This window comes from Streptomyces sp. NPDC058470 (assembly GCF_042721055.1).
Taxonomy (GTDB): Bacteria; Actinomycetota; Actinomycetes; order Streptomycetales; family Streptomycetaceae; genus Streptomyces.
Map to the genome: position 1 here is coordinate 1 of NZ_JBHXMF010000026.1, position 55,653 is coordinate 55,653.

Consider the following 55,653-nt stretch of genomic DNA (forward strand, 5'->3'; position numbering starts at 1 on the left):
GTGTCGATGGTCAGCGTGGCGGTGCGTTCCTCGCACCGTCACGCTCACCGAGGTCGACGGCTTTGTCTGGCACGGCTATCTGCCGGGAGTCGGGCCGGGGCAGCGCTACGGCTACCGGGTGCACGGACCCTGGGCCCCGGCCGCCGGACACCGCTGCAATCCGGCGAAGCTGCTGCTCGACCCGTACGCCAGGGCGGTCGACGGCCAGCCGGACAACGACGCCTCCCTCTTCGAGCGCGCGGCGCACGGGCCCGATCCGGCGGACAGCGCCGATCACACCCTGCTCGGCGTCGTGACCGACCCGTTCTTCGACTGGGGCTACGACCGGCCGCCGATGCGCCCGTACGCCGAGACGGTGATCTACGAGGCCCATGTGCGGGGACTGACCCGTACGCACCCGGAGGTCCCCGCCGAACTGCGTGGCACCTACGCCGGGCTCGCCCACCCGGCGGTCATCGAGCACCTGACCTCGCTCGGAGTCACTGCGGTCGAGCTGATGCCGGTGCACCAGTTCGTCCAGGACGGTTTCCTGCGTGACCGTGGGCTGTCCAACTACTGGGGCTACAACACGATCGGCTTCTTCGCGCCGCACAACGCGTACGCGGCGCACGGCACGCGCGGGGAGCAGGTCACCGAGTTCAAGTCGATGGTGAAGGCCCTGCACGCCGCCGGCCTCGAAGTGATCCTCGACGTCGTCTACAACCACACCGCCGAGGGCAACGGATTCGGCCCCACGCTCTCCTTCCGCGGGATCGACAACGCCTCCTACTACCGCCTGGTGGAAGGCGACCAGGCGCACTACTACGACACCACAGGTACCGGGAACAGCCTGCTGATGCGGCACCCGAACGTGCTTCAACTGATCATGGACTCGCTGCGGTACTGGGTCACCGAGATGCGCGTCGACGGGTTCCGCTTCGATCTGGCGGCCACCCTGGCCCGGCAGTTCCACGAGGTGGACCGGCTCTCCGCCTTCTTCGACCTGATCCAGCAGGATCCGGTGGTCGGCCGAGTGAAGCTCATCGCCGAGCCCTGGGACGTCGGCGAAGGCGGCTACCAGGTCGGCAACTTCCCGCCCCTGTGGTCGGAATGGAACGGCAAGTACCGTGACTGCGTACGGGACTTCTGGCGCTCCGACGACCACACGCTCGGCGAGTTCGCCTCCAGGCTGACCGGCTCCTCGGACCTCTACCAGCACGACCGGCGGCGGCCCCGCGCCAGCATCAACTTCGTCACCGCGCACGACGGATTCACCCTGCGCGACCTGGTCTCGTACAACGACAAGCACAACGAGGCCAACGGCGAGGACAACAAGGACGGCGAGAGCACCAACCGTTCCTGGAACTGCGGCGCCGAAGGTCCCACCGACGACGAAGGGGTGCTGGAACTGCGCGCCCGCCAACAGCGCAACCTCCTCGCCACCCTGCTGCTGTCCCAGGGCATCCCGATGCTCGCCCACGGCGACGAACTGGGCCGCACCCAGCTGGGCAACAACAACGCCTACTGCCAGGACAACGAAGTCTCCTGGATCGACTGGCGGTTGAGCGAAGAACAGCGCGAGCTCATGGACTTCACCCGGCGCGCCATCGCATTGCGCGCCGCTCATCCCGTCCTGCGCCGCCGCCGCTTCTTCCTCGGCGACACCCCGAGAGACGAACACCAGCCGCTGCCCGACCTGATGTGGCTGCGCCCCGACGCGGGGGAGATGACGGACGAGGACTGGCTGCGCCCCGACGCCCACGCCGTCGCCGTCTTCCTCAACGGCGACGCCATCGCCGAACCGGACCCCTTCGGCGACCCGGTGCTCGACGACTCCTTCCTGCTGCTCCTGAACAGCCACTGGGAGCCGGTGACCTTCCGCCTTCCCGACGTGTCCTACGGCGAGCGGTGGACCGTACGGATCGACACCGCGGATCCGCAGGGGCTGCCGGACGAGTCCGAACGCAAGGCGGACACCGATGTCCGCGTCGAGGCACGCAGTCTGCTGCTGTTGTCCCGGCCCCACCGGGGTGAGGCGGTGAAGGCGCGGTCCTCGTTCTGACGTACTGGACGGGCGTCGCGCGTGCCAGAATCGTCCCGTGGAACGGGGGCTCCTCGAGCGCGACCACGAGCTCGCCCAACTGGCAGCCGCCGCGCGCGAAGCGGCCGACGGCGCCGGATCCGTGGCGCTCGTCTTCGGAGAGGCCGGCATCGGCAAGTCCAGCCTGGTGAAGGTACTGCCGGAGGTGCTGCCCCCCGACGCACGCGTGCTGCTGGGGGAGTGCGACGACCTCACGACCCGACGGCCACTGGGGCCCTTCCGTGATCTGGTCGGGAGCGTGGGCCCGGAACTCGCGCGGGTGCTCACCGTGGGAGGCGACCGCCATCTGGTGTACGACGCCCTGCGGGCGGAGCTGAGAAGAGCGCCGCATCCTGCGGTACTCGTCGTCGAGGACGTGCACTGGGCCGACGAGGCCTCCCTCGACGCACTGCGCTTTCTCGTCCGCCGGGTGGAGCGGCTCCCCGCCGTGCTGGTCCTGACCTACCGGGACGACGAGTTGGGCCGCGAACACCCGCTGCGCCACCTGCTCGGTCAGGTGTCCCGGGCGGAGCGCGTGCACCGTCTGCCGCTGTCCCGGCTCTCCCCGGGCGCCGTGCGCCGGCTCTCCGCGGCCAGTGAACTGGATCCGGTGCAGGTGTACGAGGTGACGTCGGGCAACCCGTTCTTCGTGGCCGAGGTGGTGGCGGCAGGCGGTACCGGTGGTGTGCCGCCGACGGTGGTGGACGCCGTACTGGCCCGGCTGCGGGGACTGGACGACACCACCAGGGATGCCCTGGAGCAGCTGGCCGTCGTCCCCTCCGCGGTGGAACGCCCGCTGGTCAAGGCTCTGTTGAGGGACGACGTGGCCGAGCTGGCGGCGGCCGAGCAGCGCGGGCTGATGGTCGTCACCCCCGAACGGGCGGACTTCCGGCACGAGTTGATCCGCCGCGCCATCGCCGACTCCCTGCCCGCCGCACGGCGGATCGAGCTGAACCGGAGCGTACTGGCCGCGCTCGTCGCCGTACCGGGCTCCGACGCCTCCCGGATCGTCCACCACGCGGCGGAGGCAGGCGACCTGGAGGCGATCGCCCGGCACGGCCCAGGCGCCGCACACGACGCGTCCCGCGCGGGCGCCCACCGCGAAGCCGCCGCCCATCTCGGGCTCGTACTCCGTCACCGTGAGCGGCTCACCCCGGCCGAGCTGGCCGGACTCCTTGAGCGGTACGCGGTGGAGAGCTACACCATCGCGGACTCCGTGGCCGCCGTCGAAGCGGAGCGCGAGGCGGTCGCGCTGCGCCGGTCCCTGGGAGACGCGCGGGCGCTCGGCGCGGACCTGCGGTGGCTGTCGCGGATCCACTGGTGGGCCGGTGACGCCGAGGAGGCGCGGACGGCGGCGAGGGAAGCCATCGCCGTACTGGAGGGGGCGGGCGACGACCGGCTGCTCGCGCTCGCTCTGAGCAACACCTCCCAGCTGCACATGCTCTCCGACCGGCATGCGCAGGCGATCGCGTTCGGCGAGCGAGCCATCGACCTGGCCCGTCGGGAGGGCGACGCGGAGATCCTCGCGCACGCCCTGAACAACGTCGGCTCCGCCCGCTGGCGTGCCGGGGACCCGCTGGGGCGGGCGCAGGTCGAGGAGAGCCTGAAGGTGGCCCTGGGAGCGGACGAGGTCGAGCACGCCTGCCGGGCCTACGCCAACATCATCTGGAGCCTGCTGGAGAACCTGGAGTTCGCCGAGGCGGACCGCTTCCTGGCCCCGGCGATGGAACTGGCCGACCGGGCGGAACACCTGGGCTTCCTCAGCTATCTCAACGTCGAGATGGCCCTGCGGCGGTTCGCCGCCGGTGCCTGGGACGACGCCGAGAAATACGCCGAGGTCGGTGCGCACGACTTCGTGCCCGCCCGCTGTCCCGCGCTGACCGTGCTGGGCCGGGTACGGGTGCGCCGCGGCAGGAGCGGCGGCGACGAACTGCTCACGCAGGCCTGGGAGATCGCGGTGCGCAGCAGCGAACTCCAGCGCACCGGACCGGTCGCGGCCGCCCGGGCGGAGTCGGCCTGGCTGCGCGGCGATCACCCCGCGGTGACCGCCGCCGTGAGCACCACGTTCGCGGAGGCCTGTCGGCTGGATGCCGCGGCGCACCGGGCGGAACTCGGCTACTGGCTCGCCAAGGCCGGGCAGCCGGTTCCCGCGGACGGATCGGAGCATCCGTACGCGCTCCAGACCGCGGGGCACTGGCGCGCAGCGGCACGAGCCTGGCAGGCGGCCGGATGCCCCTACGAGCATGCCGCCGCCCTCGCCGAGAGCCCGGACCCCGACGACAAGCTAGGCGCCCTCGCCGAGCTGGACACGCTGGGCGCGGAGCCGCTCGCCCACCTGATCCGCACGGAGCTGCGCGCACTGGGCGTGCGCCGGATCCCGCGGGGCCCGCACGCGGCGACACGGGAGAATCCCGCAGGTCTCACGGAACGCCAGTTGCAGGTCATGGGGCTGCTGGCGCAGGGGATGACCAACGTCGAGATCGCCGAGCGGCTCGTGGTGTCGGTGCGCACGGTCGACAACCACGTCTCCGCCGTCCTGGACAAGCTCGGCGTCCGCACCCGGCGCGAGGCCGCCGCCCGTGCCGTGCAGCTGGGCATGCTGCCCCGTCGGTGAAAGGTAGGTAGCCGCCGGGGCGAGGTGGGTGGCGGGCACGGATATCCGCGTACCACGAACCGGACTAGAACAGGCGAATCGGATCCATCAGAGGGAGACTGGAACGGGGGACCCGGACAGGGGAACCCGGAACCGCTCCCCGGACACGGGGGACGCACATGTCCATTTCGCCTGCACAAGCAGCAAGTCAGGAACTCGCTGGATTCAAGGGCAAGTTGATCGGCCCGAACGACTCCGGGTACGACGAGGCCCGCAGTGTGTACAACGGGATGATCGACAGGCGGCCCGCCCTGGTGGCGCTCTGTACGAGCGCCGACGACGTCTCACAGGTGGTGGGCTTCGCCCGCGACCACGGCCTCCCGCTCGCGGTCCGCGGCGGTGGCCATCACGGAGCGGGCCTGGGCACCTGCGACGAGGGCGTGGTCCTCGATCTCTCCCTGCTCAAGGACGTCGAGGTCGATCCGCGGGCACGCACGGTACGGGTCGCCGGCGGCTGCGTCTGGGGCGAGGTCGACCGCGCCACCAACGTGCACGGTCTGGCCACACCGAGCGGCATCATCTCCACGACGGGCGTCGGAGGCCTCGCCCTCGGCGGCGGTCTCGGGCATCTCACCCGCAAGTGCGGGCTCACCATCGACAACATCATCGAGGCCGACCTCGTACTCGCGAGCGGCGAGCAGGTGCACGCGAGCGCCGACGAGAACACCGACCTGTACTGGGCGATCCGCGGGGGAGGCGGCAACTTCGGAGTCGTCACCTCGTTCCTCCTGCGACTGCACGAGGTGAACACGGTCGTCGCGGGCCCCACCTTCTGGCCCGTCGAACTCACCGCCGAAGTCCTGCCCGCCTACCGGGATTTCATCTCCCACGCGCCCCGCGAGCTGAACGCCTTCTTCCTGATCGGGTCCGTCCCGCCGGCCCCGCCGTTCCCCGAGGAACTCCATCTGCGCAAGGTCTGCGGCGTCGTATGGTGCTACATCGGAGACGACACGGACGAGGCCGCGCGACTGATGGCACCGCTCCTCGACGGCCTGCCCCAGCCGCTGCTGCACGGCCCCGCGCCGATGCCGCACCCCGCGATCCAGTCGGCCTTCGACCCGGTCTACCCGCCCGGCGACCAGTGGTACTGGCGTGCGGACTTCGTCAACGACATCCCCGCCGAAGCGGTCGACGCACATGCCAAGTTCGGTGCCGAACTGCCTTCGTGGAAGTCGACGATGCACCTATACCCGATCGACGGCGCCGTCCACGACCACACCCCGACGGAGACCGCGTGGAGCTACCGCGACGCCCGCTGGGCGTCCGTCTTCGCCGGCGTGGACCCCGACCCGGCCAACGCCGACCTCATCAAGCGGTGGACGGTCGACTACTTCGACGCACTTCACCCGTACTCCGCGGGCGGGGCCTACGTGAACATGATGATGGACGAGGGCCAGGAGCGCGTGCGGGCCAGCTATCGCGACAACTACGCACGCCTGGCCCGTATCAAGGCCGACCGCGACCCCGACAACCTGTTCCGGCTCAACCAGAACATCGAACCGGCGCCGGGGTCCTGACGGTCACAGCGTCCTGACCGTCACAGCTTGCGGGCCACACCGCCGTGGACGTCCGTGGGCTCGGGCGAGGTACCGGGCTCCGGACGCCACAGCGGGCACGACACGATGCCGGGCTCCACCAGTTCGAGGCCTTCGTAGTACGCGCCGACCTGCTCGGGACTGCGCAGCACGTACGGCACGGCGCCGGTGTCGTCGTAGCCCTGCTGGGCCTCCTTGAGCGCGGCGTCGGTGTCGGTGCTGTCGTAGTGCACGAAGTAGCTGCCGGAGGGCAGCGCGGCCTGGAGCCGGCTGACGATCGACTTGGCCTCCTCGTAGTCCTGGACATGGCCGAGAATGCCCATCAGCATCAGGGCGACCGGCTGGTCGAAGTCCAGGATCTCCGCTGCCGCCTCGATGATCTTCTCGGGCTCGTGCAGGTCGGCGTCGATGTAGTTCGTGACGCCCTCGGGAGTGCTGGTGAGCAGGGCCTGCGCGTGGCGGAGCACCAGAGGGTCGTTGTCCACGTACACGATGCGCGACTCGGGCGCGATGCGCTGGGCGACCTGGTGGGTGTTGTCGTACGAGGGAAGGCCGGTGCCGATGTCGAGGAACTGGCGGATGCCGAGTTCGGCCGTCACGAAGGTCACCGTGCGGATCAGGTAGTCGCGGGAGGCGCGGGCCATCGTCTCGATGTTCGGGGCGACTTCGCGGTAGGCGTCGCCCGCCTCCCGGTCGACCTCGTAGTTGTCCTTCCCGCCCATCCAGTAGTTCCAGATGCGGGCCGAGTGCGGCACCGTGGTGTCGATCTTGGACAATGCCTCTTGGTCGGGGGTGGGCCGGCCGTCTGTCATGGGATATCTCCTACCGTTACCGTGCGTCACGCGGTCTGTCGCTAACCTATCGTCAACGTCTGTGTGCAGCGCCTGAGTTGGGGGCGGGGCGGCGTGGGGCCGTGGATCGGTCGGCCTGGGTCTCCCGCGTCGAAGGTCACGACGGGGGCGTGCTCGGCCAGGGTGCGGAACGCCCGCTCGTACGCACTGACCGCCTCGGCATCGTCGTCCGCCGTGCCTCTCACATGGACGAGCGCGCCGTCGCGCTCGGCGACCGACTCGGCGAAGTCGAGCGCCTGGATCCAGGTCACCCGGGAGCACCCACGGCGCAGTGGCCCGTAGACGAGCTCGTGGATGAGGCCGCCGTCGACGGCCAACCGGCCCGGGGCGTCGAGGAGTTCGCGGTAGGGGCGGATCGGGTCCACGTGGTGGAGGTGCCCGCGCGAGCGCCGGATCAGGAATCCATGCTGGGTGAGTTCGGTGGTCAGGCCGCTCCTGCCAATGCCGTCCGGGCCCTCGACGACCAGCGTCCGGCACTCGGTGAGGGCCTGGTGGAGGAGCATCCCCGCACCCACTCCCTTCGCAGGACGACCGACTTCCTCAGTATGGAGGGGACAACCCGCACGGCGGGAGGGTGCGTGCGGGTTGTCCGGTTGTGCAGCCGTGGTGGCGGCCCGCGGGTGACGCGGTGGCGGCGCTACGGCAAAACGATGGCGGGCCTCAGGCGATCAGGAAGTCCGCCTGGCCCGACTTGGCGCCCTGGAGGAACGAGACCATTTCGTCCCGGGTGTACACCAGCGCGGGACCCTCCGGATCCCTGGACTGACGGAAAGCGACACTGCCGTCGGGCAGCCGCTTCGCCTCGACGCAACTCCCGCCGTTGGTACCGCTCCAGGGCTTCTGCCAGCCCTCGGTACCCAGGTCGACGGCCGGCATGCCGCTGTGGATGGGGCCCATGGGTTCCATGGATCACAACTCCTTACGCAGTTCAGCCAGGATGGTCCTGGTTCGAGCGACCGGCTCCGCCTGCACGGACATCCGGTCCAGTACTTCGAGATAGGTGACGACGTCGTCGGGACGGTCGACGTAGACCGCGCCGGCGAGGCTCTCGGTGTAGATGACGTCGGGCAGTTCGGAGAAGCCGAAGCGGAAGTGGTGGAAGGGACCGAACGCGCCGGGGTGTGCCCCCACCTCGAAGCGCATGATCTGGATTCTGACCTTCGGCATGTCCAGGACCTCCTGGAGCCGGTCGATCTGAGCCCGCATCACCTCGACGCCGCCCACGGGACGGCGCAGCACCGTCTCGTCCAGGATGGCCCAGATCGCGGGCGCGTCCGGCTTGGCGAACAGGTCCTGGCGCCTGACGCGCAGGTCGACGCGGCGGGCGATCTCCTCCTTCGACTCGTTGGGGAAGCCGACCCGCATGAGCGCGGTGACGTAGTCGTACGTCTGCAACAGGCCGGGAACGTAGTGGGGTTCGTAGAGACGGATGACGCTGGCTTCGCTCTCCAGGCTCACGTAGGCGCTGAACCAGTCGGGCAGCACGTCGCGGTACTTGTACCACCACCCCGGCTGGTTGGCTTCCCTGGCCATGGTGAGGAAGTCGTCGATCTCCGCCGCCGGAACGCCGTAGGTGTGCAGCAACTCCCTTACGTACGGGATGCGGAGTCCGACCTCGGCCTTCTCCATCCTGCGAACGGTGAGGGGTGTGACCTCGATCGCGCGGGCCGCGTCCTCGAAGGACACCCCGGCCGTCTCCCGCAGGTGCCTCAGCCGTTTGCCGAGAACCATCCGCAGGACGGTCGGTGCGCTGCCGCCGGAGCGGTTGTCGCTCACGTCCTACCTCCCTGAACGGCAATCACAGCGTGCAGTGTGCCACGCGGTCGTTGACAGAGACAGAGCGATGCGGATCATTCTGAAATTATCAGAACGCCGGTTGCATGTTGAGTGTGTCGACCACCATAGTGATCGAGTGACCTGTCGCACCGTCAATGGTGAGAAAGGGTCAGCTGTGTTGGGCCGTACGGGAATTGGTGCATCGGGGCACATACGGCCGGATGCGGCTGCACGTGACCGTGATGCGAGACCGGGATGGCCACCGTGACCGACGGACAATCGAGGAATCCGGGCAGGGCACCCGCAGGGGCCAACAAGGCGCTGGCGGTGGCCCTCAAGGACGCTGCCTGCTCCTACGCCTCACTCGCCCTCCGGGTCAATGAACTGGGCCGCCGTCAGGGCGCCGACTCCCACTACGACAAGGCATCGGTCACTCGCTGGCTCCAGGGCCAGCAACCACGGGGCACCACACCCGAGTTGATCGCAGCTGTGCTGTCCGAGCGGCTCGGCCGCGCCGTGTCGCCCGCGGACCTCGGCTTTCTCGCCGATCAGCAGCGCCCCGTCGCGGGCCGGGCGCTGGTCTACGGCGAGGACGTCGCAGAAACTCTTCACACCCTGGCCGAGCTGGGGTCCACCGACATCTCCCGCCGCAGCCTCCTCGGCTCGGTCCCCTTCGTCCCCGCCGCGCTGACGATCCCCCAACGTGAGTGGCTGCTCTGGCTGTTGGAGCACCAGGACGACGACCGGCCGAATCTGGCGGCGAGCGGCGGACCGGTCGAGCAGGTCCACGCGATGATCGCCATGTTCGACCAGATGGACAACCACTACGGCGGCGGCGGAGTGCGCACCAGCATCATTCACTACCTCTCCACCGAGGTCGTCCCGATGCTGCAGCGGCGCGGTACGCCGCCGCATCTGCAGCGCTCGTTGTACGCCGCCGCCGCGCGCCTGGCCGCGATGGCCGGCTGGAGCTCGTACGACGCGGGGGAGTACGGCCTCGCCCAGCGCTACATGACCCAGGCGCTGCGCCTGTGCGCCGAAGGGTGCGACCGGGTCCTCGGCGGCCAGATTCTGGCCGGGCTCTCCCATCTGGCCACCAACCTCGGCCGCCCCGACGAGGGGGTGGCCCTGGCCCGGGCCGGTATCGCCACCGCGAAGGACGCGGGCAGCCCGCTCGGTCTGATGCGCCTGTACGCGATGTCGGCGCGCGGACACGCCGCCCAGGGCCGCTCGGGCGAGGCCACCGAGGCCCTGCGCATGGCGGAGCGGCAACTGGACGCCAGCCGGGGATCCGGGCAGGAATCCGCCTGGGTGCGCTACCTCGACCATCACTATCTCCAGGCCGAGTCTGCGCTCTGCTTCCGCGACCTCGGGCTTGCCGCGCAAGCGGAGCGCACGGCGGGCGAGTCGCTGAGCGCCAACGATGACCGGCGCAGGCGCCAGGCCATCAGCCGGTCCGTGCTGGCGACCGCCCATCTCCAGCAGGGCCGCCTCGACGAGGCCCTCGGCACCGCCACCGAGGCTCTCGACACCTTGAGCACGGTGCACAGCGAGCGGTCCATCCAGGCCTTGCGCGACTTCCGCGGGCGGCTGGAGTCGCGCCGTGCCGAGCCTCTTGTGCAGGACTTCGAACGCAAGGCCCGTCCGGTGCTGGGGGCGGTGGCATGACGGAGCGACCTCGTGTCCTGGAAACCCCCGGTCTCTTAGTAGCCGTCGGGCGAGGGCGCGTTCTGGGCCCGGTCGACGGGGAGATGTGCTCCGGAGATCCCGCTCGACCAGTCGGACAGCAGGAAGGCCACCACACGGGCGACCTCCTGGGGCGCGACCGGCTGTCCGCCCGGGAACTCCGCAGCCAGGAATCCGGCGAAGGCCTCGGGGTCCTCCCGCCGCATACGGTCCCAGCGCCTGCCCGGGATGAGCATCGACCCGGGCGAGACCGCGTTCACCCGGATCCCGTCCGGACCCAGCTCCCGGGCGAGCGATGCCGCCAGGTGGATCTGTGCGGACTTCGCGACCCCGTACTGGATGGGCGGACCGGGCTTCCAGCCGGAGATCGACGAGATCACCACGACCGAGCCGCCGCCGGCGGCCCGCAGGTGCGGGACCGCGGCGCGCACCAGCCGTGCCGTGTGGCCGACGTTCACTTCCCAGGTGGCCGCCCAGTCCGCGGCCTGTGCCTGCTCGAAGGAGCCCCCGCGAGATCCGCCCGCGCAGGCCACCACTCCATCGAGACCGCCGAAACGGTTCGCTGTGGCCATGACAAAAGACTCCAGGTGCTCCGGCTCGGTGACATCGAGCGGCTGGGTGAACAGGGGAACGTCCAGCGAGCCGGCCAGTGCCGCCAAGGCGAGCGGGGTGCGTGCACAGGTCGCCACCTGCGCCCCCTCGGCCGCCAGCAGCCGCACGATCTGCTCACCGAGCCCTCGGGTGCCACCGGTGACCAGTACGCGCTTGCCGCGCACCCCGGGCCACCCGGCGCCACCACTTCGGTGCACCCCTGCTCGGCCCTCGCTCACATCCCTCACATGATCGAACATACCTGCCACGCCACTACGGGCCAGCAACCGGACAACCCCTGTTCCCCCTGGTCCCCGCCCTGGTCCGGCGTGTTGGCTGCAGAAGTAGCCATCGAGACCGTCCCCACCGTGCTGTACTCGAAGGAGGATCGATGACGGCATTCAGGGCGCATCGCCGCGGGCCGTCGCCCTCACTGGCACGTGACGTTCACTCGGCCGATGATCACGCACCGGCGGGGCGGAGCAGGCCCGCAGGGGCCGCGGTGACTCCGGTTGCCCCACTGATCCCCGAGAGCAGGACCCACCTCCTGCGGACGACGGTCCCTGCCCACCCGTCACGCGCGTCGGGCGTGCGGTCGATGGTGGCCGAGTACCTGACGCGCCTGTGCGTTCCGGCGGAGAGCGTTGACAACGCTGTCTTGGCGACGGGCGAGCTGTTCGCCAACGCCATCAGACACGGCAGCCGCCCCGGCGCGGGCGACTCGATCACCGTCACCGTCGAGTGCACCCGGCGCGACCTGCGCGTGACGGTCGCCGACCGCTCGTCCGCCCTACCGCGCCCCCGTACGGCGGCGAGAGCCGAGGAGTCGGGACGCGGACTGGCCATCGTGGCCGCGCTGGCCGACGACTGGGGCATCGCGCCGCCCGAACCCGGCACCACGGGCAAGAGGGTGTGGTTCGCGCTGGTGCTTCAGGAGACGCGATGAAGAGTTCCGCGGGTCACCTGGCCGCCAGTCCTGACGCGCGGCGAGACCGGGCGGAGGAGCGCCGGATGGTTCCGGCGCTCGCGACGGCGCTCGCCGACGAACTGGAGCGCAGGGCCGACGAGGAGCGTCGCCTGATGCGGCAGGCCGAGGCCAAGCCCGCCCCGCAGTCCCGTCGTGCCATCAACGAGCGCCGCGGGGCCAACGCCGCGGCCCTCAGGGCGATCGTCGACCACCATGGCTGGCCGGCCGCCGACCTCGTCGGCACACCCGCCTCCACGGCAGCCCTCGTGATCCTTCTGCACGCCGCGGACCTCGATTTCCAGCTCAAGTGCCGCGATCTGATCGCGCAGGCCGCGGCAGACGGGCGCTGTCCCGCCCTGCACCACGCCTATATCGCCGACCATTGCGCCGTCGAACAGGGGCAGCCGCAGTTCTACGGCACCCGCGTCAATCCCGTGACCCTGCGCCCTTATCCGATCCGCCGACCGCAGACCCTCGACGAGCGCCGCCACGATGTCGGCCTGGGCCCGCTCGACGAGCAGATGCGGACGCTGCGCGCGGGCGAGTGAGACAGCCGGGGAACGTGATGTGCGGCACGTACCGAAAGGCCGGCGAACCGCCCCGCGAAGGGTTGTGGCTGCGCACGGCTTGATCGACGATCAAGCAGAGGGAAATCCCTGGCCACGGCATGTCCCGCTCATTTGACACTGCGTCGGGAGCACAGATAGGAAACAGCTCTCTGAGGTGGAGAGGTGCACTGTGCGCGAGCTGAACGTGGTCGGGGACTGGCAGGAGTACGAGGAGCATGCCGGCCTGCGCGTCCGCGTCCACGGCGTGGAAAAGGCGGAGCCACCACGAGGGCGTGACGACGCCGCCGAGGAACTCACCTACTTCCGATTTCGCGTCACCGTGGAAAACCGCACGGGTGAGCACTTCGGTATCCATCTCGAAGACGGTCAGATCGATATCCGCGTCGGCGACGACGGCGAGAGCGCGTTCCTCGACTGGCGGAACTCGCAGTTCATCGAGGGCTACGACCTCTACCCGCTGCGCCGGGCCACCTCCGTCCTGTACGCCGCCTGCCCCGACGCCCGGCTGTCCCGGGTGGACATCCAGATCCAGCTGAAAGTCGACGAGGAGTGGACCGAGCGCTATCTGTGGGCCGGCGGAATCGCCTCCTGCGAGCTTCCCGTGGACACCGGAGAGCGTCCCGACCCGGGCAGGGACAGCCTGGCCTGCCAGGTGAGCAACTTTCTGCGGAAGGAAGCGGGGCCGTGAACCGCGCGATCCGGCGGCCGGGGCGCGCCTGCCTCCGGCACGGTCGGCGGTTTCCCGCACGCCAGGACGTGCCGGGCAGTCCTCAGTGGTCCGCGGCCGGGTTTCCCTCGACCCACTGAATGAGCAGTTGGCGCACATAGGGGTTGCCCTCCTGGGCGGCGTGCGCGAGCCGCTCGGAGCCCGCCCGCGCCGCCCGCCAGGCCGCCGGCGTGTCCTCCGCGTGCGCGTGGTCCGCGGCGCCGAGTGCGTCGGCCGCGAGACCCCGCAGTTCCTCGGCCAGATCGTCGTCGGCCGCGGCCCGGTGCGCCTCCAGACGGAGGGCCGCCAGGTCCCGGGAAGAAGCGGAAGGCAGCGCCGCGGGCTGGGCGTATCCGCTGACGGCGATGACGACACAGAAGGTGGCGACGTCCTGGCGGCTCTCGCGCTGTCCCTTCGCGACGGCGGGCGCGAGCCATTTCGGTGCCCGCCAGTGCGAGACCGAGGTGGCCACGAGGAGGGCGACGGCAAGCACCACGAGGGGAATCCAGCCACCCAGGGAGAAACCGATGGGTCCGAGCACCAGAAAGCAGACCCCGCTGAGCATCCAGATGCGACGGCGGCCGAGTCTCAGGTGTCGGGGATCCATACGGTTCAGTGTCGCAGGAGGGCCTGTTCCGGAGTGAGGGGGCGGGTGATTTCGCGCAAGGGCTCACCGCCCCATCAGGTACGTCCGGATCAGGACACCTTGCGGCCCACCCCGCCGTAGGCGTCGACGGCGATGTCGGTGCCCTCGGAACCCCCGGCGTCCGGACGCCACTTCGTGACCTGGACGATGCCCGGCTCCACCAGATCGAGCCCGTCGAAGAAGCCGCCGATCTCCTCGACGCTGCGCACGTAGTACGGCACGGCGCCGCTGGAGTTGTACGCGTCCGAGGCGGCGACCATTGCCTCACTGGTGGCGGTGCCGTCACTGATCACGAGGTAGCTGTCCGCGGGGAGCCCGCCCAGGATCCGGGACACCAGACCACGCGCCTGGTCGTGGTCGGCGACGTGGCCGAGGGTGTTGAGGATCATCAGCGCGACCGGCTGGGACAGGTCGAGCGTGTCCGTGGCGGCTTTGAGGATGGCGTCGGGTTCATACAGGTTGGCGTCGAGATACGCGGTCCGGCCCTCCGGAGTGCTCGTGAGCAGGGCGCGGGCGTGAGTGAGCACCAAGGGGTCGTTGTCGACGTACACGATCCGCGCGTCCGGTGCGAACCGCTGGGCCACCTGATGGGTGTTGTCGGCGGTCGGCAGACCCGTGCCGATGTCCAGGAACTGGCGGATGCCCTGGTCCACTGTCAGATGCCGGACCACGCGCCCCAGGAAGTGGCGGCTGGTGCGTGCCACGTCAACCAGCCCGGGGGCTATCTCCTTGATCTGGTCGCCGATTTCGCGGTCGACCTCGTAGTTGTCCTTCCCACCGATGAAGTAGTTCCAAAAGCGCGCCGAGTGCGGCTTGGTGGTGTCGATACGAGCACGCAGCTCGGCGGCGACAACGAGTTGAGGGTCCGGGTCCGACACGAGGGCGCCTCCTGCGCAGCGGTGTTCGACGGTCGGTCATCAACCTAGTCGAACGGGTGCGCTCCACGCCTCGATCCGATGCCCCAACTCCTCGCAGGGATACGGATTTTGGCCAAGCGGCCGGAGGACTCCGGCCGCTTGGAGGGACTAGCGGAATTTCGAACCTAGGGCAGCAGCTTGTCAAGGGCCGCGGGCCCCTCCACCGCCAGTTTGCGCTCGGCCCAGGCGAGGTTCTTCGGGGTGATGTCCCGGCCTGCCGCGAGGACCAGGTCCTCGGGCGTCACATCGCCTCCGGAGCCGGTGTGCAGCAGCGCGTCGGGGGTCGCCATGTCGTCGGACGGCAAGGACGAATCGGGCTGGCTGGTTGACATGATCTCTCCCTGTTCCACCTGATCTCCTCTCACGCTACGGGTATTCCGCGCGCCCCGCGCCCCGCGTGACGCATCCTGCCCAGGCGCAGCTCAGGTGGCCCTCGCCGGGGAGCGGCCCCGTTCGGGCGTACAGCAATGTCGTCCGGCGGCCGTCGAGGTGATGGTGGAGGCACTCGCAACCCCGCGACTGATCGGAGCTTGTCATGCGTATCCGTCTGATGGCCGCCACCGGGCTGGCGGGCGCCGCCCTGCTGCTCACCGCCGGAACCGCCGCGGCCGACCCCCACCCGAACGGTGTCGCCGTGGACAGCCCCGGTGTCCTGTCAGGCAACGTCGTCCAGATCCCTGTCGACCTCGACCTCAATGTCTGCGGCAACTCCATCAACGTGGTGGGGCTGCTGAACCCGGCCTCCGGGAACGAGTGCCCCTGATTGGAGTGCGGTGCCGGGCAGGGATTCCCTGCCCGGCGTTGCTCCGCCCACTCAGTCGTCCTCCCCGGTGAGCGGCTCGTTCGAGGGCGCGATGAGCCGGGCCGTGAGGTCGGGCTCGGTCATGTCCGGGTCGAACGGGAACATGGGGCGGCGGATACGGCGGTGGCCCAGCCGGACCAGGTCCTGGTCGACACCTCCCGGGGTGAGCGCGAGCTTCCAGCCGGCGGACATGTCGAACAGCTCCGGTTCGAGGTAGCCGATCTTGACGATGACGACGTCGGCGCTCCGCGGGTCGAGCGCGAGGTCGGTGAAGTCGTGCTCGTGGTGGTACGGCTTGCGCAGCCGGGTCAGGATCACGTGCACGCTGCCGACCCGCAGGACGACCTCGGTCCCGGCGTCCCGGTCCCCGTGCCGCACCGCGTGGACCACCCCGGTCATCGTGAGCGGCCCGGCATGCCGGTCGTCCACCTCCGCTCCGGCCGTGACCGTGGCGGTCGCACCGACGCCCGCCTTCTCGGCGGCCTCGACGGCGTCCGGGCCCGGCACCGACGCGTAGATGACCACAGGGCCTGACGGGTCCTTGAACTCCGGCCGGGCGAGCACGCGTTGGAGCCCCCAGGTGACATCTCCGGCGCCGCCCGCCGTCGGGTTGTCGCCGGTGTCGCTGACGAAGTACGGCCGGGCGTCGGCGGAGGAGGCGAGCGCCTCGTCGAGGCACTCGTCCAGCGACCCGGTCGGTGCGACGAACGCGAACGCGCGCCGTGCCTCCCAGAATCCGCGGGCCAGCCGCTCCGCACCCGCGGTGACGGCGGGCGCGGACGGGCCGGTGACGAGGACCGCGGCCCGGTTGCGCGGCTCGTCCGCCCAGGCGTATCCGACCCAGATCGCGGCGTCCAGGACGCCGTCCGTCGCCTCCACCTCCTCGACCGCGGCGTAGACGCTCCTGGCCGGTTCGATGCGCGTGGAGGTCTGCTCGCCGGCCAGCAGGACGGGCACCGGGATCCAGGCCTTGACCGGCCGGGGCGCACCCGTCGTGAGCAGGTTCACGAGATTGCGTGCGGCCCGCTCCTTCGTCTCCAGGTGGTCCTCGTGCGGGGCCATCCGGTAGCAGGTGATCAGGTCGCTCATGTGGGCCAGTTCGCGCGACACGTTGCCGTGCAGGTCCATCGAGGTGGACACGATCACCTCGGGCCCGACGGCCGCGCGGACCCGGGCCAGCAGGACGGCCTCGGCGTCGTCGATGCCCTCCACCGTCATGGCGCCGTGGATGTCGTACCAGAGGCCGTCCAGACGCGGCACGTCCGCGAGCCGCTCGACGAGTTCGTCGCTCAGCTCGGCGAACGCGGCCGCGGTCACCGTGCCGCCGGGCAGTGCCTTGCCGACGAGCGCGCCGTGCCACTCGGCGGCCTCGCGCAGCGGTGTCCGGGGTGCGAGGAAGGGATAGCGCGTCAGGACGTCCTCGCCGCGCAGTGGATGGAAGGCGGGAGCGTCGGTCCGCGCGGGCGAGAACGTCGACGACTCGATGCCGAGTCCGGCGATGGCGATGACGGGACGGGCGATGGCTGTACGGGATCGCGGCATGGCTCCTCCTTGCGACATGGCCTTGGCCGGTGGGTCAGGTGGTGGTCACGGCCTGGAGCGCGTGCGCCAGGGCGTGCTGGAGCGCGAACTGCCCGGCGCCGACGAGCCCGGCATCGGCCCCGAGGCTCGCCCGCTCGATCACCAGATGCTTGGTCACCAGCGGATGGCAGCCCTCGTACAGCTGACTGCGTACGGCGGCGACGAACGGTTCGAGGGTGGAGACGATGCCCCCGAGGTACACGGCGTCGGGGTTGAAGAAGTTGACGTTCGCGGCCAGCACCATGCCGAGGTAGCGGCCGGCCTGGCGGACGGCGCGGGTCGCCTCCGGGTGGGCGTCGGACGCGAGACGGACCACGTCCTCGATCGACGTGACGTCGAGTCCCTTCTCGTGCAGGATCCGGACCAGCGCCGCGCCCGAGGCGACGGTCTCCAGACAGCCGGTGTTGCCGCAGGAGCAGGGGATGGCGTGTCCCGCCTCGACCCGTACGTGGGTGATCTCGCCCGCGGCGCCGGACCCGCCCCGGTACAGCCGCCCGTCGACGATGACGCCCGCCCCGATCGCGGAGCCCGTCTTCACCATGATCGACTGCCGTCGTCCGGCGGGCCGGACGCTGTGCTCGCCGACGGCCATGCAGTTGGCGTCGTTCTCGATCGCGGCCGGCACGCCGAAGCGGTCCTGAAGCCAGGCCCGGACGGGAAACCGGTTCCAGCCGGGCATGCGGGACGGCAGTGTCACCACGCCGGAGGCCACGTCGACCGGCCCCGGCAAGCAGAGGCCGACACCTCTGAGCAGGTGCCGGCCGTGCTGCTCCGCGAGGGACTCCAGTGTCTCGGCGAGCCCGGGAAGCGCGGCCTCGGGCCCGTCAGCCGTCGGGAACGGCACGGTCGAGACATCGGTGATCCCGCCACCGGGGAGTACGACGCCGACGTGAGCATGTCTGCCGCCGAGCTCGGCGGCGATCGCGAACCCCTCGCTGCCGCCGAGGCGCAGCACCTTGCGCGGGCGGCCTCCGGTCGAGGAACGCGTGCCCTCCTCCGCGACGAGCCCGAGGGCGACGAGCTGGCCGACCGTGAGCGAGATCGTCGACGGCGCGGCGCCGAGCAGTTCGGCGAGCTCGGTGCGGGTGCTCGCCTGTCCGGAGGCGAGCAGTTCGAGGACACGCTCGGCCAGCGACGAGACACCGGTGACGCCCCTGCGGTGCGTCCCGCCCTTGTCAGGCATGGGTTTTTTCAGTCATGGGCGAAATAACCTCCGACGTGGGGTCCGAGGCGATGAGAGTACGTCCAGAAGCGGTGCTTCCACTTTTTTCAGAACAGCAGAAACAGGCTTTTTACAGGAACGCGTCTGTTTCTTCGACCAGTCGGGCCGTTGACTGGCTCCCGCCACCCGCCGTTGTTCCCCCTGCGGATCCTGAGGAGAGCCATGTCCCCTGCTCGCACGACACTTGTCGCCGGTGCCGTCGTCACGGCGGGCGCACTGCTGCTCGCCGGATGCTCAGGGACGGGCGGCACCTCGTCCGCGTCCCCCGACTCCATCAACTACGCGCTGCCCGCGAACTTCACCCCGAACTGGATCCTGCCGATCGGCACCGCGGCCCACCTCAACACCAACAACAGCTCCATCTCCGACAGCCTGTGGGAGCGCCTGGTCGCGTACGACGGCTCCACCGGCAAGGTCGCCTGGAACAAGAACGCGTCGATAGCCACCGCGGCCGACTTCGCGAGCGACGGCAAGAGCGTCGACATCACGCTGGGCGACCGCACCTGGAGCGACGGCAAGCCGATCACCTCACGTGACGTCGAGTTCTGGTTCAACCTCATCAAGGCGAACAAGGAGGAGTGGGCGGGCTACAACCCCGGCAAGGCGCCGGACAACTGGACCTCGCTCAAGACGGTCGACGACCGTCACTTCACCATCACGTTCGACAAGGCCTACAACTCGCAGTGGATGCTCGCCAACGAGCTGACCGACATCCACCCGCTCCCGCAACACGCCTGGGACAGGACGAGCGCCACGGCCGCGGTGTCGGACGCCGACCGGACGGCCGCGGGCGCCAAGCAGGTGTGGACGTACCTCAACAACGCGGCGAAGAACATCTCCGGGTACGCGAAGGACTCGCTGTGGAAGACCATCAGCGGCCCGTACTCGGTCAAGTCCTTCTCGACCTCCGGCAAGGTCGTGCTCGCCGCCAACAAGAAGTACGACGGCGGTGAGAAGCCCGGCATCGCGACCGTGAACCTGCTTCCGTTCACCACGGCCGACGCAGAGAAGAACGCGCTGCGCTCCGGGAGCGTCGACTACGGCTACATCGAGGCGACCGACCTCGACCAGAAGGACAGCTTCACCGCGCAGGGCTACTCGGTGAAGCCGTGGTCCGGCTGGGCGATCACCTATATGCCGTACAACTTCAACAACCCTTCCATGGGCGCCGTGTTCAAGCAGTTGTACGCCCGCCAGGCGGTCCAGAAGTCGATCGACCAGGACAGCCTGGCGAAGGTCATCTTCAACGGGACCGCCGTCGCGGGCTACGGCCCGATCCCGCAGGGCCAGTCCTCGGACTTCCTCTCGCCGACGCAGAAGAACAACCCGTACCCGTTCTCGACCTCGGCCGCCAAGTCACTGCTAACCAGCCACGGTTGGACCGAGCAGGACGGCGTCATGGTCTGCACGGACGCCGGCAGCGGTGCCGCGCAGTGCGGCGCGGGGGTCGCCAAGGGCACCAAGTTCCAGATGGAGGTGCTGTCGCAGTCCGGCTCGGCGGTCACCGACAACATGATGAGCGCGATCCAGTCCTCGCTGGAGAAGACCGGGATCAAGTTCACCATCAAGACCGCGCCCGTGAACTCGGTGCTGTCCCAGACCCCGCCGTGCACGGCGAGCGAGTCGATCTGCAAGTGGCAGCTCTCGTTCTTCGGCACCGCGGGAAGCTGGTACTTCAACGCCTTCCCCACCGGTGACTCGCTCTTCCAGACCAAGGGCGGCTCGAACTTCGGCAACTACTCCAACCCGGAGGTCGACCAGCTCATCTCCGCGTCCACGACGTCGAACGACCCGCAGGCGGTGCAGGACTACAGCGCGGCCGTCGCGAAGGACCTGCCGGTCATCTGGCTGCCGGAGCCCGACTACCAGATCTCGGTCGTCAAGGAAGGCCTCGGCGGCTTCTCGCAGGACTCGCTCGCCAACTTCCACCCGGCCCAGTGGAAGTGGAACAGCTGACCGCATGGACACGCTCCTCTATCTGACCCGGCGCGTCCTCCAGTCCCTCGCGGTGATCCTCATCGTGACGGTGGTGGTCTTCTGCCTCCTGCACGCGCTGCCCGGGGGTCCCGCACGCGGGATCCTCGGCCCGCAGGCCACGGCCCAGCAGATCGCGCAGTTCAACCACGAGCAGGGCCTGGACCGTTCACTTCCCGTGCAGTACGTCTACTACCTGCGCACCCTTCTGCACGGCGACCTCGGCACCTCGTACACCCTGAACGAGGCCGTGTCGCGGCTCATCGAGCAGCGCCTCCCCAAGACCCTCGTCCTCACCGTGCTGTCCGCGCTGGTCGGGCTCGCGCTCGCGATCCCGCTCGGCATGTGGCAGGCGGTGCGGCGCAACAAGCCTGCGGACTACGTCATCACGACGCTGAGCTTCGTCGCGTACGCGACGCCGGTCTACTTCCTCGGCCTCGTGCTGGTCCTCGTGTTCACCCAACTCCTGCCCTGGTTCCCCTCGCAGGCGCCCCAGGGCGACACACTCGGGCAGGTGCTCGCACAGCCGAACGCACTCGTCCTGCCGGTCGTCGCGGGAGCCGCCTCCATGGTCGCCGTGTTCAGCCGGTACATGCGCGCCGCGACCCTGGAGAACCTCTCCGAGGACTACGTACGTACCGCGCGGGCCGGTGGCGCACGCCCGCGCGCCATCCTGTGGCGGCACGTGTTCCGCAACTCGCTCACGCCCGTCATCGCGATGCTCGGCTACTACATCCCGGTGCTCTTCGGCGGTGCGCTCGTGGTCGAGCAACTCTTCAACTACCCAGGAATGGGGCTGCTGTTCTGGAGCGCCGCGCAGTCCTCCGACTATCCGGTCCTGCTCGGCTGCGTCCTGGTCATCTCCGTCGCGACCGTCATCGGCACCCTGCTCGCCGACATCGTCCAGCGGATCGTCGATCCCCGAGTGAAGGCGGGCCGGACATGAGTGCCGTACTGACCGTGGAGACCGCCGCCGGCTACAGCCTCTCCGTACGCCGGTTCACGCGGAACAGGCTCGCGGTGGCCGGACTGGCCGTCGTCGTCCTCTTCCTGCTCTTCTGCTTCGTCGGCCCGTGGATCTATTCGACCGACCAGACCCACACGGACCTGACCCAGGTGAATCTCGCGCCGAGCGGCGCGCACCTGCTCGGCACCGACGCCGTCGGACACGACGAGCTCGGACGGCTCATGTTCGGCGGCAAGGTGTCCCTCCTCGTCGGCCTCGCGGCCGGCGTCCTCGCGACCGTCATCGGCACACTCTGGGGAGCGGTCGCGGGATACGCGGGAGGCTGGATCGACGCGGTCATGATGCGCGTCGTCGACGCCGGAATCGCCATCCCGGCGCTCTTCATCCTCCTCGTCGTCTCCGCCATCACCACCCCGGACACCTGGGGCCTCGTCCTCATCCTCGGACTGGTGTCCTGGCTCGTGCCCTCACGCCTCATCCGGGCCGAGACACTCACCCTCAAGGGCCGCGACTACGTGCTGACACTCCGCGCGATCGGCGGCACGCACGGCCGGGCGATCGCCCGCCACATCCTGCCGAACTCGGTCTCGACGATCGTGGTGGCGGCGACGTTCCAGGTCGCCGACGCCATCCTGCTCGTCGCCTACGTCTCCTATCTGGGCCTGGGAGTCCAGCCACCGGCCACCGACTGGGGCGGCATGCTGTCGGCCGGTCTCACCGCCGCCTACTCCGGCCGCTGGTGGCTCATCGTGCCGCCCGGCCTCGCCATCATCGTCGTCGTCTGCGCGTTCAACGCCATCGGCGACGGCCTGCGCGACGCCTTCGACGTACGGGGGCGCGGATGACCGCCGACATCCTGCGGATCGAGAACCTGGGCGTCACGTTCTCGACCGAGACGGGCGCCGTGCCCGCCGTGCGTGATGTGTCGCTGCACGTGCGCCCGGGTGAAACGCTCGCCCTCGTCGGCGAGTCCGGCTCCGGCAAGTCGACGGTCGCGCTCGCCGCGATGGGGCTGCTGCCGGGCAGCGCCCGCGCCACCGGCCGTGCCCTGGTCGACGGGACCGACGTCATCGCCGCCGCCGAGGCCGACCTCATCGGCCTCCGGGGCCGTACGGCGTCGATGGTGTTCCAGGAGCCGGCGACCGCACTCGATCCGCTGACCCGGATCGGCGCGCAGATAGCCGAAGTCGTACGTAACCACCGGCACGTCACTTCCAAGGACGCGGCCCGGGAAGCGGTCGAACTCCTGCGCCGCGTCGGCATCCCGGACCCGGAGACGAGGGCGTCCGCGTTCCCCTTCCAGCTCTCCGGCGGACAGCGGCAGCGCGTGGTCATCGCCATGGCGATCGCGAACGCGCCGAGTTTGCTCATCGCGGACGAGCCCACCACCGCGCTCGACGTCACCGTGCAGGCCGAGATCCTCGACCTGCTGCGCGCACTGGCCGCCGACTCCGGCACGGGGGTTCTGCTGGTCACCCACAACATGGGGGTCGTGGCGGACTTTGCGGACCGCGTCGCCGTGATGCTCCAGGGAGAGGTCGTGGAGACGGGTCCGGTGCAGGAGGTGCTGCTGCGACCCACGCACGAGTACACCCAGCGGCTGCTGAAGGCGGTGCCACGGTTGACGGTTGCCGAGGTTGCCGAGGTCGCTGGGCCCGGAGCGGTGCGGGACGGGCCCGTCCACGGTCGGCTCTCCGACGGCCCGGTGGTGGATCTGCCGGGGGCGGTGCGGGACAGCCCCGTCGACGGCCGGCCCTCCGCCGATCCAGTGGTGGATCTGCGGGAGGTGTCGGTGCGGTTCGGGCGTGGGCCGCGGGCCGTACGGGCGCTGAGCGACGTCTCGCTCACGGTCCGGCCCGGCGAGACCGTCGGCCTCGTCGGCGAGTCCGGCTCGGGCAAGTCGACCGCGGCCCGTGTCGCCCTCGGCCTACTGTCGCCGTCGTCCGGTTCGGTCGCGCTCTTCGGCGCCGACCTCGGCCGGACCCGGGGACGGGCCCGCCGCGCCCTGCTCTCCGGCGTCGGTGTGGTCCTCCAGGACCCGGTGGCCTCCCTCGACGCCCGGATGAGCGTGGGGGAGTGCGTCGCCGAGCCGTTGCGTGTCCACCGCCGCGGGATGTCATCGGCGGAGCGCCGGGCCCGGGTCGGCGAGGTGCTCGAACTCGTCCGGCTGCCGAGGGACTTGGCGCAGCGCGGCCCGCGCGAGCTGTCGGGCGGCCAGCGTCAGCGGGTGAGTCTCGCCCGCGCTCTGGTCCTTGAGCCGCGGCTGCTGGTCGCCGACGAGCCGACGAGCGCGCTCGACGTGAGCGTGCAGCAGTCGGTACTGGAAGTGATCGCCGAGCTCCAGGACGAGCTGGGCTTCGCCTGTCTGTTCGTGTCCCACGACCTCGCCGTCGTACAGCAGTTCGCTCAGCATGTCGTCGTCATGCGTGCCGGGCGCATCGAGGAGGAGGGCAGTACCGCGACCACGCTCCTGCACCCGAGGACGGACTACACGCGCCGACTCATCGCCGCCGTGCCCGTGCCCGACCCGGTCCTGCAACGCCGACGGCGCGAGGAACGGCAGGCCGTCCAGGGGGTGAAGGCGTGAGCACATCCGAAGTCCGCCCGGCGCCCGAGGTGTTCGCCGGTGTCGACATCGGCGGCACGACCACACAGGTCCTGCTCTGTACGGCCGACCTCGACGTGGTCGACTCCATGGAGGTGCCGACACCGGCGAGCGAGGGCGGGCAGGCGATGGTCCGCGCCGCGCTCGATGCACTCGGCGTCCTGCGGGCCCGGGTGCCCGCACGGCTGCTCGGGATCGGCATCGGCGCGGCCGGCGTCGTGGACAGCCGCGCCGGGCGCATCCTCGTGGCGAGCGACTCCTTCAACTCCTGGGCCGGCTTCGCGGTGACGGCGACCGTGGAGGAGGCGCTCGGCGTGCCCGCTTTTCTCGACAACGACGTGAACGCCTTCCTCCGCGGCGAGGTGGCCAAGGGCGTGGTCAGGGGCGAACCGTACGTGCTCGGGATGACGCTCGGCACGGGCGTCGGCGGTGCGCTGTGGCTGAATGGCGAACTGCTCGACGGCCCGCACGGAGCGGCGGGCGAGGTGGGCCACGTCCCGGGTTTCGGAGACCTTCCCTGCACCTGCGGCGGCCGCGGGCACCTGGAGACACTCGCCTCGGGCCGCGCGATCCGGGCGAGGTACGGCGAGCGGACCGGACGGCTTCTCACCGCACGAGGTGTCGCGGAGGCGGCAGTCGACGGTGACCCCGACGCGATCGCCGTGTACGAGGCGGCGGGCGCGGGAGTGGCACGCGCGATCCTGATCACAGCGGGCCTGGCCGACATCACGACGGTCGTGATCGGTGGCGGTGTCAGCGGGGCATGGGATCTGCTCCAGCCATCGATACGGGCCGCACTCGCCGCCGAGCCGCCCGTCAGCGGGCATCCGATCCGGGTCGTGCAGGCCGGGCTCGGTGGCGGGGCCGTCGCGATCGGGGCCGCCTCCCGTGCCCGTACGGAACTCGGCGTGGTCGCACAGGTGTAACTGTCCTGTCCTGGATGCCGAGTTGACGCCTGGCGTTCCCTGCATTGGTTTGTACATGTCCGTGTTTCCAGGCCAGACTGTGCGCCGAACCAGCGCCCCCCACCGAGGAGTAGACACATGCGCATGCTCGTCAGGCAACGTTGTCAGGCAGCTTTGGCCGGTCTCGTCACGCTCGCCACGGCCGGTGTCCTCACCGTCTCCGCCACCGCGCCCGCCGCCGCGGCGGACACCTGGACCGAGGTGGGCTCGGACCGCGCCGACCCGCTGGCCGAGAGCCAGGGCCTGACCTCGGTCGAGGTGCCGGCCGGAAGCCCGAACCGCTACACCGGGGTCGGCACCATTCCCATCGACGTCTACGCCCGCGGCTGGAACCACGTCGGCGACCCGGACGCCTCCTCCAACGGCTACTACATCGAGCCGTACCAGGCCGACGGCGGCACCGCCAAGATGTTCCGGGTGCAGGCGCCGGGCGGCGGCGCGTGGTCGGAGTACGTCCACACGCTGAACTCCTGGGAAGCGCTGAACAACTCCTGGGTCGCCATCTCACCGAGCGGCTCGTGGATGGTCAACGGCGAGTACGGCACCATGACCAGATTCCTGGTCTTCCCGACCCCGGGAGTGAACCCGAGCACCTCGCCCTCGGCAGACCTCCCGCTGGCTTCCACCATCACCCTGGACCACGCCGTACGTGACGTACAGGGCTGCGACTTCGTCACCTCGACGCAGTTGCTCTGCTCGTCCGACGACCCGGCGGGCACGCTCTTCGGCTACACCAAGCCGCTGCTCCAGATCGACCTGTCCGCCGAGCCGGGCAGCGCCAATGTGACGGGTCACGTCACGGCCCTGCGTCAACTCCCGCTGCGCAGCGGCTGCACGGGCACCTTCGAGGCGGAGGGCATCGACTACGACCGGCGCACCGGTACCCTGCGCGTCATCGTCATCTCGCCCGGCTTCTGCGTCCTGACCGACAGCATGACCTACAAGTTCACCAAGAGCTGAGCACCGACGCCGGGGGGTGTCCGAGGGGGTGCGTGGTGCCCGACCGGCCGGATTTGAGCCGGACTCCGCCCCGCCACCACCTCGGGCCCTCCCCGGCGCGGCCACCTCGCTCCACACTGTGGGCCGGACTCGGCGCGGACGCGTGAACGGACCGAGAGGAATGGCCCACCGGGTATCGGATGGCGTACCTCCGCCGTCGCCGGCACCGCCGCCTTGGCCTGCACCGCGGGCGTCCTCGCGGCCCCTGCCGACACGAGCGAGCAGCACCGGCCCAAGCCCAGGGCCTTCGACCTGCATCCAGGCACACCGCTCCGGGCTCGGACTGCGCCCGGAGAAGACGCCCGCCTCCTTCGCCCACGGCCCGGAGACCGGCGTGCGGACCCTGGAACCCCCCGGACCTGCCGCGCACCCTGCCGATCGAGCGGGGTCAAACTGCCCAAGCAGGACCAGTAGGACTACAGTCGATAGCACAACCCTATTGATGGGGGGATTCCGGCGGTGGTGCAGGATGAGGCCGTGATCGGCTGCACGGGGGAGCTGATCATCGGCACGCGCGGAACCGCCGGCCCCGGCGAGATCCTGGTGCGCGTCAGAGGCGGCTCCGAGACCTTTCTCGCCTGGTCCCAGGAGCCCCTGCCCACGGGCGCAACGGTGCTCGTGATCGAGTCCCGGGGCTGTCGTGAGGTCGACGTCATCAAGTGGGCCGATCCGCTGGATGTGCTGGGCGACGGCCACGCCGACGCCGGCTGAGGAGGAGAAGCATGTTTGGTTACCGCGTTCCCGCTCCCGATGAGGCGATGCTGATCTCGGGAGGCAGGCGGGGACTGGGCGGCGCGCCCTTCCGCGTGGTGACGGGGCATGGCAAGTTCGTGCTCCCGGTCTTCCGCAAGACCCGCTTCCTCACGCTGTCGATGTGCGAGGCCGAAGTCACCGAGACCTGTGTCACCCGGCAGGGCATCTCGCTGCACGTCCGTGCCGTCATCGCCTTCAAGGTCGGCAACGACACGGAGAGCATCATCAACGCGGGGCAGCGCTTCCTCTCCGACCAGGAACAGATGTCGGTGCTGACCGGCCGGATCTTCGCCGGGCACCTGCGCTCCATCATCGGCTCGATGACGGTCGAGGAGATCGTCACCGAGCGGCAGAAGCTCGCCGCGGAGGTTCTGGACACCTCGAAGATCGAGATGGCGAAGATCGGCCTGATCGTGGACTCGCTGCAGATCCAGTCGATCGACGACGGCGACACCGGCTATATCGAGGCCATGTCCGCTCCGCACAAGGCCGCCATCCAGCGGCAGGCGCAGATAGCCCAGGCCCAGGCCACCCAGGCCTCGGTGGAGGCGGAACAGGTCGCCGCGCGCAACCAGGCCGAGTACGCCCGGCAGACCGCGATCGTGCGCGCGGAGTACTCGGCCGAGGTGGACCGCGCGCAGGCGCAGGCCGCGCAGGCCGGACCGCTCGCGCAGGCCCACGCGCAGCAGGAAGTGCTCGCCGCCCAGACCGAACTGGCCCAGCGCGCCGCCAAGTTGCGGCAGCAGCAGCTGGTGGCCGAGATCGTGAAGCCCGCCGAGGCCGAGGCCGAGCGGATCCGGGTGCTCGCCATCGCGGAGGCGGAGCGCATGAAGATCCAGGCCGCGGCCGCCGCGTCGTACGACCGCGTCGCCCTCGACCGGATGCTGATCGACCAGCTCCCGCTCATCGTGAAGGAGGCCGCGGGCGGCCTCGCAGGCGCCAACGTCAATGTCCTCAACGGCGCGGACGGCCTTGGTGAGATCGCCGCGGGCCTGGTCGCCCAGGGCCTGACGATCCTGGACTCCGTCCGCCAGAACCTGAACGGCCAGAACGCCGACGGCGGCGCCGAGAAGGTCAAGGGGCTACCGGAACTGCAGGGGTACTCGGGTACGTCGGGGAAGGACACCGGCGAGGGGGAGCGGGAGGACGGCCCCGGTGACGCCCGTTAGGGCGGTTTCGGTGCGACCGCGCGAACACGGGACCGCGCTCCGCAGTTGACGCTGCGTCAGGCGAGCCAGCCGGTGGATCCCGACCCCGGGGGAAGAGCACGGGAGTTCGGGACGGAGGCGGCGGGGGGTCTGGGGAGAAGACCCCCCGATGCGGGATCGGCGTTGACGATCCAGTCCAGTTCGCGCTGGAGCCTGCGCGCCTCGGTGCGGACCTGGAGCGGTATGTCGCCGCGCTCGGATACCAGTTGGGCGTAGATGGGTGCGTCGTGCACGGTTGGTGCTTCTCCTCGGGTCGGTGCCTCGCCTCTACGGTAAGGCCGCGGCGTCGCCGCAGGACTCATCCTCCCAGTTCGGACAGAACCGGAAGCACGCGGCCAAGGAGTGACATGTTCAGGGCGCGAGTTGGTGTGTCGGCGCGGGCGCGACGGGGTCCGCCTGCGTCTGTCCGTCGACGGAGTTGCCCGAACGGCCCCTGTGCGAAGGTCCGTTCGATCAGAGGTAGCCTTCGCGGAGGGCATAGGCCACGGCGTGTGCGCGGTTGCGCAGCTGCAGCCGGGTGGTCAGCCCGTGGATGACGTTCTTGACCGTGCGTTCGGAGTAGGACAGCTTGCCCGCTATCTCCCCGGTGTCCATTCCCTCGGCCACCAGCCTCAGGACATCGACCTCACGTGGTACCAGGCCGGTGAGCGGGACACCGGCCTGGCCGGCGGCGGTGCGCTGGAGTGAACCCACCTGAGTGATGAGGCGTCCCAGGAGATCCGCCGGCAGATCACCGTCGCCCCGAGAAGCGGCGAGCACGGCCTGGACCAGCCGGTCCGCACCGGCCTCGTGGCGCCAGACGATCGCCCCTACTCCGCACTCGATGACATTGAGGAGCTCGGCCTCACGGATCGCGCCCACCACGAGGACGGCACTCGCGCCGTCGCCGCGTACCAGCTTGCGCAACAGCGAGAGGGTGCTCTCGTCCGGCGTCTCGCTCACCATGACGGCCACCGTGCCGGGACCGGCCTCCACCTCGTCGAGAAGATCGATCACCGGCTGCTGCCCCAGCAGACTGCGTACTCCGGCCCGGGAGATCGGGTCCGGTGCCTGGACCACCACGGGGATGCGCCCGGTGGCCCGGTGCGACCCGTCTGCGTCAGTGGTCGGTGGTGAGCTGCGCAACCGTTACTCCCAAGTCCGCATGCCGGTGGCCCCCGTGCCGTCAGTGCCCGATGGGCTTGTTCCAGACTTCTGGGCCGGGTGCGCCCGCGCAATCGTGGAGGACCACGAGACGCACCACGAGATCGATCATGAAACGCCCACCGGAGGAGGTATCGATGTGCGAACCCGGACCGCTGCGTGAACGCCGGGAGGCCCTGCAGCTGCTGGCGGCCGAGGCGGATCGTGCCCGGGCCGGGTCCGGCCGCCTGGTGCTGCTCAGAGGGGCGACCGGCACTGGCCGCACAGCACTCCTGGAAGCCGTCGCCGAACAGGTACAGGCGCGCGGCACGCGGGTGCTGTGGGCCCGCTGCCCGCCCGACGACGACGCCCTCCCCTTCGCCGCGGTGCTTCGGCTGCTGTCCTTCGCGGCCGGGGTGACAAGCGCTGCCGAGCCCTGCCCGGAGCACGGCGGCACCGGATACGACCGGACGTACGCCGCACAGCTGTGGAACCGGTTGCGCGCGTACGCCGACGGCGAGCCCCTGCTGGTGGCCGTGGACGACGTGCACTTCGCCGACGAGTCCTCGCGCCGCTGGCTCGTCGACGCCGCCCGGCGACTCGACGGACTACCTCTTCTGCTGGTCGTGACCGAGCGTTGCCAGTACGACATCGATCCGCCCTCGCAGGGCCTGGCACACACGCTCTCACCGACCCTCGTACGCACCCACACACTCGCCCCGCTGAGCGCGAACGCCGCCGCGCAGCTGGTCCGTTCGGACGCCGCGGCCGCGAAACCCGAGTGGGTGGACGACTGCGTGCGGGCAGGTGCGGGCAGTCCGCTGCTGCTGCGCGCCCTGCTGGACGATCTCCGCGCGGCGGAGCCGGAGCCCGCTCCGCCCGAAGCCGTGCCGGAGACCTGTGCGGCCCTCTACCCGGGCGCCTACCCGGCCGCCGTCGCCTGGTGGCTGGACAGCGCGGGACCCGCGACGGCCGGTGTCGCCCGCGCCCTCGCGGCGCTCGACGGTGACGTCCTGGACGACGGGCAGGACGAGGGGACGGCCCAATTGCTCGCCCGGATGGCGGGAGTCGACCCCGCGAGAGTGCCGGGCTGGCTCACCGCCATGACCCGCCTGGGACTGCTGCGCGCCGATCCGGACGGCCGGCCGCGCTATGCCCACCCCCTGTTGCGGGACGCGGTGCTGAGCGGCTGGCCCGGCGCCCGGCGGCAGGCGGCCCACCGTACGGCGGCCGAGGTGATGCTGCGCCGCGGCGCTCACGCCGAAGCGGTGGCCGGACAGCTCCTGCGGACGCCCGCGGTCGGCGCGGGCGCGGAATGGGCCACGGCCGCGCTCCTGGACGGCGCGAGCGTCGCGGTCCGGCACGGCAGAACCGAGGACGCCGTGTCCTATCTGCGTCGGACGCTGGAGGAACCGCTGACACCCGCCCGCCGGGCGACGGTCCTCATGGAACTGGGCTCCCTGGAGTTCGCGGCCGCCCGCTCCTCGGCCGGGATACCGCGGCTCGCCGAGGCGGTACGGCTGCCGGGCATGCCCCGGGACCGGGCGCGGGCGGCGGTCGCTCTGGGTACGGCGCTGGCCCTGCGGGGCGAGGGGCGTGCGGCGGTCGACGCGCTCCGCGGCCTGGACGAGCAGCTGGCGGACCACCCCGACCTGATCCGTCTGCTGCAACTCGCCTCGGCACTGCTGTCGGACCACGACCGGGCGATCAGGCAGGAGGCCTACCGATGGCTGTACGACACCGCCAGACGGTCACCGCACCTCATCGGGACGGCAGGCCGGGCACTCCTGGTGCGCTACGAGTCAACGGCAGGTCACATTTCCGCGGCCACGGCGATGGAGCGGATCCGCGAACTCCTCGACGAACCCGCCGACCCGTACGCGGAACCCTTCCTGCTGGGCACGGCCGCCGCCGTCGCGCAGTGGGCCGACGAACCGGACGAGGCCGAAGGACTGGTGGCTCGCGGACTGGCGGGGCAGCGCCCGTCACTGCTCCACCCCATGCATCCGGCGCTGCTGAACGTACGGGCGGACATCGCCGCGGGCCGCGGAGCGTACCCGGATCTGCTGGCCGACCCCTGGGCCTGGCAGGTCACCGAATCCCGTCCCCACCGCTCCGATCCGTCCAACGCGCACGCACACGCCGTACTCGCCCTGGTCGAGACGGGCCGCACAGCGGAGGCGGCGCACCTCGCGGACAGTTTCGATCTCCGGGAGGCGCACGACTCCTGGGAGCTCAACCGATTCCTGTACGCGCGGGGCGTGCTGCGGTCCGCGTCGGGTGATCAGGCGGGCGCGCTCGCCGACTTCCTGGAATGTGGGCGGCGGCAGTCCGCGCGCGATGTGGTGAGCCCGGTCGTCACGCCCTGGCGGAGCGCGGCCGCCGACTGCCGTGTCGCGCTCGGACGCCCGCAGGAGGCCCTCGCCCTGGCCCGGGAGGAAATGCGGCTCGCGCTGGTGTGGAACACCCCGCGGGTGGTGGGCCGTGCGCTGCGGGGTCTCGGCACGGCGACCGGAGGCCGGCGCGGCCTGGAACTGGCCGACAGAGCCGTGCGCATACTCCGGGACGCCGCCGCGCAGACCGAGCTGATCCCCGCCCTGATCGCACAGGGGCGGCAGCTCTCTGCGACGGGTGACCGGGCCCGGGCCCGGTCGGCTCTGCGGGAGGCCGCCGAGCGTGCGGAACGGCTGGGCGCGGTGCGCATGCGGGCCCTCGCCGAGCAGGCGCTGCCCGAAGCACGCTCCCGCGGCGCCGCGACGGCGCTCACCGGCTGGGCGGCACTGACCAGCAGCGAACGCCGCATCGCCGCGCTCGCCGCCGACGGCCGGACGAACACCGAGATCGCGGAGCTCCTGCACCTGGCCCGGCGCACCGTCGAGACCCACCTCACCAGCGCCTACCGCAAGCTCGGCATCCGCCGCAGGGCGGAACTCCCCGCCGCGATGGGCGAACGGACCCCCGGCCCGACGCCGGGCGCCTGAGGCCGGGGGACACATCCTCGGCCCTTCGGGCAGCGATGCCGCTGTCCTGGGTTCGCACACCGGAGGCGCACCCTTCACACGGGGCGCCACCCGCCTTGCCGGAGCGCCCGGTCTCACTCCCTCCCGGAAGCGGGACGAGACGCTGAGAATGAGGCCCGGTGAACAGGTCCCGCCCACCATCCGCAGAGGGGCGGGGCCTGTTCACGTGGGCGCGCCACCGTGTCGGGCCCAGGAGGCTCCCGGTCGTGGCGGATGTGATGCCGCTGCCGCGCGGGATGACTCGCGGTGGTACGCCCGGGCCGGCCGATGACGCCGAATCGAGTGAGTACGCCCCCTCGATCGGGCGATGTACCTATCGGAGTACTGGCCCGATGGGCGACTCAGCCTTTGTGGCCATGCAGCGCGGCGAGGGCGCGGTCGGCGTGGGCGCTCATCCGCAGTTCGCTGCGGACCACCTCCAGGACCGTGCGGTCCTGCGCGATGACGAAGGTGACCCGCTTCGTGGGCGCCAGGGCGAAGCCACGCTTCACCCCGAACTGCTCACGGACCGTTCCCTCGGTGTCCGACAGCAGCGGAAAGCCGAGCGTGTGGCGCCCGGCGAACTCCTGCTGCCGGTCGACCGAGTCACCACTGATCCCGACCGGCCGCGCTCCGGCGGCGGCGAACTCGGTGGCCAGATCACGGAAGTGGCACGCCTCGGCGGTGCATCCCGCGGTGAGGGCGGCGGGATAGAAGAACAGCACCACCGGCCCCTCTCCGAGCAGCTCCGAAAGATGCCGGACCGTACCCGTCTCGTCCGGCAGAGCGAAGTCCTCGACCGTGTCACCCACAACCGCACTACTCGGCATGCCGTTCCTCTCCACCCTTGGCGACGCCACGTGCCCACAGCACGAGCGGTACTTGCAGCGGAAGCCGCGCCAGGGCCGCCGCTTTGAGCGGTGCGGGCCTGTGACGCCAGTCCACGGCCATCTGCACGTTGGCCGGGAACACCCCGACGAAGAAGGCGGCGGTGGCCATTGCGGCGACTCGCCGGGTACGCGGCAGTGCCACTCCGGCCGCCAGCGCGAGTTCCGCCGCACCACTCGCGTACGTCCACGCCCGGGGCGTCCCGGGTAGAACACTCGGGATGATCGCGTCGAACGGGCGCGGAGCGATGAAGTGAGCGGCGCCTGAGGCAGCCAACAGGCCGGCGAGCAACAGGGGCGAGCGTTCCGACCGTGGCACGGTTCCTCCTCTGGACCTGTCGCGCGACATTACTGGATGGTAAGTCGGTGGGATTGAGGGGGGTGTCGCTCGCCTGATGTTCCTCCGGGCCGACGCCCGCACCCGAGGAGGACCGTCCAGGCGCGATCAGTGTGTTTGGAGCGGATTTTCTCGGTGAGTCGTACAGGTGGATCGCAAGTGTCGAGCGAGCGAGGATGTGAACCGCGATGGCCAAGAACCAGAAGGCGAAGGCCAAGATGGAGCAGGCCAAGGGCAAGGCCAAGGAGGCCGCCGGGCACACGGTCGGCAACGAGCGTCTGACCGCCGAGGGAAAGACGGATCAGGCGAAGGGCGACGCCCGCCAGGCCAAGGAGAAGGCGAAGGACGCCTTCCGGCACTGAAGCCACACCTACGCCGCAGGGTCCGCCGCACTCAGGTGTGGCGGACCCGCTTCATCATGCGTGCCTGGGGGGCGCACAAAAGACGGCCTCCGCGTGCGTTCCCGGGGCGGGCAAAAGGTGACCTCGGTCAGCGTCAGCGTTCCCCGGCACGGACAAAAGGCGGCCCCCGCACGCGCGCTCACGCCGTCAGCGCCTGCCGCGGTGCGGCCGTCGGCGTGTGCCGCGGTGCGGCCGTCGGCGTCTGTCGCGGCGCGGCTGCCAGTGCCTGCCGCGGTGCGGCTGCCAGGGATGCTGCGTCGCGCACCGCCACCCGCACCGGATACGTGGTCTTCGCCGGGTCCACCACCGGATCTCCGAGCGCGAGCAGGCCCGCCGCGTGCAACGCGTCGCACTCGTCGGTGGGCAGCGCGACATGGCAGCCTCCGCGCGCGGCCTGCGAACCGACGGACTGCCAGTAGCCGTACCGCCGACGCCCGTTGGCGTGCACCGTGAGGAAGACGGGACCGCGCTGCTCCATGACGAGACGCAGGACAGCGGCGCTACCGGGGCTGAGCGGAGCGCGTGTGCGGGGGAGTGCTCGGAGCATGGGTCACCGGCCTTCGGTCGGGGCCTGCGGCATGGCGCGGCGGTGGAGAGGGGGCGTCATGTGCGGGCGGCCTTTCGACGAACGGGGATCGATCGCGCACCGCCGGGAGCAGTGACGTTCTCGCTGCTGAGCATTGTTCCCGAGGGCACTGACAACGCGGGTGGGGCAGCGCTCCGGAGCGCTACCTGTCTTGTCAGACGCATGCTCAACTTCACGCGTTCCACACCTCGGTGATGTTCCCGGGTCCCTCACATCTTCGACGTCCCCATTCGCCTCGTATACGCGCGGATGTCCACGCACTGCCGGTCACCTACCCAAGGAACGCAGCCGTGGTCGCCACGAACCGTTCGGCGTCGTCGAGCCACGGGAAGTGTCCGGCGCCCGGCTGAACCACCAGCGTGGCGTTCGGGAACAGCTCCGCGAGCTCGGTCATCGCACGAGGAGGTGAGTTCAGGTCGGCCTCGCCGGCGAGCAGAAGGACCGGCGCCCCGAGCTGTGCCAGCGCCGCGCGCGTGGCGTCCGGGTCGAAAGCGCCCTCGGCGCCGTAGGCGGCCGCGGCCTCGTTGTTCCGTTGAGCGTCCTCGGCGGCGTGATGAGCTCGTGCCCTTTCGTCCCAACGGCCGTAGAGAAACGGCGCGACGGCCTCCCAGGAGTCGTCCGTCGCCCGGCCTGAGGTGATCGCTTCCAGGGCCGCGAAAGCGGCCGGGAACCACGGTTCGTCCCGGCGCAGCCGCGCGGTCTCGCGCCGTAGTTCCCCGGTGATCGCAAGCCCGACCGCCATGACGCTGGGCGTGATCAGGGCGAGCCTGCCCACCCGCTCGGGGTGCCGGGCGGCGTACAGCGCCGCCAGATTCGTACCGCCGGAATGAGCGAGCAGGTCCACTTTCTCCAGACCGAGATGCTCGCGCAGGGCCTCCACGTCGTCGACAAGACGGTCGCAGCGGTACGAGGAGGCGTCCTCCGGTGTCTGTGACTGTCCCGTGCCCCGGAGGTCCGGCATGACCAACTGCCGGTGCGCGGAGAGGCCGCCGAGGTCACCGAGGTACACCGAGGCCTGCATCGGTCCGCCGGGCAGGCAGATCACGGGAGCGCCGTGCCCGAACACGTGGTAGGCGAGTTTGGTGGCGTCAGGTGCGGAGAAGTGAGGCATGGCCATGACCCTGACAGCGTCGTACCGCAGGAGCAACCGGATTCGACCGGTGCCGGAAGGCCCGGGAAGGGGCTGCTCTGCGCGGGCGAGGCCTCCTGGTGGCACGATGGTAATCCCGGTGGGCGCCGGTCACGCTTCCACAGAGAAGCAGGTGGTACATGTCGCAGGAGACCCGCGAGGACTGGGAACGGTTCGCCGTCGCTCTGGCGGAGATGGCACGGGATCTGCTGGCCCAGGACTCGGTCCAGGCCACCATGGACCGCATCGTGGAGCATGCGACGGTTCTGATCAACGGCTGCGACGAGGCCGGCATCCTCACCGTGCACCGGGGCGAAGTGAAGGCCCTGTCGGCGACGAGCGAGGTGGTGCGCACGGCGGACCGGATCCAGCAGGACCTTAAAGAGGGGCCGTGCTTCGACGCGGTCACCGACCGCACGCAGGTCTACGCCATCGAGGACCTGAACCGCCCGCACGAGCGCTGGTCCCGCTTCGCCCCCGAGCTGCGGAAGCTCGGCATGGGAAGCATGATGGGCTTTCTGCTCTTCACCGAGGACGACGAACTCGGCGCGCTCAACCTCTACTCCCACCACCCGCGCACCTTCGACGAGGTGGCCCGGAGAGCGGGTTGGATCCTCGCCTCGCACGCCGCCGTCGCCTTCTCCGCGGCCCGCACCCACCAGCAGCTCGGCCACGCCATGGAAACCCGCCACGAGATCGGTGAGGCCATGGGAATCCTCATGGAACGCCATGGCCTGACCGAGGAAACGGCCTTCGGCGTCCTCAAGAATGCCTCTCAGGACCACAACATCAAACTCCGCGAGATCGCCCGCCGGATCTGCGAGACGGGCGACAGACCGGCCTGAGCGCGTACCTGGAGGTTTCCATGGCCGTACAGCGTGTGGGCCTGGTGGTCCACCTGGGTCGCCCGGCCGCCAAGGACGTCGCCCGCACGGTCCACGACTGGTGCGACGCCCACGACATCCTCTGCACCGATATCGATGTGTGGGCCAAGGACCACCAACGCCTGGGCGGCCGGGCGGAGGCGCAGGCAGCGGGCAACCCCGACCTCGTGGTCACCCTCGGCGGTGACGGTACGTTCCTCAGAGGGGCGCGGATCGCGCTCAAGAGCGGGGCGAGCGTCCTGGGCGTCGACCTGGGCAAGGTGGGCTTCCTCACCGAAGTGCAGGCGTGCGACGTCGCAGAAGCGCTCGAAGCCGTCCACCACGGCCGTGCCACCGTCGAGGAACGCATGACGCTGACCATGCGCGCCTCCCGGGCCCTGGAGATCCCCGAGCGGATGGAAGCCCTGCTGCGCTACGGCCGCGGCCCCGCGCTTCCGCCGCCCCAGGTGCGCCCCGAGACCACCGAGGGGGAGGGCTGGGGCCTGGCCCTCGACGTCCTGGCCCTGAACGACGTCGTCGTGGAGAAGCTGGCCCGGGACCACCAGGTGAGCCTGGGTGTCTACCTGGCGGGCCGCCTGCTGGCCTTCTACTCGGCCGACGCCGTCGCGGTCGCCACCCCCACCGGCTCCACCGCCTACTGCTTCGCCGCCGGCGGCCCGATCCTGTCGCCGCACATGGACGGGCTCGTCTTCACCCCGATCGCACCCCACATGACCTTCAACCGCAGTGTCGTGGCCGCCCCCGACGAACCGGTGGCCCTGCGTGTCCTGCCGCATTCGGGACAGGCCGCGGTCAGTGTCGACGGCCAGCTGCGCGGGGTGCTCGACCCCGGCGACTGGATCGGCGTCTTCCGCGCCCCGCAGCGAGCGCGCCTCATCCGCCTGCGCCCCACCGACTTCTACGGCAGGCTCCGCGACCGCTTCCGGCTCACCGACGCACCCGCCACGGCGACGGACGGGGAACCGGCGCCGTTCTTCCGGCCCGACTCCCCGGTACCGGCGGATCTCGCGAACCTGCGACTGCCGCCGCCTCCCGTGCCCCGCTGAACCCACTGCTTGCCCCTTCTTGACTCTTCCTTTCCCGAAATACCTCTGATGCAGAGCTATTGTCGACGCGTGGAGTCAGAGAGCTTTCCCGAGGCCCTGGCCGACACCTTGGCCGGAGTGCAACGGCTGATCAGGCGGCGGCTGCGCAGCGGCATGACCACACCGCACCTGCGCGGAGCCGAGATCGGCCTGTTGCGCCTGGTCGTGGCCCGCCCGGGCATCGGTGTGTCGGAGGCCGCCAAGGACCTTTACCTGGCGGGCAATTCGGTCTCGACGCTGGTCAACCAGCTGGTGCGGGACGGCTATCTGATCCGTGAGACGGACCCCGCCGACCGGCGGGCCGCGCGACTGCTGCCCACACCGGCGGCCGAAGCACGGCTGCGCGACTGGCGAGAGCGCCGCGCCGCGCTCGTACGCCGACAGGTGACCCGTCTCGACGAGGCCGACCGCGCCGCACTGGAGGCAGCCCTCCCGGCCCTGCGCAAGCTGGCGGCGAACCTGCACGAGGAGGCCGAGGAGACATGACGAGCGACACGACCGGAAGGGGAGACCCCGTGCAGCAGGGGAGCACGGTAAACGGCGAGGAGGCACACGCCGACGACATACGGGCGGGAGTAACCGATCCCCGTACGGACGCCGTCACCTGCTCCGGCCTCACCTACACCTTCGGCGAGACGACCGCGGTCGACGCACTCGACCTCTCCGTCCGCGACGGCGAGGTGTTCGGCCTGCTGGGCCCCAACGGCGCCGGGAAGACCACCGCCATCCGCTGCATCACCACGCTCCTGCCGGTCCCCGCCGGTATGGTCCGCGTATTCGGGCACGATGCCACCCGCGAACGTATGCCGGTACGCCGTCTGTTGGGCTACGTACCGCAGCAGCTCTCCGCCGACTCCGGGCTCACCGGCCGGGAGAACGTGGAGCTGTTCGCCCGCGTCTTCGACGTCTCGCGCAAGGAACGCGCGGCACGTGTGAACCAGGCGCTCACCGCGGTCGACCTCTCCGCGGTGGCCGACCGGCTCGCCAAGACGTACTCCGGAGGCATGGTCCGCCGCCTCGAACTCGCCCAGGCCCTGGTCAGTGCGCCCCGGCTGCTGATCCTCGACGAACCGACGATCGGCCTCGACCCGATCGCCCGGACCAGCGTGTGGGACCACATCAACGCCGTACGCGCCGCCACCGGCATGACCGTCCTCGTGACGACCCACTACATGGACGAGGCCGACCAGTACTGCGACCGCGTCGCGCTGATGCACCAGGGCCGCGTCCACGCCCTCGGCACCCCCGAAGAGCTGAGGAAGGGCCTCGGCGAACGGCGTGGAATCACGAAGCCCGGCGAACTGCCCACGCTGGAGGACGTCTTCCGCGACATCGCGGGCAGCGGCCTCGGCGACAAGTCAGGAGACTTCAGCGATGTCCGAAGCACCCGCCGTACCGCGACCCGTGTCGGCTGACCACGTCCACCCGGCCGGCCTCGACCTGCTCCTCGTACCGCCGCAGGCCCGGACCGGCTGGCGCGTGCTGCCCGCCCGGGTCGCGGCGATGTGCGCGGTGGAGCTGCAGAAGATCCGCCACGACCGCACCGAGTTGTACACGCGGGCCATCCAGCCGGCGCTCTGGCTGCTGATCTTCGGCGAGACCTTCACCAAGATCAAGGCGATACCCACCGGTGGCATCCCCTACATCGACTACATGGCGCCCGGCATCATCGCGCAGTCCGCGATGTTCATCGCCATCTTCTACGGCATCCAGATCATCTGGGAGCGCGACGCCGGCATCCTCACGAAACTGCTCGTCACCCCGACCCCGCGCTCGGCGCTCATCACGGGCAAGGCCTTCGCGTCCGGGGTCAAAGCGGTGATCCAAGCGGTCGTGGTCGTCCTCATCGCCGCACTGCTCGGGGTGGGAATGACGTGGAACCCCCTTCGCCTGCTGGGAGTTGTGGTGGCCGTCATCCTCGGGTCGGCCTTCTTCTCCTGCCTCTCGATGACCATCGCGGGCATCGTGCTCAGCAGGGACCGTCTGATGGGCATCGGCCAGGCCATCACGATGCCGCTGTTCTTCGGCTCCAACGCCCTTTACCCGGTGAACATCATGCCCGGCTGGCTACAGGTCATCAGCAGGATCAACCCACTGAGTTACCAAGTGGACGCGCTGCGCGGGCTCTTGCTCGGCACGCCCGCCCACCTGGCACTCGACTTCGGCGTTCTGGCCGTGGCCGCGGCTCTCGGCATCTGGTCCGCCTCGTCGCTGCTGGGCCGCCTGGCCCGTTGAGCCCGGCGAGGCACCCGGCCGCGTACACGCGGCCGGTGGCTACCGGTTGTCGTCGGGGCGCGTACCGAACTGGTCCCTGAGCTTGTCCTGGCCGGTGTCGACCTGACCGCTGTACTTGCCCTGGGTCTTGTCGTCGATGGCGTCGCCCGCCTTGTCGATGCCCTTGTCGGCCTGCGCTTCGTGGCCCTTGAGCATGCTCTTCAGCTTGTCCATTACGGACATGATGGTGTCCTCTCGCTCTTGCCCCCTCGGTCCCAGTGTTCCCGTGGAGCCGGGTCCCCGCATCTCAGCGCTGCGGGAAAGGGCGCCCGCCCCGACGGGACATGATCGATTGGTGGGGTCGGGTACGCGGCACTAACGTCGGTCTGGTGAACGTCCACGTTCACTTCTGACCTGAGACGCACGCAGGACATCCCATGACAGGCGCTCAGACGACACCCACAAAGCCTGCCGAATCCCCGGAGCGGGGCAGAGGCAGCGGTATCGCACTCCTCGTCATCGCCTCGTGTCAGCTGATGGTGGTCCTCGACATCACCATCGTGAACATCGCACTGCCGCACATCCAGACCTCGCTCGGTTTCTCGACCGAGAACCTGTCCTGGGTGATCAACGCCTACACGCTGACCTTCGGCGGTCTCCTGCTGCTCGGCGGGCGGCTGGGCGACATCCTCGGCCGGCGCAGGGTCTTCATCTTCGGCGTGCTGCTCTTCGTGGTCGCGTCGCTGCTCGGCGGACTCTCCCAGGAATCCTGGCAGTTGCTGGCCGCACGCGCGCTTCAGGGTGTCGGCGGCGCCATCGCTTCCCCCACAGCTCTGTCGCTGATCACCACGACCTTCCGTGAAGGGCCCGACCGCAACAGGGCGTTCGGCGTCTTCGCGGCCGTCTCGGCGGGCGGCAGCGCGATCGGGCTGCTCGCGGGCGGGGTGCTCGTGGAGTGGCTCGACTGGCGCTGGGTCCTCTTCGTCAACGTGCCCATCGGCCTGCTGATCGTGCTCGCGACACCCCGCTACATCCGCGAATCCGAGCGCCATCCGGGCCACTTCGACCTCCTTGGCGCGCTCACCTCCACCCTCGGCATGGTGTTGCTGGTCTACGGCTTCATTCGAGCCTCGGAGGAGGGATGGAGCGACAGCGTGAGTGTTATGGCCTTCGTGGCCGCGGTCGTGTTCCTGGCCCTGTTCATCATTGTCGAGCGCCGGTCGAGGCAGCCCATCACCCCGCTCTGGATGTTTCGCGACCGCAACCGCGCCGGCGTCTACGCGATGATGCTGACCCTGGCCGCGGCGATGTTCGGCATGTTCTTCTTCCTGACCCTCTTCGTGCAGAACATCCTGGGCTTCAGCCCGCTGCGGGCCGGGCTCGCCTTCCTGCCGGTGAGCGTGATCATCGCGATCGGCGCGGGGTTCGCCTCGCAACTGCTGCCCAAGTGGGGTCCCAAGCCCTTCATGGCGGTGGGCGCGATCCTGGCCGCCGTGGGACTCGGCTGGCTGACGCTGACCGACGTCGACAGTACGTACATGGGCAGCATCCTGGGCCCCGTGCTGGTCTTCGGCTTCGGCATGGGCCTGCAGTTCGTGTCACTGACGCTGATGGCGGTGTCGGGCGTGGCGCCCCAGGAGGCGGGAGCGGCCTCCGGAATCCTCAACGCCACCCAGCAGGTGGGCGGGTCCCTCGGGCTGTCCGTACTGGTCACCGTCTACGGCACGGCCAGCCGCAACGAGGCCACCGACCAGGTCGCCCGGTTCATGGCGGACGGGACCCCGGCCCAGCGGCTGGACTTCCGCAGGACGGGGCAGCTCCCGAAGCCCTGGAGCGATCAGGTGCTCGCCTCCGGCATCTCCAGCTCGTTCGTCGTCGCCGCGATTTTCGCCGTCGTGGCCGCACTGGTCGCTCTGATCGTCATCCAGGTGCGCCCCGACGACCTGAAGCGCCTCCAGGGCGGCGCCGGGCTGCCGCTCGCCCAGGCCGCGGACGCTCAGGAGCAAGCCGCCGACATGGGCGCGCGGGACGGCCGGCCTCCTCAGGGCTGAGCGTCGGGAGGCAGCGGCTGCTCGGTCCAGATCACCTTGCCCGAGGGGCTGTAGCGGGTGCCCCAGCGTTCGGAGAGCTGCGCGACAAGGAGCAGTCCGCGCCCGCCCTCGTCGGTGCTGGCCGCGTACCGCAGGTGGGGTGAGGTACTGCCGGCGTCGAACACCTCGCAGATCAGACTGCGGTCGCGCAGCATCCGGACCCGGATCGGTCCACTGCCGTAACGGATCGCGTTGGTGACCAGCTCGCTGAGTATCAGCTCCGTGGCGAACACCATGTCGTCCAGTCCCCATCGGGCGAGTTGCCGGGTGACCGACGCGCGTACCTCCCCGACGGCCGCGGGGTCGGAGGGCACCTGCCACTCGGCGATCCGGTCGGCACCGAGTGCGTGGGTGCGGGCCACGATCAGGGCGATGTCGTCGCTGGGCCGGGCCGGGAGCAGGGCGTCCAGCACGACCCGGCAGGTGTCCTCCGGTGACCGGTCGGCCCCGGCCAGGGCGGTGCGCAGCATCTCCAGTCCCACATCGATGTCCCGTTCCCTGTCCTCGACGAGCCCGTCGGTGTAGAGAACCAGCCGGCTGCCCTCCTCCAGCACGAGATCGACCGTCTCGAACGGAAGACCGCCGAGGCCCAGCGGCGGACCGGCGGGCACCTCGGGGAACTCCACGCTGCCGTCCGGAAGGACCAGGGCAGGCGGTGGGTGGCCGGCCCGGGCGATCGTGCATTTCCGGGACGTCGGGTCATAGATCGCGTACAGGCAGGTGGCACCTGTGACGGCGCCGCCGCCGTCCTCCGTGTCCTCGTCCTGGTCGATACGGCCGACCAACTCGTCGAGGAGACCCAGCAGTTCGTCGGGCGGCAGGTCCAGGGCCGAGAAGTTGTGCACGGCGGTACGCAGCCGCCCCATCGTGGCTGCGGCGTGCAGCCCGTGCCCGACGACGTCGCCCACGACGACGGCGACCCGGGTGCCCGAAAGGGGCAGTACGTCGAACCAGTCACCGCCCACCCCCGCCTGCGCGGGGAGATAGCGGTAGGCGATGTCCAGGGCGGTCTGCTCGGGCAGGTTGCGCGGCAGCAGACTGCGCTGCAGCGTCACGGCCATGGTGTGCTCGCGTGTGTAGCGGCGCGCGTTGTCGATGGACACCGCGGCACGGGCCACCAGTTCCTCGGCGAGCGTCAGCTCCTCCACGTCGAAGGGCTCCGGCTTCTCGGAACGCCAGAACTGGACCACGCCCATCACCAGCGGTCCCACCCGCAGCGGGACGGTGATCAGCGAGTGGATTCCGTACTCCACGACCTGCGCGGAGCGCTCCAGGTCCTGGGCGTGCCAGCCGGTGGCCTTGCTGAGGTCGGGTTCGACGACGGACTGCCCGGTACGGAGGGTGCGGGCCTGCGGCGAGGTGGCTACGAAAGTGATCTGTTTGCCCACCGGGTAGAGGGGAGCGTCGTCGCGGATTCCGCTGGACGCCGTGCGGCGCATCCTGCCGATCGTCTCCGGCTCCTCGCCGCTGTGCACGGCCTCGGCCAGGTCCACGGTGACGAAGTCCGCGAACCGCGGCACGGCCACCTCCGCCAGTTCCTCGGCGGTGCGGGTCACATCCAGGCTCGTGCCGACGCCCACCCCAGCGTCGTACAGGAGTTTGAGGCGTTCGCGCGCCACCTCGGCCCTGCCGGACAGTGCCCTCAGCTCGGTCGAGTCACGCAGCGTCGCGACGCTGCCGGACGGGCCGCCCTGGAGGTCCGTCAGCCGCTGGTTGACCGCAAGCAACCGGTCTCCGACCAGGTGTACCTCGTCGGTGGCGACCCGTCCCGAGGCCAGCAGGCCGGCGATGTCCGCATCGAGGCCCAGATCGACGAGCAGCCGCCCGTCGGCGTCCTTGGGCAGGTCGAGCAGTCGGTGCGCCTCGTCGTTGGCGAGCAGCAGTCGTCCCTCGTCGCTGATGATGATCACGCCCTCCCGGACGGCGTGCAGCACCGCGTCATGATGCTCGTACATCCGGGTCATCTCGTACGGGCCCAGGCCCCGGGTCTGGCGCAGCAGCCGTCTGCTCACGAGTGCCGTCCCGGCCGTGGCCAGGGCGAGCGCGGCGGCCGCGGCGGCCAGCAGGAGTGGCAGTTGCCGGTCCGCGACACCGCCCACGTTGGCCGTCGTGATTCCGGCCGACACCAGGCCCACGACCGATCCGTCCGGCCCCTTGACGGGAACCACGGCCTGCACCAGCGGCCCGATGGTCCCGGTGATGTCCTCGGTGATGGAGTGACCGGCCAGGGCGGGTGAGATGTCCCCGACGAACTTCTTGCCGATCCGGTCCGGGAAGCGGTGGGTGTAGCGGATCCCGTCCGTGTTCATGACGACGATGAAGTCCACCTTCGTCGCCTTCCGCGCGGCTTCGGCCCGCGGCTGGAGCACAGCCGTGGGATCGGGGGAGCGCAGCGCCTCGACCATGCCGGGCGAGTTGGCGAACGTCTCGGCGACGGAGAGCGAACGGTTGTGGGCCTCCACCGTGCTGTCATGCCGTACCTGTAGGACCAGCGCCACGACCGCGGACACGACCAGCAGCAGCACGATCGCCACTTGCAGCAGGAACACCTGACCGGCGACGCTGCGCCCGCTCACCGCCGACCACAGCCGTCCGTACGGCGTCCGGGGGGACAGGCCCTGGGGCGCCCGCGGATGGGACGGTCTGTGGGGTGTCCGGGTCGACCGAGCCCGGGATCGACCCATTAGTCGGACCATGTGCATATGTCTACACTGCCCGGCGCCCGGAGGCGAGAGGCGTCGCCCGTTGTGGCAGAGGCAGGGGCGACTCGGCGAGCCCGTTGCGCATCTCTGCCGGGTTCGTCCGGCTGCATTATGGAGGTGGGTCTATTTAGCATCATTTGTCTCTCGGGGCCGTCTCAAGCGCTGGAGGTCGTCATGGAAACCACGGACCGCTACCGGCTGTCCTTCACCCATCAGCGATCAGACAGGGACGCCACGACGGATGAGGTGATCGTCGAACGGACCGACACCGTGGGGCCGGGTGGCAACCCGGTGTACTGCGATCCGACCGGCATCCTCCGTGCCGAGATCAGCCCGGCGGGGGAGGTACGGATGCTGGCCAGCGGCGCCTACCAGGCGCCGGCGTCCCCCTCCGCCGAACCGCTTCCCTGAGAGCCCGCGCCCCTCGGCGTGTCCGTGCGGTGGGTGACACTGGGCAGGTGATGGTCGAACGTGCGTATGCCCACCTCTCCTCGTACGACCAGGACACCTGGCCGTGGTCGGTGCCCTGCGTACGGCAGCTGCTCGACGAGGGGCTGCGCTTCACCGCGCCGGTGACCTTTCTTGTCGGCGAGAACGGCTCGGGGAAGTCGACCCTGGTCGAGGCGCTGGCGGAGGCGTTCGGTCTGGACTCCTACGGCGGCTCGCACGACTGGCGCTATGCCTCCCGGCGCGGAAAGTCGGTGCTCGGCGAGCGGATGAGGTTCGACGCGGCCCCGCGCGGGCGCCGTATGGCGTCCAGCTGGTCGGCCCGCAAGGGTTTCTTCCTGCGGGCCGAGACCGCGCTCGACGCCCTGGGGAGGGAGGGCCTCGCGCCGGAGTCGGTGAGCCACGGCGAAGGCTTTCTGGCCGCGTTCCGCGGCAAGTTCCTGCAGGCCGGGCTCTATGTCCTGGACGAGCCGGAGGCCGCCCTCTCGTTCTCCTCCTGCCTCGAACTCATCGGCCACATCGACCAGTTGACCAAGGAGGGTGGCCAGGTCATCTGCGCCACGCACTCCCCACTGCTGACCGCTCTGCCCGGCGCGGACATCGTCGAGGTCGGCGAGCACGGCATGCGCAGGGTCGCCTGGCGGGAACTCGGCGTGGTGGACCACTGGCGCCGCTATCTCGCCGATCCGTACGCCTATCTGCGGCACATCGTCGAGCCGTAGAGCTCAGCCGCTGCTCGGTCGGTTCGCCGCCGGCCGCGGGACGGGAGACGACGTCGCGCTTTCCCCGGGCCGGCGGCACTGGCGGTGACTCGCTTTGTGCCACTACATTTGGCTGCATGAGTGTAGTCACCGTGCGGATCCCCGACACCATGGACCACGCGTTGCGCGCAGCAGCCGCCGACGCGCCCTCGCTGAACGCGTACATCGTGCAGGCCGTGCGCCGACAGATGACGCTCGACGCCGCCCGCAAGCTGGCCGTCGTCGCTGCCCATGCCGCCCTCGACCTCGACGGCGAGGGCGACGCCCTGTGATGATCCGCAAGGGCGACGTGTGGGATGTCGACACCGGCAAGGGCACCCGCACGGTGCTGGTCGTCAGCCTCGACGGGCTCGCCGACGCCTACGGGGCCGTGGTCGCGCTCGTCCTGCATGCCCCGGCCGTGCACCCCGACACCGCCATGAGCGTGCGCCTGGCCGCTCCCGTGGAGGCGTCGGTCGTCGCCGTCAACCTCGTTCAGCTGTCGGCGTCCCGCTTCGAGACGGGGACCCCGCACGGCAATATCGGCTCCGAACAGCAGGCGCTCGTCGACAACGCACTCCGCGCGGTCCTCGACTTGTGACCTGCGGTGTGCGAAGCCCCCGGCCCCGAGGCCGGACTACTCGAACCGGGAAGGGTCTCCGGCTCCCCGCCGTACGATTTCGGCTTCCCCGCTGGAGAAGTCGATGACCGTCGTCGGCTCGGTACCGCAGTCACCGGAGTCGAGGACGGCGTCCACCACGTGATCGAGTTCCTCCTTGATCTCCCACCCCTGGGTCAGGGGCTTGTCCTCGTCGGGCAGGAGCAGGGTGCTCGACAGCAGCGGCTCGCCGAGTTCGGCGAGGAGAGCCTGGGCTGCGACATGGTCGGGAATCCGGACGCCGACGGTCTTCTTCTTCGGGTGCAGCAGCCTGCGCGGTGCCTCCTTCGATGCCGGGAGGATGAAGGTGTAGCTGCCTGGGGTCGACGATTTGATCGCCCGGAACACCGTGTTGTCGAGGTGCACGAAATTGCCCAGCTGTGCGAAGTCCTGGCACATCAGCGTGAAGTGGTGGCGGTCGTCGAGCCTGCGGATCGAGCGGATCCGGTCGAGCCCCTCGCGGTTGCCCAGCTGGCACCCGAGCGCGAAACACGAGTCCGTCGGATAGGCGACGAGACCTCCGCCGCGGATGATCTCAGCCACCTGGCTGATGGTGCGCGGCTGCGGGTTCTCCGGATGCACGTCAAAGTACTTGGCCATACGCCGAGCTTAGAACCGCGGAGGCACCGTTTCTGACCGCGTCCCCAGGTTGTCGAGGTCGGTGTGGAGCGCCTCAGCTCCAGCGGTGTCACGTCGACGCTCCACACCGAGCGCCTCCCCAGGTGCCCGCAGCCCGCGGTAGGTCGCCTGCTGCCCGACGTACGCCGGCTCGCCGACCACCCGCCCCGGACCACGGTGCTACCGGTTATGCGTCCGGTGCCCTCGCGTACTCCTTGGCCATGCCTCCGGCGAAGTCGTGGACCACGGCCTGTTCGTCACCCACGACCCATGCGTCGTGTCCGGGCGGGACGACGAACACGTCGCCGGGCCCGACCTCGCTCTCGCCGCCGTCGTCCATGCGCAGATGCATTCGTCCTTGGACGACATAACCGTTGTGGTGGACCTGGCAGCTCTCGGTCCCCGCGATGGGGGCCACGGACTCGGACCAGCGCCAGCCCGGCTCGAAGGTACCCACGGCGAAGTCGAGCCCAGTGAGGTGCACGGCTTCGAGATGACCGCGAGGGAAATCCCGCCGCTCATCCGGCTTGTCGACCGTCTTGACCTCGATCATGACCGCTCCCTTCACATCAGAACCCCTGCACTCCATCGTCTGCCTGTCCAGCTGGGTGCGCCATTGGGGGGATTTCCGGGCCCGGCACGAACAGGCTCAGCCGGTAGGTGGTGGGCTGCACCAGTCGCCCACAGAGCGTGTCGACCCGGGTCATGGCCCAGTCGATCCGCTCCTCCACGGAACGCAGGTGGCGTAGGTGTGAACGCCACTCCGACGCGTCCTGAGTTTCGAAGATCACTGTCCAGCGGCCCGTGCCAGGAGCAGTGCGAGCGGTAGCCCGCCGACTCAGGTCCTGCTGCTGGCGTTTCCTCTTCCGCTGTCCTGGCACCGCCCCAGCATCGCTGGCGTTGCGCCGCCCGAGCAAGGCCAATCAGTACAGGAACATGTGGCAGGTTCGCGCGCCGGCATCTGCCCTTCCTTCAGGAGGTCACGCGCCGCTGTCCGTCAGACGCTCACGATCCCCACGACGACGTTGATGACCGTGGCGAGAATGCTGGTGCCGAATACGTACGACAGCAGCGTGTGTCTGAGCACGATTGAGCGGATCTTGGAGCTCGAGACGTCGGTGTCGGAGACCTGATAGGTCATTCCGAGGTTGTAGCTGAAATAGAAGAAGTCGCGGTACGAGGGCGGCCGGTCGGAGTTGAAGTCGATTCCGCCGTTGTCCTCGTAGTACACGTAGGCGTAGCGGGCTGCGTACATCAGGTGCAAGGCGGACCAGGCCAGGAACACCGCGCAGAGGGCGGTGACGGCCGCGGCCTGACCGTCGTCGGCCTTGCTGCCGCGCACCAGTAGGAGCACGATCGCGGACAGCCCGCACAGCGCCACCGCGACCACCACGATCTCGTCGGTCACGGGCTGGAAGTCCTCGCGCCGCGCATTGCGGCGGGTGGCGGCGGCGTCCATGGGCCACAGCACCAGCCAGCCCGCCACAACGAAGAACAGTTCCGTCGCGGCGATCCCCGCCAGCAGCCCCAGAAGGACGTCCGTCTGAAGACCTACGGCCGCACCGACCCCGGCACCGAGAACCACCGAGCCCGTCAGGCGCGGCACGGCATCCAGGGGGAGCTTCATCCTCATACCCAGGCACGTTAGCCGTGTCGCGGCAGGTGAGCCCGACGGCCCCGTGACTCAGGGAGCGGGGCGCCCCGACTCGGCGTGTGACCGCGAAGCAGTTGGAGTCTGGTGTGCACACCCCGAACGCCAGGCATCAGTGCACGTCAGAAGGAAGCTACCGGCCCGGAGGAACTGTCCCGAGAGGAATGGTCACTTCGTCCTCGACGGGCGGGGCGAGTCCCTGCCTCCGGTCCCCTGTCGCGGAGAAGCAGCGTCGAGCGTCACCGGACCGGCCTGGCGGGCCTGGGTCACGAAGGCCTGGACATCGTTGTCATTCTTCTGCGCCGCGACCACGTCGACGACGACCGAGCTGCTCTTGGGGTCGACGTGCCAGCCGCTGACGCCGGAGGGGGCGTCGAGTTTGTCGATCCGCGCCATGGCGGCGTCGTGCTGCCGCTCGCTGTGCTCGACGAGAGTGACCCGGGCGCCGGTGGTCTCGACGGCCTGCCTCCGTGCGTTGTCGGTGATCGCGACGGTGAGCTCTCCGCTCTCCGCCTCGAACCACGACCCGCCGTACGAGCCGCCCGCGGCCCGCTCGGCCGCGCCCTCGACGGTACGGGCCGTGGCCTCGGCCTTGAGCCGGGCGGTGGCCTGGGTCTCGGTCAGGCCCAGGTCTCGTTGCATGGCGGTGATCAGGCCCGCTGATGCCGGGGCGCTGTCCGCGGCGGTGGGGGTCTCGGCAGCGGATGCCTGGGTGCCGACACCGGCGGCCACGGTGCTGAGGAGCAGGGTCGCGGACAGACAGGATCGCAGAACTGTGGTGCGTCTCAAGGGAGTTGCCTTTCGTCGTTCCGGTCGTGGGGTAGGGGAGCGGAAGGGCAGGGTGAGAGCGCTCTCTGAAGCGTGCGCCGATGACGGTAGCCGGTGATCATGGGCAGGTCCATGCCAAACGCAGGGAACTGTTGACCTGCCTCTCCAAAGGGGCGCCACCAGCTGCGTACGGCCCGCGTGTCCGTATCTGTGGGTTGTCTGGCTCTGCCGCCGTGGCGCCGCGCGACCGATCCGACGAGGCTGGACTGTGTCGCCGGACGGACCGGCGGCGACAACGAGCAAGAAGGACGGGTGAACGCGATGACCACCGACTCCAACCCGGTCGCCGGGGTGAGCGTGCCGGACACCAAGCTGGCCAGGGAGGCGACCGAACTGGTCAGGGACACCACGAGCGACCTCGTTTATCACCACTCGCGCCGCGTGTACCTGTTCGGCGCGCTGCAGGGCCGTAACCGCGACCTGAGCTTCGACCCCGAACTCCTCTACTTCGGCGCGATGTTCCACGACCTCGGACTGTCCGAGCGCTTCCACTCCAGCGGACGCCGCTTCGAGGTGGACGGAGCGGACGAGGCCCGCCGCTTCCTGCGGTCGCACGACGTGCCCGAGGACAGCATCCGCCGCGTGTGGACGGCGATCGCCCTGCACACCACTCCCGGCATCCCGCAGTTCATGGAACCGGAGGTGGCCCTGGTGACCGCGGGCGTCGAATACGACGTCCTGGGCATCGGATACGAGGACATCTCCGCCGCCGACCGCGCGCGCATCGTCGCCCTGCACCCCCGGCCCGACTTCAAGAACCAGATCCTCGGCGCCTTCACCGACGGCATCAGCCCCAAGCCGGAGACCACCTTCGGCAACGTCAAGGCCGACGTACTGGAGCACTACGTACCCGGCTTCGAGCGGGGCGACTTCGTCCGGACCATCCTGGACTCTCCGTGGCCCGAGTGACCCCCGCCGTCTTCGGCACCGCGGCCCACGTCGTCGCGGTGCTGGCCTTCGACGGCGTACAACTGCTTGACGTCACCGGTCCGGTGGAGGTCCTGACGACGGCCAACGCCTACAGAGCCCGCTACGACCTGCGCCTGGTGTCCGTCACCGGCGCCGACATCCGCACCTCGGCGAACGTGCGCATCGGCGTCGACGGCAGCTGGGCCGAACTACCGGGCCGACTGGGCACGTTGATCGTCCCCGGCAGACGCGAATGGCGGCAGGTGGTCACCGACGACGACCTGGTGGCCGCCGCCGTGAACCTCGCGGGGCGCGCGAAGAGGGTCGCGTCCGTGTGCGCCGGCGCCTTCCTGCTGGCGGAGGCGGGCGCGCTCGACGACCGCCGGGCCGCGACCCATTGGCAGCTCGCCCCCGAGCTGGCCGCCGCCTACCCCAGGGTGACGGTCGAGACGGATCCGCTGTTCGTACGGGACGGCAACGTCATCAGCTCCGCGGGCGTCACCTCGGGCATCGACCTCGCCCTGGCCCTCGTCGAGGAGGACCACGGCCCCGACGTGGCCCGCGAGGTCGCCCGCGAACTCGTCGTCTTCATGGCGCGCCCCGGCGGCCAGTCCCAGTTCAGCGCCCGCCTGACGCCACGGGACGCCACCCACCTGGTCGTCCGCCGCGTCATGAACCTGGTGGGAGCCGACCCCACCGCGGCCCGCGATCTGGACGCGCTCGCCCGCGGCGCCGGAGTCAGCACCCGCCACCTCAGCAGACTCTTCCGTGCACAGACGGGAATGACCGTGGGCCAGTACGTCGAGTCGATACGCCTCGAAGCCGCGCGGGCCCTCCTGGAATCCGGCACCGACACCGTCGACGCGGTCGCCGAGGAGGCGGGCTTCGGCTCGGCGGAGTCCATGCGCCGGGTCTTCCAGCAGTCCCTGGGCGTCTCACCGACGGCGTACCGGGCGCGCTTCCGTACGACGGGCCGGGCGGCGGAGGCGTGAGCGGCCGTCACTCGTGCATGCGGGCCAGCAGCAGGGCGACATCGTCGTCGGGCTCGGGGCGCAACGCGTCCAGCAGCATGTCGCTGATCCGCTCCAAGGGCAGCCGCGTGCTCTGAAGGAGCCGCGTCATCGTGTCCAGGCCCGCGTCGATGGGCTCGGTGCGGTTCTCGATCAGACCGTCGGTGTACAGGGCGAGCAATGAGCCAGGCGGCAGCTCAACCTCCATCGTGCCGAAGGGCACGCCGCCGACGCCGAGGGGCACGCCGCCGGGGATGTCGAGCAGGTCCGCATCGCTGTCGGGACGGATCAGGACCGGCGGGAGGTGACCGGCGCTGGACAACTCGCAGGTGCCCCTACGCGGATCGCACACGGCGTAGACACAGGTGGCGATCGCGTCACCGAGCGAACCCGCGATGTCGTCGAGGTGGCCCAACAGCTCGGCGGGAGACGGGTCGAGCCGCGCCAGGGCGCGGGTGGCGGTGCTCAACTGCCCCATGACCGCGGCCGCTTGGACTCCCTTGCCCATCACGTCACCGACGATCAGACCGGTCCGTCCCCGGCTCAGCGGCAGCACGTCGTACCAGTCCCCGCCGACCTCGCTCAGGGCAGGCAGATAGCGGACGGCGATGTCGAGACCGTCGTGGTTCACGGGAGTGCGGGGGAGCAGACTGCGCTGGAGGGTGAGCGCGGCGCTGCGTTCGCGGCCGTAGAGCCGGGCGTTGTCGACACAGATCGCGGCGCGCGCGGCGAGTTCCGACGCGAGGATGCGGTCCTGCTCGTCGAACGGCCGGGTGTTGATCGTGCGATACAGACTGAGCGTGCCCAGTACCTCGCCCCGAGCGACCAGCGGGACGGCCAGATAGGAGTGGACTCCGGCCGCCCGCAGGGTCTGAGCGGCGTGCGAGTCCCTGGCGATGCTCCGCATCATGGCGGAATCCACCTGTTCCACCAGGATCGGCCTGGCTTCCCGGACGCACTGGGTGATGATCCGCGTCGAACTGTAGGTGGCCAGTTCGCCGACCGGGTCGGCGGCGTGGATGGCGTCCGTGAGGTATCCGGCCGCCACGGCCAGGGCGCGGAACTCGGCCTGGGCGTCCCCGACGACCGCCGTGGTGGTGCCATGGGCGACCACGGCTTCGAGTACGTCGACGGCGGCGAGGTCCGCGAGCTGCGGTACGGCCACGTCGGCCAGCTCCCGCGCGGTCTGCTGAAGATCCAGTGTGGTGCCGATGCGGGCACCGGCATCCGCGATCACGGACAGGTGCTCGCGTGCCTGGGAGATCTCGGCCGCCGCCTGCTGCCGCTCCGAGACGTCGATGATGGACATCGCGAGGCCCAGGACGCGGCCCTCCGCGTCCTGGATGCGGTGGTACGACTCCGAGTACGCGTGGTCCTCGGTGTCGGCCGGCGTCCTGCCGACGGACTGCTGGTCCAGCAGGGGCCTGCCGCTGGCCAGGACAAGGCGCATGCGCGACTCGATGGCCGCCACGTCGAGTCCCGGCAGCATCTCCGCCATCCGGTGCCCGAGGACCGCCTCCTCAGGGAGGCCGTTGATCCGCTCCAGCGCCGGATTGAGGCCCACCCAGCGCAGATCGTTGTCGAAGACCGCGATGCCCATCGGCGTCTGCTGCACAAAGCTGTGGGACAGGGCGAGGTCCCGCTCCACGCGCCGCACGGTGGTGGCGTCCGTCACCAGGCTCAGCAGGTGGATGCGCCCGTCCCTGTCGTGCAGCCGCATGGTGCGGAACTCGACGGGGCGTTCCGTGCCGTCCTTGTGCCGCATCGGGAAGACTCCCGCCCAGCGTGCTCCCGACCGTACCTGGGCGAACACCTGGCGTGCCCGTTGCAGATTGTCGGCCGAGACGAGGAGTTCGTCGGTACGGTGGCCGAGAGCTTCCTCGGCCCGGTATCCGAGCAACTGTTCGGCCTCGGGACTCCACAGCATGATGTGCCCGTAGCTGTCGACCACCACGGCCGCGACCTGCAACAGGTCGAGCAGCCCCCCCGGCGCGGCGGTGACCCCGTCGTCGTTCCCGGTTGCGTACCCATGCATTCCAGCCGCTCCTTCCGGCGCGGCACCATCGGCATCGCCAAGTCCCGCCCTTCGGGTCCTCCGATTACGTCACACCGTGCCCCGGAGGGCAACACCTGAACCACGGAGCAGCCCGGAAACCGCAGGTGGCGGGCGTAGTGCCGGGATTCACCGGTATCCCGCACGCGGCCGTACGGGTGACGGCCCGCGTTGTCCGAAATCGGACCTCCGCGGCTCGCGCCCGGTCAGACATTTTCACCGGTCATGGCCCTATGAACCTCGCGGTCCTCTGGCTACTCTCCGCCGCATGATTTCCACGGTGGTCTGGGGCACCGGCAATGTGGGCCGCGCGGCGATCCGCGCCGTCGACGCCCACCCGGCGCTGAAACTCGCGGCAGTACTCGTCCACAACTCCGCCAAGGTCGGCCGCGACGCGGGCGAGCTCGCCGGTCTCGACCACGGACTGGGGGTCACGGCGACCGACGACATCGACGCCGTACTGGCCGCCGCTCCCGGAGCCGTCGTCTACGCGGCGACCGGCGACATCCGACCCGACGAGGCGCTCGACGACATCGGCAGGGCGATCCGCGCCGGCGCAGTCGTCGTCACCCCAGCGCTGTACCCGCTCTACGACCAGCGCAACGCCCCGCCCGAGTTCCGCGATCCGGTGCTCGGAGCCATCGCCGACGGCGGCGGCTCGCTCTTCGTCTCCGGTGTCGACCCGGGCTGGGGCAACGACGTCCTGCCCCTGCTGATCACCGGACTCGGCACCACGATCGACGCCGTCCGCTGCCAGGAGATCTTCGACTACTCCACGTACGAGCAGGAGGACTCCGTCCGCCACCTGATCGGTATGGGGCATGCCATGGACTACGAGCCGCTGATGCTCGCGCCGTCGATCCCGACCATGGTCTGGGGCGGACAGATACGGCTGATGGCCAGGGCCCTCGGCGTCGAACTCGACGACATCCGCGAGACGTTGGAGCGCAGGGCGCTCGACACCACGGTGAGCACCCGGACGATGGGGGAGTTCGAGGCGGGTACCCAGGGCGCCGTGCGGTTCGAGGTGCAGGGGATCGTCGGCGGCGAACCCCGCATCGTCATCGAGCACGTCACCCGCATCCACGCGTCGTGCGCACCGGACTGGCCGAGACCGCCCGACGGCGGCGACGGAGCACACCGCGTCATCATCGAGGGCAGCCCCCGCATCGAGGTGACCGTCGAGGCCACCGACGAGGGCGAGAACCGGTCCGCGGGCGGGAATGCCACCGCGGTGGGCCGGCTGGTGGGTGCCATCGACTGGCTGGTGGACGCCGAACCCGGACTCTACGACGCGCTCGACGTCCCGCTGCGCCCGGCAGTCGGCCGACTCGGAAGGAAGTGACCCCATGACCATGCAGATCGACATCCCCGAGGGCCAGGAACCGATCGGGTACGTGTGGGGCGAGATGGTCCCCGGTATCGGCATGGCCGCCGCGAACTTCTCACTGTCCGTGTACGAGCACACCACCCTGGGGCTGCGCGAGTTCGAGGCCGCCCGGCTGCGCATCGCGCAGATCAACGGCTGTCTCTTCTGCCTCGACTGGCGGACCGAACGCGAGGGCCAGAAGGTCGAGGAGGAGTTCGCGCAGGCGGTGACCCAGTGGCGTACCACCGACGTTTTCGACGACCGCACCAGGCTGGCCGCGGAGTACGCCGAGCGGTACGCCCTGGACCACCACGGTCTCGATGACGAGTTCTGGACGCGGATGACCGCGCACTACAGTCAGCACGAGATCGTGGAGCTGAGCATGAGCATCGGTTCCTGGCTGGCGTTCGGCCGGCTCAACCATGTCCTCGGCCTCGACGCCGTGTGCGTGCTGCCCACGCACTGAACCGGGTTTGCGTGGTCGCCGCCGTTACAGGTCGGTGGCGATGATCTTCTCGATGTTCCGTTCGGCGAGTGCGGTGATGGTGACGAACGGGTTCACGCTGGTGTTGCCGGGAATGAGCGAACCGTCGATGACGTACAGGCCCGAATAGCCATGCAGACGCCCGTAGTTGTCGGTGGCCTTGTTGAGCACCGCGCCGCCGAGCGGATGGTAGGTCAGGTGATCGCCCCAGATCTTGTAGACGCCGAAGAGGTCGGTGCGGTAGATCGTGCCTTCCGTCGCGTTGATCTTGTCGAAGATTGATTTGGCCATGTCGATGGACGGCTGCTTCCAGGCGGTCTGCCAGTCGAGTTCGGCCTTGCCTGTTGCGGCGTTCCAGGTGAACTGGGCACGGTTCGGGTTCTTGGTGATCGACAGATAGAACGAGGCCCAGGTCTCG

Annotated in this window: 56 protein-coding genes (1 of these 56 only partly in view); 32 read left to right on the plus strand and 24 right to left on the minus strand. The window is 70.0% G+C overall.

Annotated elements, in window-relative coordinates:
• The 3 genes from glgX to ACFWP7_RS20110 form a co-directional block, all read left to right on the plus strand.
• The coding region (glgX, locus tag ACFWP7_RS20100; RefSeq protein WP_384382889.1) for a glycogen debranching protein GlgX at positions 1-2,041 on the plus strand (2,041 nt) is incomplete at its 5' end.
• Between the two features lie 37 nt (positions 2,042-2,078).
• Positions 2,079-4,673, plus strand: a complete 2,595-nt coding sequence (locus ACFWP7_RS20105; RefSeq protein WP_384382890.1) for an AAA family ATPase — start codon at positions 2,079-2,081, stop codon at positions 4,671-4,673.
• 158 nt (positions 4,674-4,831) lie between these two features.
• A complete protein-coding gene (locus ACFWP7_RS20110; RefSeq protein WP_384382891.1) occupies positions 4,832-6,229 on the plus strand; it encodes an FAD-binding oxidoreductase in 1,398 nt (465 codons plus the stop codon).
• 20 nt (positions 6,230-6,249) lie between these two features.
• On the opposite strand, the gene ACFWP7_RS20115 is transcribed toward ACFWP7_RS20110, so the two are convergent.
• The 4 genes from ACFWP7_RS20115 to ACFWP7_RS20130 form a co-directional block, all read right to left on the minus strand.
• Entirely contained in the window at positions 6,250-7,059 is an 810-nt protein-coding gene (locus tag ACFWP7_RS20115) for an SAM-dependent methyltransferase (RefSeq protein ID WP_384382892.1), read from the minus strand.
• A 41-nt stretch (positions 7,060-7,100) separates the two neighbouring features.
• The gene (locus tag ACFWP7_RS20120) at positions 7,101-7,601 is read right to left on the minus strand and encodes a hypothetical protein (RefSeq protein ID WP_384382893.1); all 501 of its coding nucleotides are present in this window, start codon (positions 7,599-7,601) and stop codon (positions 7,101-7,103) included.
• A gap of 157 nt (positions 7,602-7,758) precedes the next feature.
• A complete protein-coding gene (locus ACFWP7_RS20125; RefSeq protein ID WP_384382894.1) occupies positions 7,759-8,004 on the minus strand; it encodes a DUF397 domain-containing protein in 246 nt (81 codons plus the stop codon).
• Between the two features lie 3 nt (positions 8,005-8,007).
• The gene (locus ACFWP7_RS20130) at positions 8,008-8,829 is read right to left on the minus strand and encodes a helix-turn-helix domain-containing protein (protein WP_384382987.1); all 822 of its coding nucleotides are present in this window, start codon (positions 8,827-8,829) and stop codon (positions 8,008-8,010) included.
• Between the two features lie 300 nt (positions 8,830-9,129).
• On the opposite strand from ACFWP7_RS20130, the gene ACFWP7_RS20135 reads away from it, so the two are divergent.
• Positions 9,130-10,542, plus strand: a complete 1,413-nt coding sequence (locus ACFWP7_RS20135; RefSeq protein WP_384382895.1) for a hypothetical protein — start codon at positions 9,130-9,132, stop codon at positions 10,540-10,542.
• 35 nt (positions 10,543-10,577) lie between these two features.
• On the opposite strand, the gene ACFWP7_RS20140 is transcribed toward ACFWP7_RS20135, so the two are convergent.
• Positions 10,578-11,390 (minus strand): SDR family NAD(P)-dependent oxidoreductase, encoded by an 813-nt coding sequence (locus tag ACFWP7_RS20140; RefSeq protein WP_384382988.1) that lies wholly within the window; start codon positions 11,388-11,390, stop codon positions 10,578-10,580.
• 152 nt (positions 11,391-11,542) lie between these two features.
• On the opposite strand from ACFWP7_RS20140, the gene ACFWP7_RS20145 reads away from it, so the two are divergent.
• From ACFWP7_RS20145 to ACFWP7_RS20155, 3 genes are all read left to right on the plus strand, one after another.
• Positions 11,543-12,097 (plus strand): ATP-binding protein, encoded by a 555-nt coding sequence (locus ACFWP7_RS20145; RefSeq protein ID WP_384382896.1) that lies wholly within the window; start codon positions 11,543-11,545, stop codon positions 12,095-12,097.
• A 65-nt stretch (positions 12,098-12,162) separates the two neighbouring features.
• Complete coding sequence (locus ACFWP7_RS20150; protein ID WP_384382989.1) at positions 12,163-12,666, plus strand: DUF6624 domain-containing protein; 504 nt, start codon at positions 12,163-12,165, stop codon at positions 12,664-12,666.
• A 190-nt stretch (positions 12,667-12,856) separates the two neighbouring features.
• The gene (locus tag ACFWP7_RS20155) at positions 12,857-13,375 is read left to right on the plus strand and encodes a hypothetical protein (protein ID WP_384382897.1); all 519 of its coding nucleotides are present in this window, start codon (positions 12,857-12,859) and stop codon (positions 13,373-13,375) included.
• A gap of 82 nt (positions 13,376-13,457) precedes the next feature.
• Here the strand turns inward: ACFWP7_RS20155 and ACFWP7_RS20160 are convergent, their stop codons facing one another.
• The 3 genes from ACFWP7_RS20160 to ACFWP7_RS20170 all read right to left on the minus strand — a co-directional run bounded on the left by ACFWP7_RS20160 (position 13,458) and on the right by ACFWP7_RS20170 (position 15,288).
• Positions 13,458-14,000: a hypothetical protein gene (locus tag ACFWP7_RS20160; protein ID WP_384382898.1), complete on the minus strand. Its 543-nt coding sequence runs from the start codon at positions 13,998-14,000 to the stop codon at positions 13,458-13,460.
• 89 nt (positions 14,001-14,089) lie between these two features.
• Entirely contained in the window at positions 14,090-14,917 is an 828-nt protein-coding gene (locus tag ACFWP7_RS20165) for an SAM-dependent methyltransferase (RefSeq protein WP_384382899.1), read from the minus strand.
• 164 nt (positions 14,918-15,081) lie between these two features.
• A complete protein-coding gene (locus ACFWP7_RS20170; RefSeq protein WP_384382900.1) occupies positions 15,082-15,288 on the minus strand; it encodes a hypothetical protein in 207 nt (68 codons plus the stop codon).
• Positions 15,289-15,491: 203 nt separating this feature from the next.
• Between ACFWP7_RS20170 and ACFWP7_RS20175 the strand changes: the two genes are divergently transcribed.
• Positions 15,492-15,719: a chaplin gene (locus ACFWP7_RS20175; protein ID WP_384382901.1), complete on the plus strand. Its 228-nt coding sequence runs from the start codon at positions 15,492-15,494 to the stop codon at positions 15,717-15,719.
• A gap of 51 nt (positions 15,720-15,770) precedes the next feature.
• Here the strand turns inward: ACFWP7_RS20175 and ACFWP7_RS20180 are convergent, their stop codons facing one another.
• Both ACFWP7_RS20180 and ACFWP7_RS20185 read right to left on the minus strand, forming a co-directional pair.
• Positions 15,771-17,300 (minus strand): M81 family metallopeptidase, encoded by a 1,530-nt coding sequence (locus ACFWP7_RS20180; protein ID WP_384382902.1) that lies wholly within the window; start codon positions 17,298-17,300, stop codon positions 15,771-15,773.
• Positions 17,301-17,334: 34 nt separating this feature from the next.
• Entirely contained in the window at positions 17,335-18,522 is a 1,188-nt protein-coding gene (locus ACFWP7_RS20185; RefSeq protein ID WP_384382903.1) for an ROK family protein, read from the minus strand.
• A gap of 201 nt (positions 18,523-18,723) precedes the next feature.
• On the opposite strand from ACFWP7_RS20185, the gene ACFWP7_RS20190 reads away from it, so the two are divergent.
• The 8 genes from ACFWP7_RS20190 (at position 18,724) to ACFWP7_RS20225 (ending at position 27,993) form a co-directional block, all read left to right on the plus strand.
• Positions 18,724-20,517, plus strand: a complete 1,794-nt coding sequence (locus tag ACFWP7_RS20190; RefSeq protein WP_384382904.1) for a peptide ABC transporter substrate-binding protein — start codon at positions 18,724-18,726, stop codon at positions 20,515-20,517.
• A 4-nt stretch (positions 20,518-20,521) separates the two neighbouring features.
• On the plus strand, positions 20,522-21,481 hold the full coding sequence (locus ACFWP7_RS20195) for an ABC transporter permease (RefSeq protein WP_384382905.1): 960 nt from the start codon (positions 20,522-20,524) through the stop codon (positions 21,479-21,481).
• A complete protein-coding gene (locus ACFWP7_RS20200; RefSeq protein WP_384382906.1) occupies positions 21,478-22,347 on the plus strand; it encodes an ABC transporter permease in 870 nt (289 codons plus the stop codon). The genes ACFWP7_RS20195 and ACFWP7_RS20200 overlap by 4 nt, the downstream gene beginning before the upstream one ends.
• Positions 22,344-24,089: a dipeptide ABC transporter ATP-binding protein gene (locus ACFWP7_RS20205; protein ID WP_384382907.1), complete on the plus strand. Its 1,746-nt coding sequence runs from the start codon at positions 22,344-22,346 to the stop codon at positions 24,087-24,089. The genes ACFWP7_RS20200 and ACFWP7_RS20205 overlap by 4 nt, the downstream gene beginning before the upstream one ends.
• A 29-nt stretch (positions 24,090-24,118) precedes the next feature.
• Positions 24,119-25,033: an ROK family protein gene (locus ACFWP7_RS20210; RefSeq protein ID WP_384382990.1), complete on the plus strand. Its 915-nt coding sequence runs from the start codon at positions 24,119-24,121 to the stop codon at positions 25,031-25,033.
• Between the two features lie 117 nt (positions 25,034-25,150).
• Positions 25,151-26,032 (plus strand): hypothetical protein, encoded by an 882-nt coding sequence (locus tag ACFWP7_RS20215; protein WP_384382908.1) that lies wholly within the window; start codon positions 25,151-25,153, stop codon positions 26,030-26,032.
• Positions 26,033-26,530: 498 nt separating this feature from the next.
• The gene (locus ACFWP7_RS20220) at positions 26,531-26,782 is read left to right on the plus strand and encodes a hypothetical protein (RefSeq protein ID WP_384382909.1); all 252 of its coding nucleotides are present in this window, start codon (positions 26,531-26,533) and stop codon (positions 26,780-26,782) included.
• An 11-nt stretch (positions 26,783-26,793) separates the two neighbouring features.
• Positions 26,794-27,993: an SPFH domain-containing protein gene (locus ACFWP7_RS20225; protein ID WP_384382910.1), complete on the plus strand. Its 1,200-nt coding sequence runs from the start codon at positions 26,794-26,796 to the stop codon at positions 27,991-27,993.
• A 56-nt stretch (positions 27,994-28,049) separates the two neighbouring features.
• Here ACFWP7_RS20225 and ACFWP7_RS20230 read toward each other — a convergent pair whose 3' ends face one another.
• A complete protein-coding gene (locus ACFWP7_RS20230) occupies positions 28,050-28,265 on the minus strand; it encodes a hypothetical protein (protein WP_384382911.1) in 216 nt (71 codons plus the stop codon).
• A 220-nt stretch (positions 28,266-28,485) separates the two neighbouring features.
• Positions 28,486-29,157 (minus strand): LuxR C-terminal-related transcriptional regulator, encoded by a 672-nt coding sequence (locus ACFWP7_RS20235; protein ID WP_384382912.1) that lies wholly within the window; start codon positions 29,155-29,157, stop codon positions 28,486-28,488.
• A gap of 155 nt (positions 29,158-29,312) precedes the next feature.
• Between ACFWP7_RS20235 and ACFWP7_RS20240 the strand changes: the two genes are divergently transcribed.
• A complete protein-coding gene (locus ACFWP7_RS20240; protein ID WP_384382913.1) occupies positions 29,313-32,135 on the plus strand; it encodes an ATP-binding protein in 2,823 nt (940 codons plus the stop codon).
• 380 nt (positions 32,136-32,515) lie between these two features.
• On the opposite strand, the gene ACFWP7_RS20245 is transcribed toward ACFWP7_RS20240, so the two are convergent.
• A complete protein-coding gene (locus ACFWP7_RS20245) occupies positions 32,516-32,983 on the minus strand; it encodes a peroxiredoxin (RefSeq protein WP_384382914.1) in 468 nt (155 codons plus the stop codon).
• Positions 32,973-33,359, minus strand: coding sequence for a DoxX family protein (locus ACFWP7_RS20250; RefSeq protein ID WP_384382915.1), 387 nt, complete (start codon positions 33,357-33,359; stop codon positions 32,973-32,975). The genes ACFWP7_RS20245 and ACFWP7_RS20250 overlap by 11 nt, the downstream gene beginning before the upstream one ends.
• Positions 33,360-33,565: 206 nt before the next feature.
• Here ACFWP7_RS20250 and ACFWP7_RS20255 point away from each other — a divergent pair, with 206 nt between their 5' ends.
• Complete coding sequence (locus ACFWP7_RS20255) at positions 33,566-33,739, plus strand: CsbD family protein (protein WP_384382916.1); 174 nt, start codon at positions 33,566-33,568, stop codon at positions 33,737-33,739.
• A 178-nt stretch (positions 33,740-33,917) separates the two neighbouring features.
• Here ACFWP7_RS20255 and ACFWP7_RS20260 read toward each other — a convergent pair whose 3' ends face one another.
• Positions 33,918-34,325, minus strand: a complete 408-nt coding sequence (locus tag ACFWP7_RS20260; RefSeq protein ID WP_384382917.1) for a hypothetical protein — start codon at positions 34,323-34,325, stop codon at positions 33,918-33,920.
• A 310-nt stretch (positions 34,326-34,635) separates the two neighbouring features.
• Positions 34,636-35,475: an alpha/beta fold hydrolase gene (locus tag ACFWP7_RS20265; protein WP_384382918.1), complete on the minus strand. Its 840-nt coding sequence runs from the start codon at positions 35,473-35,475 to the stop codon at positions 34,636-34,638.
• Between the two features lie 158 nt (positions 35,476-35,633).
• Between ACFWP7_RS20265 and ACFWP7_RS20270 the strand changes: the two genes are divergently transcribed.
• From ACFWP7_RS20270 to ACFWP7_RS20290, 5 genes are all read left to right on the plus strand, one after another.
• A complete protein-coding gene (locus ACFWP7_RS20270) occupies positions 35,634-36,338 on the plus strand; it encodes a GAF and ANTAR domain-containing protein (RefSeq protein ID WP_384382919.1) in 705 nt (234 codons plus the stop codon).
• 20 nt (positions 36,339-36,358) lie between these two features.
• Positions 36,359-37,423 carry an NAD(+)/NADH kinase gene (locus ACFWP7_RS20275; protein WP_384382920.1) on the plus strand — a complete coding sequence of 355 codons (1,065 nt, stop codon included), beginning with the start codon at positions 36,359-36,361 and terminating at the stop codon, positions 37,421-37,423.
• A 69-nt stretch (positions 37,424-37,492) separates the two neighbouring features.
• Positions 37,493-37,948 carry a MarR family winged helix-turn-helix transcriptional regulator gene (locus tag ACFWP7_RS20280; protein WP_384382921.1) on the plus strand — a complete coding sequence of 152 codons (456 nt, stop codon included), beginning with the start codon at positions 37,493-37,495 and terminating at the stop codon, positions 37,946-37,948.
• Complete coding sequence (locus ACFWP7_RS20285; RefSeq protein ID WP_384382922.1) at positions 37,945-38,877, plus strand: ABC transporter ATP-binding protein; 933 nt, start codon at positions 37,945-37,947, stop codon at positions 38,875-38,877. Before ACFWP7_RS20280 ends, ACFWP7_RS20285 begins: the two co-directional genes overlap by 4 nt.
• On the plus strand, positions 38,837-39,697 hold the full coding sequence (locus ACFWP7_RS20290; protein WP_384382923.1) for an ABC transporter permease: 861 nt from the start codon (positions 38,837-38,839) through the stop codon (positions 39,695-39,697). Before ACFWP7_RS20285 ends, ACFWP7_RS20290 begins: the two co-directional genes overlap by 41 nt.
• Before the next feature lie 39 nt (positions 39,698-39,736).
• Here ACFWP7_RS20290 and ACFWP7_RS20295 read toward each other — a convergent pair whose 3' ends face one another.
• Positions 39,737-39,919 (minus strand): antitoxin, encoded by a 183-nt coding sequence (locus ACFWP7_RS20295; RefSeq protein ID WP_384382924.1) that lies wholly within the window; start codon positions 39,917-39,919, stop codon positions 39,737-39,739.
• Positions 39,920-40,113: 194 nt separating this feature from the next.
• Here ACFWP7_RS20295 and ACFWP7_RS20300 point away from each other — a divergent pair, with 194 nt between their 5' ends.
• Positions 40,114-41,727, plus strand: coding sequence for a DHA2 family efflux MFS transporter permease subunit (locus ACFWP7_RS20300; protein WP_384382925.1), 1,614 nt, complete (start codon positions 40,114-40,116; stop codon positions 41,725-41,727).
• Here the strand turns inward: ACFWP7_RS20300 and ACFWP7_RS20305 are convergent.
• Positions 41,718-44,462 (minus strand): SpoIIE family protein phosphatase, encoded by a 2,745-nt coding sequence (locus ACFWP7_RS20305; RefSeq protein WP_384382926.1) that lies wholly within the window; start codon positions 44,460-44,462, stop codon positions 41,718-41,720. The genes ACFWP7_RS20300 and ACFWP7_RS20305 overlap by 10 nt on opposite strands.
• Before the next feature lie 180 nt (positions 44,463-44,642).
• Here ACFWP7_RS20305 and ACFWP7_RS20310 point away from each other — a divergent pair, with 180 nt between their 5' ends.
• The 4 genes from ACFWP7_RS20310 to ACFWP7_RS20325 all read left to right on the plus strand — a co-directional run bounded on the left by ACFWP7_RS20310 (position 44,643) and on the right by ACFWP7_RS20325 (position 46,256).
• The gene (locus tag ACFWP7_RS20310; protein ID WP_384382927.1) at positions 44,643-44,879 is read left to right on the plus strand and encodes a DUF6296 family protein; all 237 of its coding nucleotides are present in this window, start codon (positions 44,643-44,645) and stop codon (positions 44,877-44,879) included.
• Between the two features lie 47 nt (positions 44,880-44,926).
• Positions 44,927-45,637, plus strand: coding sequence for an AAA family ATPase (locus tag ACFWP7_RS20315; protein ID WP_384382928.1), 711 nt, complete (start codon positions 44,927-44,929; stop codon positions 45,635-45,637).
• Between the two features lie 116 nt (positions 45,638-45,753).
• Positions 45,754-45,948: a hypothetical protein gene (locus ACFWP7_RS20320; RefSeq protein WP_384382929.1), complete on the plus strand. Its 195-nt coding sequence runs from the start codon at positions 45,754-45,756 to the stop codon at positions 45,946-45,948.
• On the plus strand, positions 45,948-46,256 hold the full coding sequence (locus ACFWP7_RS20325; RefSeq protein ID WP_384382930.1) for a hypothetical protein: 309 nt from the start codon (positions 45,948-45,950) through the stop codon (positions 46,254-46,256). Before ACFWP7_RS20320 ends, ACFWP7_RS20325 begins: the two co-directional genes overlap by 1 nt.
• Positions 46,257-46,292: 36 nt before the next feature.
• On the opposite strand, the gene ACFWP7_RS20330 is transcribed toward ACFWP7_RS20325, so the two are convergent.
• From ACFWP7_RS20330 to ACFWP7_RS20345, 4 genes are all read right to left on the minus strand, one after another.
• Positions 46,293-46,913 carry an L-threonylcarbamoyladenylate synthase gene (locus ACFWP7_RS20330; protein WP_384382931.1) on the minus strand — a complete coding sequence of 207 codons (621 nt, stop codon included), beginning with the start codon at positions 46,911-46,913 and terminating at the stop codon, positions 46,293-46,295.
• 205 nt (positions 46,914-47,118) lie between these two features.
• Positions 47,119-47,484: a cupin domain-containing protein gene (locus ACFWP7_RS20335; RefSeq protein ID WP_384382932.1), complete on the minus strand. Its 366-nt coding sequence runs from the start codon at positions 47,482-47,484 to the stop codon at positions 47,119-47,121.
• Positions 47,485-47,928: 444 nt separating this feature from the next.
• Positions 47,929-48,564 (minus strand): DUF1345 domain-containing protein, encoded by a 636-nt coding sequence (locus ACFWP7_RS20340; protein ID WP_384382933.1) that lies wholly within the window; start codon positions 48,562-48,564, stop codon positions 47,929-47,931.
• A gap of 186 nt (positions 48,565-48,750) precedes the next feature.
• Positions 48,751-49,371 (minus strand): alpha-lytic protease prodomain-containing protein, encoded by a 621-nt coding sequence (locus ACFWP7_RS20345; protein ID WP_384382934.1) that lies wholly within the window; start codon positions 49,369-49,371, stop codon positions 48,751-48,753.
• Between the two features lie 300 nt (positions 49,372-49,671).
• Here ACFWP7_RS20345 and ACFWP7_RS20350 point away from each other — a divergent pair, with 300 nt between their 5' ends.
• Positions 49,672-50,319, plus strand: a complete 648-nt coding sequence (locus ACFWP7_RS20350; protein ID WP_384382935.1) for an HD domain-containing protein — start codon at positions 49,672-49,674, stop codon at positions 50,317-50,319.
• A complete protein-coding gene (locus ACFWP7_RS20355) occupies positions 50,307-51,311 on the plus strand; it encodes a GlxA family transcriptional regulator (RefSeq protein ID WP_384382936.1) in 1,005 nt (334 codons plus the stop codon). Before ACFWP7_RS20350 ends, ACFWP7_RS20355 begins: the two co-directional genes overlap by 13 nt.
• A gap of 7 nt (positions 51,312-51,318) precedes the next feature.
• Here ACFWP7_RS20355 and ACFWP7_RS20360 read toward each other — a convergent pair whose 3' ends face one another.
• Complete coding sequence (locus ACFWP7_RS20360) at positions 51,319-53,364, minus strand: SpoIIE family protein phosphatase (protein ID WP_384382937.1); 2,046 nt, start codon at positions 53,362-53,364, stop codon at positions 51,319-51,321.
• A 286-nt stretch (positions 53,365-53,650) separates the two neighbouring features.
• Between ACFWP7_RS20360 and ACFWP7_RS20365 the strand changes: the two genes are divergently transcribed.
• Positions 53,651-54,727 carry a dihydrodipicolinate reductase gene (locus ACFWP7_RS20365; RefSeq protein ID WP_384382938.1) on the plus strand — a complete coding sequence of 359 codons (1,077 nt, stop codon included), beginning with the start codon at positions 53,651-53,653 and terminating at the stop codon, positions 54,725-54,727.
• Positions 54,728-54,737: 10 nt separating this feature from the next.
• Positions 54,738-55,217: a carboxymuconolactone decarboxylase family protein gene (locus tag ACFWP7_RS20370; protein WP_384382991.1), complete on the plus strand. Its 480-nt coding sequence runs from the start codon at positions 54,738-54,740 to the stop codon at positions 55,215-55,217.
• Positions 55,218-55,241: 24 nt separating this feature from the next.
• Here the strand turns inward: ACFWP7_RS20370 and ACFWP7_RS20375 are convergent, their stop codons facing one another.
• A protein-coding gene (locus ACFWP7_RS20375) for a GMC oxidoreductase (protein ID WP_384382939.1) crosses the window boundary here: on the minus strand, positions 55,242-55,653 show its 3' end. Its footprint extends 1,232 nt past the window's final position; the window shows 412 of its 1,644 coding nt (coding positions 1,233-1,644); its start codon lies off the right edge, out of view — the gene reads right to left on this strand; it ends in the stop codon at positions 55,242-55,244.

Excerpts from the sequence above, each read along its gene's own strand:
- ACFWP7_RS20370 (WP_384382991.1), top strand. The coding sequence starts at position 54,738 with ATGCAGATCGACATCCCCGAGGGCCAGGAACCGATCGGGTACGTGTGG.
- ACFWP7_RS20135 (WP_384382895.1), top strand. The coding sequence starts at position 9,130 with ATGGCCACCGTGACCGACGGACAATCGAGGAATCCGGGCAGGGCACCC.
- ACFWP7_RS20285 (WP_384382922.1), top strand. The coding sequence starts at position 37,945 with ATGACGAGCGACACGACCGGAAGGGGAGACCCCGTGCAGCAGGGGAGC.
- ACFWP7_RS20365 (WP_384382938.1), top strand. The coding sequence starts at position 53,651 with ATGATTTCCACGGTGGTCTGGGGCACCGGCAATGTGGGCCGCGCGGCG.
- ACFWP7_RS20310 (WP_384382927.1), top strand. The coding sequence starts at position 44,643 with ATGGAAACCACGGACCGCTACCGGCTGTCCTTCACCCATCAGCGATCA.
- ACFWP7_RS20275 (WP_384382920.1), top strand. The coding sequence starts at position 36,359 with ATGGCCGTACAGCGTGTGGGCCTGGTGGTCCACCTGGGTCGCCCGGCC.
- ACFWP7_RS20320 (WP_384382929.1), top strand. The coding sequence starts at position 45,754 with ATGAGTGTAGTCACCGTGCGGATCCCCGACACCATGGACCACGCGTTG.
- ACFWP7_RS20325 (WP_384382930.1), top strand. The coding sequence starts at position 45,948 with ATGATCCGCAAGGGCGACGTGTGGGATGTCGACACCGGCAAGGGCACC.
- ACFWP7_RS20270 (WP_384382919.1), top strand. The coding sequence starts at position 35,634 with ATGTCGCAGGAGACCCGCGAGGACTGGGAACGGTTCGCCGTCGCTCTG.
- ACFWP7_RS20245 (WP_384382914.1), bottom strand. The coding sequence starts at position 32,983 with ATGCCGAGTAGTGCGGTTGTGGGTGACACGGTCGAGGACTTCGCTCTG.
- ACFWP7_RS20335 (WP_384382932.1), bottom strand. The coding sequence starts at position 47,484 with ATGATCGAGGTCAAGACGGTCGACAAGCCGGATGAGCGGCGGGATTTC.
- ACFWP7_RS20205 (WP_384382907.1), top strand. The coding sequence starts at position 22,344 with ATGACCGCCGACATCCTGCGGATCGAGAACCTGGGCGTCACGTTCTCG.
- ACFWP7_RS20295 (WP_384382924.1), bottom strand. The coding sequence starts at position 39,919 with ATGTCCGTAATGGACAAGCTGAAGAGCATGCTCAAGGGCCACGAAGCG.
- ACFWP7_RS20200 (WP_384382906.1), top strand. The coding sequence starts at position 21,478 with ATGAGTGCCGTACTGACCGTGGAGACCGCCGCCGGCTACAGCCTCTCC.
- ACFWP7_RS20120 (WP_384382893.1), bottom strand. The coding sequence starts at position 7,601 with ATGCTCCTCCACCAGGCCCTCACCGAGTGCCGGACGCTGGTCGTCGAG.
- ACFWP7_RS20110 (WP_384382891.1), top strand. The coding sequence starts at position 4,832 with ATGTCCATTTCGCCTGCACAAGCAGCAAGTCAGGAACTCGCTGGATTC.
- ACFWP7_RS20255 (WP_384382916.1), top strand. The coding sequence starts at position 33,566 with ATGGCCAAGAACCAGAAGGCGAAGGCCAAGATGGAGCAGGCCAAGGGC.
- ACFWP7_RS20300 (WP_384382925.1), top strand. The coding sequence starts at position 40,114 with ATGACAGGCGCTCAGACGACACCCACAAAGCCTGCCGAATCCCCGGAG.
- ACFWP7_RS20195 (WP_384382905.1), top strand. The coding sequence starts at position 20,522 with ATGGACACGCTCCTCTATCTGACCCGGCGCGTCCTCCAGTCCCTCGCG.
- ACFWP7_RS20125 (WP_384382894.1), bottom strand. The coding sequence starts at position 8,004 with ATGGAACCCATGGGCCCCATCCACAGCGGCATGCCGGCCGTCGACCTG.
- ACFWP7_RS20330 (WP_384382931.1), bottom strand. The coding sequence starts at position 46,913 with ATGGCCAAGTACTTTGACGTGCATCCGGAGAACCCGCAGCCGCGCACC.
- ACFWP7_RS20360 (WP_384382937.1), bottom strand. The coding sequence starts at position 53,364 with ATGCATGGGTACGCAACCGGGAACGACGACGGGGTCACCGCCGCGCCG.
- ACFWP7_RS20145 (WP_384382896.1), top strand. The coding sequence starts at position 11,543 with ATGACGGCATTCAGGGCGCATCGCCGCGGGCCGTCGCCCTCACTGGCA.
- ACFWP7_RS20215 (WP_384382908.1), top strand. The coding sequence starts at position 25,151 with ATGCGCATGCTCGTCAGGCAACGTTGTCAGGCAGCTTTGGCCGGTCTC.
- ACFWP7_RS20290 (WP_384382923.1), top strand. The coding sequence starts at position 38,837 with ATGTCCGAAGCACCCGCCGTACCGCGACCCGTGTCGGCTGACCACGTC.
- ACFWP7_RS20130 (WP_384382987.1), bottom strand. The coding sequence starts at position 8,829 with ATGGTTCTCGGCAAACGGCTGAGGCACCTGCGGGAGACGGCCGGGGTG.
- ACFWP7_RS20170 (WP_384382900.1), bottom strand. The coding sequence starts at position 15,288 with ATGTCAACCAGCCAGCCCGATTCGTCCTTGCCGTCCGACGACATGGCG.
- ACFWP7_RS20265 (WP_384382918.1), bottom strand. The coding sequence starts at position 35,475 with ATGCCTCACTTCTCCGCACCTGACGCCACCAAACTCGCCTACCACGTG.
- ACFWP7_RS20175 (WP_384382901.1), top strand. The coding sequence starts at position 15,492 with ATGCGTATCCGTCTGATGGCCGCCACCGGGCTGGCGGGCGCCGCCCTG.
- ACFWP7_RS20185 (WP_384382903.1), bottom strand. The coding sequence starts at position 18,522 with ATGCCTGACAAGGGCGGGACGCACCGCAGGGGCGTCACCGGTGTCTCG.
- ACFWP7_RS20350 (WP_384382935.1), top strand. The coding sequence starts at position 49,672 with ATGACCACCGACTCCAACCCGGTCGCCGGGGTGAGCGTGCCGGACACC.
- ACFWP7_RS20190 (WP_384382904.1), top strand. The coding sequence starts at position 18,724 with ATGTCCCCTGCTCGCACGACACTTGTCGCCGGTGCCGTCGTCACGGCG.
- ACFWP7_RS20225 (WP_384382910.1), top strand. The coding sequence starts at position 26,794 with ATGTTTGGTTACCGCGTTCCCGCTCCCGATGAGGCGATGCTGATCTCG.
- ACFWP7_RS20260 (WP_384382917.1), bottom strand. The coding sequence starts at position 34,325 with ATGCTCCGAGCACTCCCCCGCACACGCGCTCCGCTCAGCCCCGGTAGC.
- ACFWP7_RS20150 (WP_384382989.1), top strand. The coding sequence starts at position 12,163 with ATGGTTCCGGCGCTCGCGACGGCGCTCGCCGACGAACTGGAGCGCAGG.
- ACFWP7_RS20160 (WP_384382898.1), bottom strand. The coding sequence starts at position 14,000 with ATGGATCCCCGACACCTGAGACTCGGCCGCCGTCGCATCTGGATGCTC.
- ACFWP7_RS20180 (WP_384382902.1), bottom strand. The coding sequence starts at position 17,300 with ATGCCGCGATCCCGTACAGCCATCGCCCGTCCCGTCATCGCCATCGCC.
- ACFWP7_RS20115 (WP_384382892.1), bottom strand. The coding sequence starts at position 7,059 with ATGACAGACGGCCGGCCCACCCCCGACCAAGAGGCATTGTCCAAGATC.
- ACFWP7_RS20240 (WP_384382913.1), top strand. The coding sequence starts at position 29,313 with ATGTGCGAACCCGGACCGCTGCGTGAACGCCGGGAGGCCCTGCAGCTG.
- ACFWP7_RS20305 (WP_384382926.1), bottom strand. The coding sequence starts at position 44,462 with ATGGTCCGACTAATGGGTCGATCCCGGGCTCGGTCGACCCGGACACCC.
- ACFWP7_RS20340 (WP_384382933.1), bottom strand. The coding sequence starts at position 48,564 with ATGAGGATGAAGCTCCCCCTGGATGCCGTGCCGCGCCTGACGGGCTCG.